The sequence below is a fragment of the Chitinibacter sp. FCG-7 genome, assembly GCF_040047665.1.
Taxonomy (GTDB): Bacteria; Pseudomonadota; Gammaproteobacteria; order Burkholderiales; family Chitinibacteraceae; genus Chitinibacter; species Chitinibacter mangrovi.
Genome location: NZ_CP157355.1, coordinates 2,406,720 through 2,462,546 on the forward strand (window position 1 = coordinate 2,406,720; position 55,827 = coordinate 2,462,546).

General features: G+C 54.4%; 55 protein-coding genes and 8 tRNA genes (2 of these 63 running past the window's edge). 30 read left to right on the forward strand and 33 right to left on the reverse strand.

The genetic code is table 11. The features are described 5' to 3' along the window. The 8 genes from ABHF33_RS11325 to ABHF33_RS11360 form a co-directional block, all read left to right on the forward strand. On the forward strand, positions 1–92 hold the end of the coding sequence (locus ABHF33_RS11325) for an aspartate kinase (RefSeq protein ID WP_157315173.1). 1,135 nt of this gene lie to the left of the window's left edge; 92 of the gene's 1,227 nt are visible here — the last part of the coding sequence; its start codon lies beyond the left edge, outside the window; it ends in the stop codon at positions 90–92. 224 nt (positions 93–316) lie between these two features. Next, a tRNA-Ser gene (locus ABHF33_RS11330) sits at positions 317–410 on the forward strand. Between the two features lie 25 nt (positions 411–435). Next, positions 436–512, forward strand: a tRNA-Arg gene (locus ABHF33_RS11335). A 30-nt stretch (positions 513–542) separates the two neighbouring features. Further along, positions 543–617: transfer RNA gene (locus ABHF33_RS11340), tRNA-Glu, on the forward strand. A 39-nt stretch (positions 618–656) separates the two neighbouring features. After that, a tRNA-Arg gene (locus ABHF33_RS11345) sits at positions 657–733 on the forward strand. A 27-nt stretch (positions 734–760) separates the two neighbouring features. Then, positions 761–835 (forward strand) — tRNA-Glu (locus ABHF33_RS11350). A gap of 341 nt (positions 836–1,176) precedes the next feature. Continuing rightward, on the forward strand, positions 1,177–2,352 hold the full coding sequence (locus ABHF33_RS11355; RefSeq protein ID WP_348944070.1) for a UbiH/UbiF family hydroxylase: 1,176 nt from the start codon (positions 1,177–1,179) through the stop codon (positions 2,350–2,352). An 8-nt stretch (positions 2,353–2,360) separates the two neighbouring features. Next, a complete protein-coding gene (locus ABHF33_RS11360) occupies positions 2,361–3,107 on the forward strand; it encodes a DsbC family protein (protein ID WP_348944071.1) in 747 nt (248 codons plus the stop codon). Positions 3,108–3,259: 152 nt separating this feature from the next. On the opposite strand, the gene ABHF33_RS11365 is transcribed toward ABHF33_RS11360, so the two are convergent. From ABHF33_RS11365 to ABHF33_RS11385, 5 genes are all read right to left on the reverse strand, one after another. Then, on the reverse strand, positions 3,260–3,817 hold the full coding sequence (locus tag ABHF33_RS11365) for a hypothetical protein (protein ID WP_348944072.1): 558 nt from the start codon (positions 3,815–3,817) through the stop codon (positions 3,260–3,262). Positions 3,818–3,829: 12 nt separating this feature from the next. Next, complete coding sequence (gene fosX, locus ABHF33_RS11370; RefSeq protein WP_432803982.1) at positions 3,830–4,231, reverse strand: FosX/FosE/FosI family fosfomycin resistance hydrolase; 402 nt, start codon at positions 4,229–4,231, stop codon at positions 3,830–3,832. A gap of 71 nt (positions 4,232–4,302) precedes the next feature. Then, complete coding sequence (uvrB, locus tag ABHF33_RS11375) at positions 4,303–6,321, reverse strand: excinuclease ABC subunit UvrB (protein ID WP_348944074.1); 2,019 nt, start codon at positions 6,319–6,321, stop codon at positions 4,303–4,305. 225 nt (positions 6,322–6,546) lie between these two features. Continuing rightward, the gene (locus tag ABHF33_RS11380; RefSeq protein WP_348944075.1) at positions 6,547–6,831 is read right to left on the reverse strand and encodes a hypothetical protein; all 285 of its coding nucleotides are present in this window, start codon (positions 6,829–6,831) and stop codon (positions 6,547–6,549) included. 282 nt (positions 6,832–7,113) lie between these two features. Next, positions 7,114–7,806, reverse strand: coding sequence for an NUDIX hydrolase (locus ABHF33_RS11385; protein ID WP_348944076.1), 693 nt, complete (start codon positions 7,804–7,806; stop codon positions 7,114–7,116). 277 nt (positions 7,807–8,083) lie between these two features. Here ABHF33_RS11385 and prs point away from each other — a divergent pair, with 277 nt between their 5' ends. Both prs and ABHF33_RS11395 read left to right on the forward strand, forming a co-directional pair. Continuing rightward, positions 8,084–8,956 carry a ribose-phosphate diphosphokinase gene (prs, locus tag ABHF33_RS11390; RefSeq protein ID WP_348944077.1) on the forward strand — a complete coding sequence of 291 codons (873 nt, stop codon included), beginning with the start codon at positions 8,084–8,086 and terminating at the stop codon, positions 8,954–8,956. Further along, positions 8,953–10,422, forward strand: a complete 1,470-nt coding sequence (locus tag ABHF33_RS11395; protein WP_348944078.1) for a nicotinate phosphoribosyltransferase — start codon at positions 8,953–8,955, stop codon at positions 10,420–10,422. Before prs ends, ABHF33_RS11395 begins: the two co-directional genes overlap by 4 nt. A 207-nt stretch (positions 10,423–10,629) precedes the next feature. On the opposite strand, the gene acs is transcribed toward ABHF33_RS11395, so the two are convergent. The 5 genes from acs to ABHF33_RS11420 all read right to left on the reverse strand — a co-directional run bounded on the left by acs (position 10,630) and on the right by ABHF33_RS11420 (position 17,414). Further along, on the reverse strand, positions 10,630–12,600 hold the full coding sequence (acs, locus tag ABHF33_RS11400) for an acetate--CoA ligase (protein ID WP_348944079.1): 1,971 nt from the start codon (positions 12,598–12,600) through the stop codon (positions 10,630–10,632). A gap of 142 nt (positions 12,601–12,742) precedes the next feature. Continuing rightward, a complete protein-coding gene (locus tag ABHF33_RS11405) occupies positions 12,743–13,390 on the reverse strand; it encodes a 3'-5' exonuclease (RefSeq protein WP_348944080.1) in 648 nt (215 codons plus the stop codon). Continuing rightward, positions 13,387–15,186 carry a putative nucleotidyltransferase substrate binding domain-containing protein gene (locus ABHF33_RS11410; protein ID WP_348944081.1) on the reverse strand — a complete coding sequence of 600 codons (1,800 nt, stop codon included), beginning with the start codon at positions 15,184–15,186 and terminating at the stop codon, positions 13,387–13,389. Before ABHF33_RS11410 ends, ABHF33_RS11405 begins: the two co-directional genes overlap by 4 nt. Positions 15,187–15,288: 102 nt before the next feature. Continuing rightward, positions 15,289–17,109, reverse strand: coding sequence for a cation acetate symporter (locus tag ABHF33_RS11415; RefSeq protein WP_348944082.1), 1,821 nt, complete (start codon positions 17,107–17,109; stop codon positions 15,289–15,291). Continuing rightward, positions 17,106–17,414 carry a DUF485 domain-containing protein gene (locus ABHF33_RS11420; RefSeq protein WP_157315199.1) on the reverse strand — a complete coding sequence of 103 codons (309 nt, stop codon included), beginning with the start codon at positions 17,412–17,414 and terminating at the stop codon, positions 17,106–17,108. Before ABHF33_RS11420 ends, ABHF33_RS11415 begins: the two co-directional genes overlap by 4 nt. 227 nt (positions 17,415–17,641) lie before the next feature. On the opposite strand from ABHF33_RS11420, the gene ABHF33_RS11425 reads away from it, so the two are divergent. Next, positions 17,642–18,529: a LysR family transcriptional regulator gene (locus ABHF33_RS11425; RefSeq protein WP_157315211.1), complete on the forward strand. Its 888-nt coding sequence runs from the start codon at positions 17,642–17,644 to the stop codon at positions 18,527–18,529. Between the two features lie 129 nt (positions 18,530–18,658). Here the strand turns inward: ABHF33_RS11425 and rpmG are convergent, their stop codons facing one another. From rpmG to flhB, 14 genes are all read right to left on the reverse strand, one after another. Next, positions 18,659–18,814: a 50S ribosomal protein L33 gene (gene rpmG / locus ABHF33_RS11430; RefSeq protein WP_028449594.1), complete on the reverse strand. Its 156-nt coding sequence runs from the start codon at positions 18,812–18,814 to the stop codon at positions 18,659–18,661. A gap of 17 nt (positions 18,815–18,831) precedes the next feature. Further along, positions 18,832–19,065, reverse strand: coding sequence for a 50S ribosomal protein L28 (rpmB, locus tag ABHF33_RS11435; protein WP_157315212.1), 234 nt, complete (start codon positions 19,063–19,065; stop codon positions 18,832–18,834). Between the two features lie 229 nt (positions 19,066–19,294). Next, a complete protein-coding gene (locus ABHF33_RS11440; RefSeq protein ID WP_348944083.1) occupies positions 19,295–21,700 on the reverse strand; it encodes a DNA translocase FtsK in 2,406 nt (801 codons plus the stop codon). Between the two features lie 125 nt (positions 21,701–21,825). Further along, positions 21,826–22,572: a lysophospholipid acyltransferase family protein gene (locus tag ABHF33_RS11445; RefSeq protein ID WP_348944084.1), complete on the reverse strand. Its 747-nt coding sequence runs from the start codon at positions 22,570–22,572 to the stop codon at positions 21,826–21,828. A 148-nt stretch (positions 22,573–22,720) separates the two neighbouring features. Continuing rightward, on the reverse strand, positions 22,721–23,464 hold the full coding sequence (locus ABHF33_RS11450) for a flagellar motor protein (RefSeq protein ID WP_348944085.1): 744 nt from the start codon (positions 23,462–23,464) through the stop codon (positions 22,721–22,723). Next, positions 23,465–24,205, reverse strand: coding sequence for an RNA polymerase sigma factor FliA (locus ABHF33_RS11455; RefSeq protein WP_348944086.1), 741 nt, complete (start codon positions 24,203–24,205; stop codon positions 23,465–23,467). Positions 24,206–24,242: 37 nt separating this feature from the next. Further along, on the reverse strand, positions 24,243–24,821 hold the full coding sequence (locus tag ABHF33_RS11460; protein ID WP_348944087.1) for an ABC-type transport auxiliary lipoprotein family protein: 579 nt from the start codon (positions 24,819–24,821) through the stop codon (positions 24,243–24,245). Beyond that, on the reverse strand, positions 24,818–25,864 hold the full coding sequence (locus ABHF33_RS11465) for an MlaD family protein (protein WP_348944088.1): 1,047 nt from the start codon (positions 25,862–25,864) through the stop codon (positions 24,818–24,820). Before ABHF33_RS11465 ends, ABHF33_RS11460 begins: the two co-directional genes overlap by 4 nt. Before the next feature lie 7 nt (positions 25,865–25,871). Beyond that, positions 25,872–26,630 (reverse strand): ABC transporter ATP-binding protein, encoded by a 759-nt coding sequence (locus ABHF33_RS11470; protein WP_348944089.1) that lies wholly within the window; start codon positions 26,628–26,630, stop codon positions 25,872–25,874. 2 nt (positions 26,631–26,632) lie between these two features. Continuing rightward, the gene (locus ABHF33_RS11475; RefSeq protein ID WP_348944090.1) at positions 26,633–27,709 is read right to left on the reverse strand and encodes an ABC transporter permease; all 1,077 of its coding nucleotides are present in this window, start codon (positions 27,707–27,709) and stop codon (positions 26,633–26,635) included. Further along, positions 27,702–28,595 carry a MinD/ParA family ATP-binding protein gene (locus tag ABHF33_RS11480; RefSeq protein WP_348944091.1) on the reverse strand — a complete coding sequence of 298 codons (894 nt, stop codon included), beginning with the start codon at positions 28,593–28,595 and terminating at the stop codon, positions 27,702–27,704. The genes ABHF33_RS11475 and ABHF33_RS11480 overlap by 8 nt, the downstream gene beginning before the upstream one ends. Next, on the reverse strand, positions 28,588–30,207 hold the full coding sequence (gene flhF, locus ABHF33_RS11485; protein WP_348944092.1) for a flagellar biosynthesis protein FlhF: 1,620 nt from the start codon (positions 30,205–30,207) through the stop codon (positions 28,588–28,590). The genes ABHF33_RS11480 and flhF overlap by 8 nt, the downstream gene beginning before the upstream one ends. A gap of 133 nt (positions 30,208–30,340) precedes the next feature. Next, complete coding sequence (flhA, locus tag ABHF33_RS11490; protein ID WP_348944093.1) at positions 30,341–32,431, reverse strand: flagellar biosynthesis protein FlhA; 2,091 nt, start codon at positions 32,429–32,431, stop codon at positions 30,341–30,343. Between the two features lie 57 nt (positions 32,432–32,488). Further along, positions 32,489–33,634, reverse strand: coding sequence for a flagellar biosynthesis protein FlhB (flhB, locus tag ABHF33_RS11495; RefSeq protein WP_348944094.1), 1,146 nt, complete (start codon positions 33,632–33,634; stop codon positions 32,489–32,491). A gap of 87 nt (positions 33,635–33,721) precedes the next feature. On the opposite strand from flhB, the gene ABHF33_RS11500 reads away from it, so the two are divergent. The 8 genes from ABHF33_RS11500 (at position 33,722) to fliR (ending at position 39,612) form a co-directional block, all read left to right on the forward strand. Continuing rightward, positions 33,722–35,086, forward strand: a complete 1,365-nt coding sequence (locus ABHF33_RS11500; RefSeq protein ID WP_348944095.1) for a flagellar hook-length control protein FliK — start codon at positions 33,722–33,724, stop codon at positions 35,084–35,086. A gap of 96 nt (positions 35,087–35,182) precedes the next feature. Next, a complete protein-coding gene (locus ABHF33_RS11505) occupies positions 35,183–35,806 on the forward strand; it encodes a flagellar basal body-associated FliL family protein (RefSeq protein WP_348944096.1) in 624 nt (207 codons plus the stop codon). 55 nt (positions 35,807–35,861) lie between these two features. Next, the gene (gene fliM, locus ABHF33_RS11510; protein WP_348944097.1) at positions 35,862–36,878 is read left to right on the forward strand and encodes a flagellar motor switch protein FliM; all 1,017 of its coding nucleotides are present in this window, start codon (positions 35,862–35,864) and stop codon (positions 36,876–36,878) included. Further along, positions 36,871–37,293, forward strand: a complete 423-nt coding sequence (gene fliN / locus ABHF33_RS11515; protein WP_348944098.1) for a flagellar motor switch protein FliN — start codon at positions 36,871–36,873, stop codon at positions 37,291–37,293. Before fliM ends, fliN begins: the two co-directional genes overlap by 8 nt. Before the next feature lie 81 nt (positions 37,294–37,374). Then, on the forward strand, positions 37,375–37,806 hold the full coding sequence (gene fliO / locus ABHF33_RS11520) for a flagellar biosynthetic protein FliO (RefSeq protein ID WP_348944099.1): 432 nt from the start codon (positions 37,375–37,377) through the stop codon (positions 37,804–37,806). After that, a complete protein-coding gene (gene fliP / locus ABHF33_RS11525) occupies positions 37,796–38,554 on the forward strand; it encodes a flagellar type III secretion system pore protein FliP (protein ID WP_348944100.1) in 759 nt (252 codons plus the stop codon). Before fliO ends, fliP begins: the two co-directional genes overlap by 11 nt. Beyond that, a complete protein-coding gene (gene fliQ / locus ABHF33_RS11530) occupies positions 38,555–38,824 on the forward strand; it encodes a flagellar biosynthesis protein FliQ (RefSeq protein WP_157315231.1) in 270 nt (89 codons plus the stop codon). Beyond that, the gene (fliR, locus tag ABHF33_RS11535; protein WP_348944101.1) at positions 38,824–39,612 is read left to right on the forward strand and encodes a flagellar biosynthetic protein FliR; all 789 of its coding nucleotides are present in this window, start codon (positions 38,824–38,826) and stop codon (positions 39,610–39,612) included. The genes fliQ and fliR overlap by 1 nt, the downstream gene beginning before the upstream one ends. A 7-nt stretch (positions 39,613–39,619) precedes the next feature. Here the strand turns inward: fliR and ribA are convergent, their stop codons facing one another. Continuing rightward, the gene (ribA, locus tag ABHF33_RS11540) at positions 39,620–40,243 is read right to left on the reverse strand and encodes a GTP cyclohydrolase II (protein ID WP_348944102.1); all 624 of its coding nucleotides are present in this window, start codon (positions 40,241–40,243) and stop codon (positions 39,620–39,622) included. 228 nt (positions 40,244–40,471) lie between these two features. Here ribA and ABHF33_RS11545 point away from each other — a divergent pair, with 228 nt between their 5' ends. After that, positions 40,472–40,729, forward strand: coding sequence for a hypothetical protein (locus ABHF33_RS11545; protein WP_348944103.1), 258 nt, complete (start codon positions 40,472–40,474; stop codon positions 40,727–40,729). Next, on the forward strand, positions 40,716–41,282 hold the full coding sequence (locus tag ABHF33_RS11550; RefSeq protein ID WP_348944104.1) for a GNAT family N-acetyltransferase: 567 nt from the start codon (positions 40,716–40,718) through the stop codon (positions 41,280–41,282). Before ABHF33_RS11545 ends, ABHF33_RS11550 begins: the two co-directional genes overlap by 14 nt. Positions 41,283–41,335: 53 nt before the next feature. Here the strand turns inward: ABHF33_RS11550 and ABHF33_RS11555 are convergent, their stop codons facing one another. Further along, positions 41,336–42,256, reverse strand: coding sequence for a ZIP family metal transporter (locus ABHF33_RS11555; RefSeq protein ID WP_348944105.1), 921 nt, complete (start codon positions 42,254–42,256; stop codon positions 41,336–41,338). A gap of 195 nt (positions 42,257–42,451) precedes the next feature. Here ABHF33_RS11555 and ABHF33_RS11560 point away from each other — a divergent pair, with 195 nt between their 5' ends. Next, complete coding sequence (locus ABHF33_RS11560) at positions 42,452–42,871, forward strand: polymorphic toxin-type HINT domain-containing protein (protein ID WP_348944106.1); 420 nt, start codon at positions 42,452–42,454, stop codon at positions 42,869–42,871. Here ABHF33_RS11560 and ABHF33_RS11565 read toward each other — a convergent pair. Further along, a protein-coding gene (locus ABHF33_RS11565) for an IS3 family transposase (protein ID WP_348944107.1) occupies positions 42,851–44,013 on the reverse strand; the annotation gives its coding sequence in 2 pieces (ribosomal slippage) (positions 42,851–43,749 and positions 43,749–44,013; 1,164 coding nt in all). The two genes, ABHF33_RS11560 and ABHF33_RS11565, sit on opposite strands and share 21 nt — an antisense overlap. A 54-nt stretch (positions 44,014–44,067) precedes the next feature. Between ABHF33_RS11565 and ABHF33_RS11570 the strand changes: the two genes are divergently transcribed. Both ABHF33_RS11570 and ABHF33_RS11575 read left to right on the forward strand, forming a co-directional pair. Then, positions 44,068–44,400 (forward strand): hypothetical protein, encoded by a 333-nt coding sequence (locus ABHF33_RS11570; protein WP_348944108.1) that lies wholly within the window; start codon positions 44,068–44,070, stop codon positions 44,398–44,400. Continuing rightward, complete coding sequence (locus ABHF33_RS11575) at positions 44,397–45,104, forward strand: polymorphic toxin-type HINT domain-containing protein (RefSeq protein ID WP_348944109.1); 708 nt, start codon at positions 44,397–44,399, stop codon at positions 45,102–45,104. The genes ABHF33_RS11570 and ABHF33_RS11575 overlap by 4 nt, the downstream gene beginning before the upstream one ends. A gap of 33 nt (positions 45,105–45,137) precedes the next feature. Here the strand turns inward: ABHF33_RS11575 and pgeF are convergent, their stop codons facing one another. Together pgeF and rluD are read right to left on the reverse strand one after the other, a co-directional pair. After that, positions 45,138–45,923: a peptidoglycan editing factor PgeF gene (pgeF, locus tag ABHF33_RS11580; protein ID WP_348944110.1), complete on the reverse strand. Its 786-nt coding sequence runs from the start codon at positions 45,921–45,923 to the stop codon at positions 45,138–45,140. Beyond that, positions 45,910–46,965, reverse strand: coding sequence for a 23S rRNA pseudouridine(1911/1915/1917) synthase RluD (rluD, locus tag ABHF33_RS11585; RefSeq protein ID WP_348944111.1), 1,056 nt, complete (start codon positions 46,963–46,965; stop codon positions 45,910–45,912). The genes pgeF and rluD overlap by 14 nt, the downstream gene beginning before the upstream one ends. Here rluD and ABHF33_RS11590 point away from each other — a divergent pair. The 4 genes from ABHF33_RS11590 to ABHF33_RS11605 all read left to right on the forward strand — a co-directional run bounded on the left by ABHF33_RS11590 (position 46,964) and on the right by ABHF33_RS11605 (position 48,144). Then, a complete protein-coding gene (locus ABHF33_RS11590) occupies positions 46,964–47,764 on the forward strand; it encodes an outer membrane protein assembly factor BamD (protein ID WP_348944112.1) in 801 nt (266 codons plus the stop codon). The two genes, rluD and ABHF33_RS11590, sit on opposite strands and share 2 nt — an antisense overlap. Positions 47,765–47,824: 60 nt before the next feature. Continuing rightward, positions 47,825–47,900: transfer RNA gene (locus ABHF33_RS11595), tRNA-Ala, on the forward strand. A gap of 47 nt (positions 47,901–47,947) precedes the next feature. Then, a tRNA-Glu gene (locus ABHF33_RS11600) sits at positions 47,948–48,023 on the forward strand. Between the two features lie 46 nt (positions 48,024–48,069). Beyond that, positions 48,070–48,144 (forward strand) — tRNA-Glu (locus ABHF33_RS11605). A gap of 111 nt (positions 48,145–48,255) precedes the next feature. Here the strand turns inward: ABHF33_RS11605 and ABHF33_RS11610 are convergent. Beyond that, on the reverse strand, positions 48,256–48,435 hold the full coding sequence (locus tag ABHF33_RS11610) for a hypothetical protein (protein ID WP_348944113.1): 180 nt from the start codon (positions 48,433–48,435) through the stop codon (positions 48,256–48,258). A 425-nt stretch (positions 48,436–48,860) separates the two neighbouring features. Between ABHF33_RS11610 and ABHF33_RS11615 the strand changes: the two genes are divergently transcribed. Together ABHF33_RS11615 and ABHF33_RS11620 are read left to right on the forward strand one after the other, a co-directional pair. Then, positions 48,861–49,934, forward strand: coding sequence for a YjgN family protein (locus tag ABHF33_RS11615; RefSeq protein ID WP_348944114.1), 1,074 nt, complete (start codon positions 48,861–48,863; stop codon positions 49,932–49,934). Beyond that, positions 49,931–50,932, forward strand: a complete 1,002-nt coding sequence (locus tag ABHF33_RS11620) for a M48 family metallopeptidase (RefSeq protein ID WP_348944115.1) — start codon at positions 49,931–49,933, stop codon at positions 50,930–50,932. The genes ABHF33_RS11615 and ABHF33_RS11620 overlap by 4 nt, the downstream gene beginning before the upstream one ends. An 81-nt stretch (positions 50,933–51,013) precedes the next feature. On the opposite strand, the gene lpdA is transcribed toward ABHF33_RS11620, so the two are convergent. The 3 genes from lpdA to aceE all read right to left on the reverse strand — a co-directional run. Then, positions 51,014–52,804 (reverse strand): dihydrolipoyl dehydrogenase, encoded by a 1,791-nt coding sequence (gene lpdA / locus ABHF33_RS11625; protein WP_348944116.1) that lies wholly within the window; start codon positions 52,802–52,804, stop codon positions 51,014–51,016. Positions 52,805–52,894: 90 nt separating this feature from the next. Then, positions 52,895–54,568: a dihydrolipoyllysine-residue acetyltransferase gene (gene aceF, locus ABHF33_RS11630; RefSeq protein ID WP_348944117.1), complete on the reverse strand. Its 1,674-nt coding sequence runs from the start codon at positions 54,566–54,568 to the stop codon at positions 52,895–52,897. 152 nt (positions 54,569–54,720) lie between these two features. After that, positions 54,721–55,827, reverse strand: partial view of a pyruvate dehydrogenase (acetyl-transferring), homodimeric type gene (gene aceE / locus ABHF33_RS11635; RefSeq protein WP_348944118.1) — the final stretch only. It continues 1,554 nt past the right edge of the window; 1,107 of the gene's 2,661 nt are visible here — the last part of the coding sequence; the start codon falls outside the window, past its right edge — the gene reads right to left on this strand; its stop codon occupies positions 54,721–54,723.

Below are 55,827 nucleotides of genomic sequence, written 5' to 3' on the forward strand. Positions count from 1 at the left end.
AAATCAAAATTTCTGTCGTAGTGGATGAGAAGTATCTTGAGTTGGCTGTGCGCGTACTGCACAAAGCCTTTGGTCTGGAGCAGCAAGGCTAATCGCCGTCCTGATCTCTTTGCCAGTCCAAGCCGCCGTTACTGCTGTGCAGACGGCGGCTTTTTCTTGGGCGCAGGCTGCACCGATTACCCTGTGTTTCTTGTTCTCCAGGAGCAATGAGAATATTTTGCCTTTGCTGTGAGGTACTTACGCAACCAGTCGGAAAAATTTAGCGATAAGTGTTGACGAGTATCCGGGGTGTGGGTATTATCTCGCTTCTCTGAACGGAGACGTGGATGAGTGGCTGAAATCACCTCCCTGCTAAGGAGACATACGGGCTAAAACCTGTATCGAGGGTTCGAATCCCTCCGTCTCCGCCAGAGGCTTTAAATTGTTGTGTATAGTGCGCCCGTAGCTCAGTTGGATAGAGTATTTGGCTACGAACCAAAGGGTCGGGCGTTCGAATCGCTCCGGGCGCACCAACACCACAATGTAGTACTGATTTTTGAAGTGTCCCTATAGTTTAGCGGTTAGAACACTGCCCTTTCACGGCGGCGGCCGGGGTTCGATTCCCCGTGGGGACGCCAAAAGCGTCAAGTAATACAGTATTGCCAGTTTAAATCAGTGCGCCCGTAGCTCAGTTGGATAGAGTATTTGGCTACGAACCAAAGGGTCGGGCGTTCGAATCGCTCCGGGCGCACCAATTTAAATCTGCATGTAGTTCAAGTATGTCCCTATAGTTTAGCGGTTAGAACACTGCCCTTTCACGGCGGCGGCCGGGGTTCGATTCCCCGTGGGGACGCCAAATTTAGAAACGTTGGTATCCGCCAGCGGTTCGCACTAGAAAAAGCTGATCCAATTGGGTCGGCTTTTTTCATTTAGAGCTGTCATTCCAATAATGGGCGGCGGCTTGCATTGTCTTTTCTGCGCCTTTCGTTTTATTTCTGGCACGGCCATCCCTTGGTGTGTATTTTTCCTAAGGGTATATTCCTGCAGGCTATACCAGTAGATGGATGTGGATTAATACTTGCATAGAGTATGTGAGCTGTTTATTCTGCACCTCACACCTCACACCTCACACCTCACACCTCACACCTCACACCTCACACCTCACACCTCATTCCGTCGCAATGTTAAACTGTCGCCATGAAAAGCTATGACGCAGATTTAATCATTGTGGGTGGTGGGTTGGTTGGTGCCGCCTTGGCGCTGGCGCTGAAAAACACCACGCTGGACATTATTTTGCTGGAAGGGCGCGAACCACAGCTCGATTGGCCGCTGGCAAGCTGGGATCAGCGAGTGTACGCGATTAGCCGCGCCAGCCGCCGCTTGCTAACCGACATTGGCGCGTGGCCACTAACCCGGCCAGAACGTTTGTGTCCGGTATCGGCGATGCGAATTGCAGGCGATCAGCCACACAGCCGGTTGGAGTTTGCTGCGCTGGAAAGCGGCGTCGACGAGCTGGCGTTTATTGTGGAAAATCGTGAATTGCAACGCGCTTTATGGCTGGCGCTGGCGCAATGTAGCAATGTGCGGGTGATCACCGGCGTGAGCGCACAGGGCCTGGAGATCAGTGCCGACGCCGCACAATTGAGCCTGGATAATGGCAGCACGCTCAAGGCCAAGCTGCTGATCGGTGCTGATGGCGCCAATTCCTGGGTGCGCCAGCAGCGTGATATGCCTGCGAGTGCCAAATCATACGAGCAGTACGGTGTAGTCGCCAACTTTGCCTGCGAAAAGCCGCATTACGGCGTGGCGCAGCAATGGTTTATGCCCGATGACATTCTGGCCTGGCTGCCGCTGCCCGATCAGCAGATGTCGATGGTCTGGTCATGTTATCAAGACCGTCGGGATGAACTTTTGGGCCTTTCGGCTGATCAATTGGCCGCGCGTGTTAGCCTGGCAGGACAATCGAGCTTGGGTTCGCTCAAGCTGATTACACCGCCTGCTGCTTTTCCGTTGAAACTGACTCAGGTGCCACAGATCGCCCGTTCCCGCGTTGCCTTGGTTGGGGATGCTGCACATACCGTCCACCCGCTGGCAGGGCAGGGCGTGAATCTGGGTTTTGGCGATGTGGCTGAGCTGGCCAAAGTGCTCGCCAGTGTGCACCCCGAGCGGATTGGTGATGCCCTGGTATTGCGCCGCTACGAGCGCGCCCGCCGTGAATCGGTCTTGCTGATGCAAACAGTGTGCGATGGATTACAGTCTTTATTTAATAATCACAACCCGATACTTAAATCTTTGCGTAATATCGGGCTTTCAATGACCGACTCTGTACCGTGGATCAAGCGTCAACTGATCCGCCATGCAATGGATTCCTAAGGAAGAAAATGAAATACCTTACTCGTTTGATGCTTGCTGCAGGTGTATTGGCAATGGCTGCATGTTCAGCGCAAAGCTCGGCTACGACTGAAGCACCGCCGAAAAATCTGAAAGGCATTATTGCCAAAAAACTGGGCCGTCCGGTTGATAGTGTGAACCCGACGCCAGTGAAAGGCATTTACGAAGTCGTCATGGGCAAGCGCCAGATTATCTATACCGATGCCAAAGGCGAGTACGCTTTTGTCGGCGAGCTGGTCGATATTGCCAAGCAGGAAAGTATCACCGAAAAACGTATGGCCGCTTTGATGAGTACCGATTTTAGCAAGCTGCCGCTGGCCGATGCGGTCAAGATTGTTCGTGGCGATGGCTCCCGCAAGCTTGCCGTCTTTACCGATCTGGATTGCCCGTTCTGCAAACGTCTGGAGCAACAAAGTCTGGCCGGTATCGACAATGTCACCATTTACAACTTTATGATGCCGCTGCCACAACTTCACCCTGATGCAGCACGTAAATCAGCGATGGTCTGGTGTAGCAGTGATCCGGCCGCTGCGTGGCATAACTGGTTCTTTGAGGGTAAATTACCCGAAAATGCCAGCAACTGCGCCAATCCGGTGCAGCGCAATATGGAGCTGGGTGCTGCGCTGGGTATCAATGGCACACCTGCGCTGATTTTTGTCGATGGTCAGATCGTGTCTGGTGCCATTCCGAAAGAGCAAATCGAAGACTTGCTCAATAAAGCCAAGCCAAAAAAATAATCCCGCAGTAATCCGGATTGCAAAAAGCCACCGAATTCGGTGGCTTTTTCATTGGCTTCATTTAGGTTTGCTGATGGCGAGCGACAAATATGTAGTCTTCTATGGGTATTACTCGCTATATATTATTTCAATTGACTTGTAGAGCTATACCCCTAGAAGCCAATTTTTAGCTGTGCGGCCACAAAGCCTTCCACATCGACGGCTTGAATCGTCGGCACGATAAATAGATTCAAGCCCAAGTGGTAATCGGTTTCCAGCGAGACCAGAAAACCACCAGCCGGCACAATCGGATAGCCTTTATCGGTGTTTTGATAGCCACTCACCAAGCCTGCCGCTGCGCCGAGCGACAGGCTGGCTTTATCGCTAAATTGCCATTGCAGCGGCGTCCAGCCCAGCTGTGCGTAGATCGACGGATCGCGCAGCGAGTTGCGATAGGCGCCTAGCATCCAGTGCCAGCGGCCATTACTGCGCTCAATGCCGATACCCGGATTGCTCTCGCTCAGATTGTCGTCAATCACCGCCTGGCGATCAAAGTGCCGCGTCATTACGGGGGCCACCGCCCACGTTTTCCACGCTTGATCGGTATTCATGCCCTGCAGCCAAGCGGGCGTTGCCTCGCCAAAGGCCTGATGATCAGCAGCCTGCACACCATTGCTAGTTATACCCAGAGCTAGTATCGCTTTACAGACTAATTTGAGAATTTTCTTCATGGCTATACCCTATTATTTTTCTCGGTAGCTTGCTAGTCGTTCTGCCAGCGTGCCGGTATGTAGTTCAAATAAATGATTGTCGAAATCATAAAAATACAGCGATTGAGCCTCACCAGCGATGCGCGGACGTGGCGGTTTGATTTCGACGCCCAGCGTAATTAATCGCGCGGTGATCGCCGCTAAATCGGCTTCACTCACTGCAAATGCCACGTGCTGATAGCTACGCTCGGTCGGCGGCTCGCCTTTCATTGCTGCGATCCAGAGTTCGCCCAACAGGAAGAATTTTTCTGGTGCAATTGAAAAAGTTTGCGCGCCGCTGTCATACACCTCGGTAGCGCCCAGCCCCTCACACAGAAAACGCGCCATCCGTTCCAGATCTTTCACAATAAAAGTGAGATGACTGATGCCGCTAATCTGCACTGTTAAATACCCTGCATAGTATGTTTTTCAAGTCATTGTAGGCATTGACCTTGCTGGTTATACCCCTACTCATGGCCAAATGCTCGATCACGCAATTGCTTGAGTTCGTCGCGTAGCTGCGCGGCGCGTTCGAATTCCAGATTTTGCGCAGCGTTCATCATTTCTTTTTCGATGCGTTTGAGCTCTTTCGCGAGTTGTTTCTGATCCATCTCGGCGACGATGCGTTGTTTTTTCTCTTCGAGCCGCGCTGCGGTCGCTTCCTCGGCGTTATACACGCCGTCGATAATGTCCTTGATGCGTTTGACGACGCCGCGTGGCGTAATGTTGTTGGCCACATTAAACGCGATCTGTTTATCGCGGCGGCGCTGGGTTTCACCGATGGCTTTTTCCATCGAATTGGTAATGCGGTCCGCGTACAAAATTGCCTTGCCGTTCAGATTTCGCGCTGCGCGGCCTATGGTCTGAATCAAGCTGCGCTCACTGCGCAGGAAACCCTCTTTGTCGGCATCCAGAATCGCCACCAGCGACACCTCAGGAATATCCAAACCTTCGCGCAATAAGTTAATCCCGATCAGCACGTCAAATACGCCAAGTCGCAAATCGCGCAGGATTTCGACGCGCTCGACCGTATCAATATCCGAGTGCAAATAGCGCACCTTGATGCCATGCTCGGCAAGATAATCGGTGAGTTGTTCGGACATTTTTTTGGTGAGCGTCGTGACCAGCACGCGCTCACCCACGGCGGTGCGCAGCTTGATCTCGGATAGTAAATCATCGACTTGCGTGCCGACTGGGCGCACTTCGATAATCGGATCGACGAGCCCCGTGGGGCGCACGACTTGCTCGACCACTTGGCCTTGGTTTTTGGCTTCATAATCGGCCGGTGTAGCCGAGACGAAAATCGTTTGCGGCATCAGCCGTTCGAATTCTTCAAATTTCAGCGGGCGATTGTCCATCGCAGAGGGCAGGCGGAAACCGTAATCGACGAGGTTTTCCTTGCGCGAACGGTCGCCCTTATACATTGCGCCGACTTGGCCGATCATGACGTGGCTCTCGTCCAGAATCATCAGGCCATCTTTAGGCAAATAATCGAGCAGCGTCGGTGGCGGCGAGCCTGCCGGTTTGCCGGAAAAATGTCGCGAGTAGTTCTCGATGCCTTTGCAAAAGCCCATCTCAGTCAGCATTTCCAAATCAAACCGCGTGCGCTGTTCCAGTCTTTGCGCCTCGACCAGTTTTTGCTCTTTGTAATAAAACGCCAAGCGATCGCGCAGCTCGTCTTTGATGGTTTCAATCGCACGCATGACGGTATCGCGCGGCGTGACATAGTGGCTGCTGGGGAAAATCGTATACCTGCCCACGCGCTGCTTCACATGGCCGGTGAGTGGGTCAAACAGACTGATGCGCTCGATCTCGTCGTCGAACATCGACACGCGCACCGCCAGCTCGGCCGACTCAGCTGGGAAAATATCAATCACATCGCCGCGCACGCGAAAATGCCCACGCGAAAAATCAAGCTCATTGCGGTCGTACTGCATCGTGGTCAGCCGTTTGATAATGTCGCGCTGGCCGATCTGTTCGCCCTCAACCAGATGCAAAATCATTGCGTGATACGAGCTAGGGTCGCCAATCCCGTAAATCGCCGATACGGTGGCGACGATAATGCAGTCTTTGCGCTCCAGCATTGCCTTGGTCGCACTCAAGCGCATCTGCTCGATATGCTCGTTAATTGCCGAGTCTTTTTCGATAAACAGATCGCGACTCGGCACATAGGCTTCGGGCTGATAGTAATCGTAATAACTTACGAAATACTCGACCGCATTTTTCGGAAAGAACTCGCGCATCTCGGCATACAGCTGCGCCGCCAGCGTTTTATTCGGCGCCAGAATAATCGCCGGCCGCCCCGTGCGCGCAATCACGTTCGCCATCGTAAACGTCTTGCCCGAGCCGGTGACGCCCAGCAAAGTTTGAAAGCGCAAACCATCGTCCAAACCTTCGATCAGCTGCGCGATTGCCGTTGGCTGATCGCCCGCAGGCGGGAAGGGCTGAAAGAGGTGATAGGGCGAGTCTGGAAAGTCAACAAACATGGCGGCTGCGCTGCATTAAGGCAAAAGAGTATTGTCGGCGCAACTGGGTTTGGGTTCAAGCGTGTTGAACGTTTGTACTATAAACGCTGCAGAGTGCAATGCACGTTGCTCTGTTGAGTGGCGTGGTGTGAGCGCTTCACCATTGAACTATCGCTTTTATGGGGGCGCTCGCAATCTTGAATTTATCCAATATTTTAGGGGTAGCTCCGACCCTAAGCAGACTGCTTAATCACCATCAATGATCTTAGTGATATTTTTAATAGAACTACCAGAAAGTCCAAAATCTTCTCCTGGGTCTTTCTCGCTCGGATATGTGCCAGAAGACTTTTCTTCTTGGCGATGAATGGCCAAAACAACAATGGCGCCAACCAAGGGCAAGAACCAAACAAATATTAGCTGTGTAATTTTTTGTGTTTTCTCGGAGAAGGCGTCTCGAAAAACTAAAAGAGTGGCTTTGACATTGAGCCAAATCGGGACTGTAACAACAACTAATAGCAAAACAATTTCCATGAGCTTCTACCTAACTATTAATCAGGTCTCACTAGTTGAGGCCTAACTCAAGCGGTGATGGCCTAGCTGTTGATTTTTATGAGTTATATGTTGGGTAAGCGATAACCGAAAGGTAGTTTACCGTAGTCACCTAAGTCGCATTACTCTCAGGCAGATTTGTGCAATACACAAATAGTCCGTTTCTGGCCGACTGCGGCCTCTGACTTAGTTTAATCCACTCCCTGTTTCCAAGCAGCATTGGCCTTTGGATTGGGGGGTAAATCGAGCAATATTTTGTGGCTACTAAGCTTGCGGGTCTTTGGCCATTAAATTGCGCTCAAAATTCACCAAATCTGCCCCTGCTTTAATCGAATACAGCTGTGCAAAGCGGCCGCCTGAGGCGGCTTTCTCTTCGTGGGCTTCAAACATTTCACTCGCTTCAATGCGCCGCATCAGGCTTTTGCGCTGGATGGGTTTTTCAATGATGGTTTCGATCACTTGCTGCAATTGGGCGATGGTAAAGCGCTCGGGCAGGCAGAAGGCGGGGATCATTGAGTACAGCGTTTTTTGTTGCAGCCGCGCTTGCGCTAGCGCGATGATGTGGGCGTGATCGAAGGCGAGGGTGTATTGCGGCAAATCCTGCACTGCAATCCACTGCGCCAGCGCCACGCTGGCGATCTTGGGGCTGACATTCTGGTGGGCGACGAGCGCGTAGTAGGCCAGTGTGACGCTATAGCCGCGCGGATCGCGCTGTGCGCCTGAAATCACTTGTAGCTGCTCCAGATATTGCGGCGTAAAGCCGGTTTTATCGCGCAATTTGCGGTGAGCGGTGGCGTCGGTGTTGGCATCCTGATCGACATCGACAAAACCGCCGGGCAGTGCCCACAGGCCAAGAAAAGGCACTTCGGCGCGTTGCACCAACAGCACTTTGAGTGTGTTGTCGTGTACCGTGAACAGCGTGCTATCGACGGTGAATAGTGGGTTTTTATACGCCATGGCAGAGTATCGCTTGGTTAGTGTCTGAGAGACATTTTAGCGAACAAAGTCATAAAGACCAATGCGCTTGTGCTGGGGCTCTGATGTTGTCTGCTCAGTGATTTTCAACACAGTAAAAAAGTGGCACTGAAAAAACGTTTGACATAGTGTCTCTGCGACACTAATATCAACTCATCGCAAGAGAGTACGCAATTACAAGGTGATGTCAGATTTTGAAGTGAATGCTGGCGTTTGTTTGTGAATATGCTTACGATCTGCGGTGGATAAGGAGACGGTGATGAGCTGCAATAATGTGCAATCTAGCTATGATTTACCCGCGCAAGGCGCGGCGGCGCAAGCCTTAAAGCTGTTTCAATTTGGTAGCGGCGAGCAGCATGTGCAGGTGTTAAAACAGAGCGCAGCGCGTGTGCAAATTCGCTATCGCTACACCGGCGATGCATCGATCATGCAGTTGCTATTGCTGACCGATGCACTCAAACGCCAAGGTGCGAGCGAGATTGATTTGCTGATTCCGTACTTTCCCGGTGCGCGGCAAGACCGAGTGTGCAATGACGGCGAGGCTTTGTCGGTGAAGGTGTATGCCGATTTGATTAACCAGCAGCGTTATCGCCAAGTCACTTTGTTTGACCCGCACAGCGATGTGGTCGTCGCCTTGCTCGATCGGGCGCAAGTGGTCAAAAACTACGCATTGATTGAACGAGTACTCAGCCAGCTGGGTAATGATGTATTGCTGGTCTCTCCCGACGCGGGTGCGAATAAAAAGGTGTTTGCGCTGGCGACGCACTTGGGTGGTTTACCGGTGATTCGCGCCGACAAAATTCGTGATGTGCGCAACGGTGCGATTGTCGATACCGAGGTGTTTTGTGGTGATTTATCCGGCAAAACCGCGCTGATCGTCGACGATATTTGCGCCGGTGGCCGCACCTTTATCGAGCTGGCGAAAAAGCTGAAGCAGAAAAACTGCGCGCGCATCGTGCTGGCGGTATCGCATTTTGAAGGGACGGCGAATTTGCAGCTATTGGCAAACAGCGGCATCGACGCGGTGTACACCACCAACAGCATTAATAATTTAAGCAGTGATGACTTTTTAACCATTCAGGATATTTGGTCGCTAATGCCAACTAATCCATGCGAAGGAGAGCAACAATGAGACTCAACCCAGTTACCGCGATTGATGGCTATAAAGTCGATCACCGCCGTCAGTATCCGGACAATACCGAAATCATTTTTAGTAACCTCACCGCGCGCACCACGCGCCGCGATTACACCGATGAAATGGTGTTTTTCGGCCTGCAGCACTTTGTAAAAGATTTTCTGATCGAGAGCTGGAATAAAGATTTTTTCCAACAACCGAAAGACGAAGTGATTCGCCGTTTTGCGCGCCGGATTAATAATTATCTGGGCCCGAACAATGTCGGCACGCAGCACATTGCCGATCTGCACGACTTGGGCTACTTGCCGATCAAAATTATGGCGCTGCCCGAAGGCACGGTTTACCCAGTGCGCTTGCCGTGCTTGGTGATTTACAACACCGACGAGCGTTTTTTCTGGCTGACTAATTATCTGGAAACGATTTTATCGACCAACATCTGGGGTATGTGCACCAGTGCCACAACTGCACACGAGTACAAGAAGATACTCACCCAATATGCTTTGGAAACCGATGGCAGCACCGAGTTTGTGAATTGGCAAGGCCACGATTTTAGCTTCCGTGGCATGTTTGGCGCCGAAGCGGCGATGATGAGCGGCGCAGCCCACTTGCTCAGCTTTACCGGTACCGACACGATTCCGGCGATTGATTTTCTGGAAGACTACTACGGCGCCAATAGCGATCTGGAGCTGGTCGGCGGCAGCGTGGCGGCGACCGAACACTCGGTGATGTGTGCGGGTGGCATGGATAATGAGCTGGAAACTTTCCGCCGCCTGATCGAAGACATTTACCCGGAAGGGATTGTTAGCATCGTGTCCGATTCATGGGATTTCTGGCAGGTGATGACCGACTTTACCGTGCGCCTGAAAGACAAAATCTTGGCGCGCAACGGCAAAGTGGTGTTCCGTCCTGATTCGGGCGATCCGGTGAAAGTGATTTGCGGCGATGCCGATGCGCCCGTTGGCAGCCCCGAATACAAAGGTGCGGTGGAATGCTTGTGGGATGTGTTTGGTGGTACAACGACGAGTCAGGGTTACAAATTGCTCGACGCACATGTTGGCGTGATTTATGGTGATTCGATCACGTTTGAGCGGGCGCGCGCAATTTGCGCTGGCTTAAAAGCCAAAGGCTTTGCGTCGACCAATATCGTGTTTGGCATCGGCAGCTATACCTATCAGTATGTAACGCGTGACACCGACGGTTTTGCCGTGAAAGCCACCTTTGCCAAAGTAGCAGGGCAAGATCGCGAGATTTTCAAAGCACCGAAAACCGGCGACGGCACTAAAAACTCGGCCAAAGGCTTGGTGGCCGTGTACAAAAACGCAGAGGGTAAGCTGTATCTGAAAGATCAAGCCACTTGGGATGAAGTGAATCAGTGTGAATTTATCCCGGTGTTTGAAAATGGCCGCTTGCTCAATGAAACCACGCTGGCTCAAGTGCGTGCCCGACTGGCGGCGACACTGTAAATTGATCCATGCATGGACAATGCAAAAGCCCTGCAGCTGCAGGGCTTTTTATTGGGTATAGCCTTATAAGCAATATCCTGATTGGGTTGTGGCAATATACCTGATGGTGTATTTCAAGTAGGCAAAAAAATACCCGCCATCCTGAAGATGGCGGGTAAAAGATACTGTGGTTTAACAGTACAAGCGTAATTGGTTGTTCGCTGAGGATTAGATTGCAGACTGACGCAATTGCTCCAGAATCGCTGGGTTTTCCAGAGTGGAAGTATCCGCAGTAATTTCCAGGCCTTTAGCGATGTCACGCAACAGGCGACGCATGATCTTACCTGAGCGAGTTTTTGGCAGATTGTCGCCAAAACGGATCTCGTCTGGCTGAGCAATCTTACCGATTTCGTGAGCTACCCATTCACGCAGCTCTTTAGCGATACGTTTAGCGTCTTCACCTTCTGGGCGAGCGCCTTTCAGTACCACATAGGCAACGACTGATTCGCCTTTGATATCGTGTGGTTTGCCCACGACGGCGGCTTCTGCTACCAGTGGGTTGGCAACCAGTGCTGACTCGATTTCCATCGTGCCGAGGCGGTGGCCTGATACGTTCAATACGTCGTCAATCCGGCCCATGATCCAGATGTAGCCATTCTCGTCGCGGTGCGCCGAGTCGCCTGCCAGATACAATTTGCCGTTGTAGTCGTCCGGGAAGTAGGTTTTCTTGAAGCGATCTGCATCGCCCCAGATATTGCGCACCATCGATGGCCATGGTTTGCTCACCACGAGGAAACCACCTTTGCCCAGATCAACTTGTGCGCCAGATTCATCCACGATGTCGGCCATAATGCCTGGGATTGGCAAGGTGCAAGAGCCTGGTTTAGTCGCAACTGCACCTGGCAGTGGGGCGATCATATTGCAGCCGGTTTCTGTCTGCCACCACGTATCGACGATAGGGCAGCGGCTACCGCCAACCACTTCGTAGTACCACATCCAAGCTTCTGGGTTGATCGGTTCACCCACGGTGCCCAATAGGCGTAGTGACGACAGATCATATTTCTTCGGCAAATCGCCACCGAGTTTGATCAATGAGCGGATCGCCGTTGGCGCGGTGTAGAACGTTGTGACTTCGTGTTTTTCAATCATTTGCCAGAAGCGCGAAGCATCTGGGTAAGTTGGCACGCCTTCAAATACAACTTGCGTCGCGCCGATGCCTAATGGACCGTAGGCGATGTAAGAGTGGCCAGTAATCCAGCCCACGTCGGCCGTGCACCAGTAAACGTCGGTTTCTTTGTAGTCGAATACCCATTTCATCGTCACTTGCGTACCGAGCAGGTAGCCTGCTGATGAGTGTTGAATCCCTTTTGGCTTACCGGTAGAGCCTGAGGTGTAGAGGATGAACAGTGGGTGTTCAGCTTCAACCCATTCTGGCTCGCACGTGTCGGCTTGGTCTTTCACCAGTTTGTGCCACCAGATATTGCGCTCTTCGTTCCAGTGTTCTGGTTTGGTGCTAGTGCGTTGGAACACCACCACTTTGGATACTGACTCGCAACCACCCAAGCCCAAGGCTTCATCGGTGATTGATTTCAGCGGCGTCGCTTTGCCGCCACGCACTGTTTCGTTGGCCGTGATCACGACTTTGGCTTGTGCGTCCTGAATACGGTCGCGCAATGCGCCAGCCGAGAAGCCGCCGAATACTACTGAGTGAATCGCACCGATACGCGCACATGCTTGCATCGCTACCACAGCTTCAATCGTGTGTGGCATGTAGATCACCACGCGGTCGCCCTTAGTAACGCCGAGTGATTTCAGACCATTGGCGAATTGGCAAACGCGGTGATACAGCTCGCGGTAGGTGATGCGAGTCACCGAGCCGTCGTCGGCTTCAAAAATAATCGCTACTTTATTGGCTTTGGTTTCTAGATGGCGGTCGATACAGTTGTACGACACATTCATCACGCCATCTTCAAACCATTTGTAGAACGGCGCGTTATCGCTGTTCAGAATCTTGGTGAAGGGTTTTTTCCAGTCGAGCATGGACTTGGCCAAGTCGCCCCAGAAGCCTTCGTAATCGTTGTTCGCTTTTTCGCACAGCGCGTTGTAGCCTTCCATGCCGGAAACGGTGGCGTTGACGCGGAAATCATCCGATGGCGGAAATGAACGGGTTTCTTTCAAAACAGAATCGATACCACTCATGCTGTGTACTCCTGCAAGCCAAGTTAAAAACAGTTGGTGAAAATTGGTACCGTGACTGTATGCCTGCGCCAAAATCAAAGCCAATTGTCTTTTCTGATGTGGCAAATCAATCTGGCTGATGCTGGATGTAAGTGCCTGTAAATTAAGCGCTATTAGGGTTTTTACTTAGCTTTAGGAAGATCATCGCGGCCATCAGTGCGTCATTCAGTGGGTCGTGCCGCGCCAGAGCGGGTAGATCCAGCGTGTGCAAAATCCGCTCCAGCCGTAGATCCACTTCCGGGCTATAGGCGCTGACCATGCGGTCGTAATACAGGCCCGATACATCAATGGCGCGGTTGGGCAAGGCGATTCCCAGCCACGGTTTGAGCTGGCGATTGATCACTGCCAGATCAAACTCCAGATAGTAGCCTATGATCGGGCGCGAGCCGATGAAGTGCAGTAGCTGGCTGAGCGCGTCGTCCATCGCCAGCCCTTGCGCTACGTCCTGCGCGCGCAAGCCGTGGATGGGGATGCTTTTAGGATCGAGCGCGCCGCTGGGCTTGATCAGTAGCGATAAAGCATCCGACAGCTCGATCCGTCTGCCCGAAATGCGTACCGCGGCGATGCTGATGATTTCGGCATTTCTGGGGTCAAGGCTGCTGGTCTCGCAATCGATGCTGACCCATTCCTGTGCCGGTTCGCCTGCCAATAGAAAATCAAATTCGGCTTTGAGTAGCCGCGCTCTAAGCCAGCGTTGCCGCCAGTAGCGTAGCGATAGCTGGCTTGGTGCCGGGATTGGGCGCTGGCTCATAGCTGATCCAGTTTGAAATGGTGGCGCAGCAGGGAACGAAACTGCTTAACAACGCCGAGTGCGTCTTTGAGTAGCTCGCGCTCCAATGCTGTCAGCTGCGCCGGGTCGATCAGGTTCACCGCCTGCCGCCCGGCGGCTTGCGCCTGCAGGCCGTATTTAAGCTGCAAGCCTTGCAAAAAGCCCAGCGTTTCAGCCAGATCCTGAGCCAGCGAATGGCTGATCACGGTGCCGCCGCTTAAAGCGGCCAGCCGCAGATAGCTATTGCGAGGCTCGATGCCTGCCTCCAGCGCCAGGCTGCGCAAGCCGTGCGTGATCGGAAAAATCCCGCCTTTTTTTAAATCCAGCAGGTGATCATCAGCATGGGTCAGCAGGCGGGAGAACAGCCCCAGCGGGCTGGGAAACTGCTCTATTGCGCGTGCGAAATGCGCCATAAAGGAGGTATTGCCATCAAGCCAGCGCTTTAGATGGTTTTTCAGCTCATACAGTAGGGTAGTATTTCCGGTGACTGCTGTGCCGTCAATCCAGATGGCCAGTTGCATCAATTGCTTGCTATCGGGCGAATAAGTCCAGGCGTCAATTTGCTGCTTAAAGCCGCTAACGCTAAGTCGCCATGCCGGATTGCTGATCATGATCTGGCCGGGGCAGGGCGGGTAGCCCAATGCAAGCAAGGTGGCGTTAAATTGTGCACACACGCTGGCCAGCTCGGGGTGCTCATAGCCATCGGCAATAATCAGCGCATTATCCTGATCGGTGCGCAAAATCTGCTCGCCGCGTCCTTCCGAGCCCAGCGCGAGCAGGCAGACGTGCTCCAGCATTCCCGCCGGTGCCAGCAGCGCAAATAGTTTGGCGAGTAGTTTTTGCCGCAGCTCGCCAATCAGCTCGGCAATCAGCGTTACTTTCATGCCGCTCTGCTGAAATAGCTGGATCAAGGGCGTGAATCGCGCTGAAACCTGTTTGAGTTCGTCGATGCTGTTGGCGCGCTCGATCTGCACGCCAAGGCTGTGCGGATTGTTGGCTAGACAAGCGAGCAAATCGAGTTGTTCGAGTACGCCGCTGATTTCGCCATTTTGGGCGATCAAGACCCGGTGAATGCCGTGGCGCATCATTAGAATCATGGCCTGATGCAGGGTGGCATCCGGCTCGACCGTATGCAGCCTGAAGCTGGCATGATCGGCCGCGTGCGTTGTTGCGGGCACCAGACCCTGACTGACCAGCTGGCATAAATCGCTCTGGGTGAAAATGCCGCAGCCTTGCGCCGTTTTGATCAGCACCGAGCTGGCATGTTTGGCCTGCAGCATTTGCGCCGCATCGAGTACGCTGGCGTCGGCTGGCAGATAAAACACCGGGCTGGCGCAGGCGTCGCGCACGCGCGTTAGCATTAGCGTGGCCTGGCTGAGCTGGTGCGGGCTGGGCGACAATTCGGCCATTCGGCGCGCGACGTCCTGATAAAAATAGGCAGCAAAGGTGGTATTGCGCTGGCTCAGCTGCAAAATGGCTTCGCGCGGAATGCGCCACAGCAGTGTGTCTTCGCGGGCGCTGAAAGCGTGGGCGCAGCGGCCTTCCAGCAGCGCCTTGCCATCAAATAATTCGTGTTCGGCAATCGGCACATCGTGATCGGCTCCGCCTGTGACCAGCCCTTTCATTACCACGTACAGCGCCAGCATCGGGCTGCCTGCCTCGATGATCGTGCTGCCTGCGGCATGATATTCAATATCTATCTGCCGGATTAGCTCGCTGCCTTCAACCGGCGTGAGAGTATCGAAAGGTGGGTAGGAAAAATCGAGCGCGCCTGGCATCGCCAACTCCTGCGGTGAAGTGAAGCAAGACAACACATAAAAAAGCGCCCCAGCGTGAATCACGAATGGGGCGCAGGTTTTATTGCAAGGTATATCGCTAGATTAGTGTTCTGATGCGCCTTCTGCACCAATACCCGTCATCGAGCGGATAAACTGCGCTTTGAATTTGCCACGTTCCAGCTGAGCCCGGGCGCTGTTGTCCGTCACCGAGAACAGCCAGGTGAAGAAGAACGCTGCAGTCATTGAGAACAAGGCTGGGTTTTTGTACGCAAACAGCTCAGAGCCTTTGGCATGACCGAGTACGTCTACCCACACCGTTGGTCCCAAGATAATCAGCACGACCGCCGAGATCAGGCCGATTGCGCCACCCCACACTGCACCACGCGTGGTGAGGTTTTTCCAGAACATCGACAAGATCAGCACTGGGAAGTTGGCCGATGCCGCGATTGAGAAGGCCAGGCCGACCATAAAGGCGATATTCTGTTTCTCGAAAATAATACCGAGTAGCATGGCGACGATCCCCAGTGCAACGGTGGTCATTTTCGATACGCGAATCTCGTCGGCTTCATTGGCTTTGCCTTTCTTGATGACCGAGGCGTACAGATCGTGCGATACCGCCGAAGCGCCCGAGAGCGTCAAGCCAGCTACTACCGCCAGAATGGTGGCAAAGGCTACCGCAGAAATAAAGCCCAGGAACAAGTCACCACCCACAGCAGCCGACAAATGCACCGCCGCCATATTCGAGCCGCCAATCAGCGCGCCCGTGGCATCCTTGAACGCCGGATTGGTCGCAACCAGCACGATTGCGCCAAAGCCGATGATAAAGGTCAGGATGTAGAAGTAGCCAATAAAGCCGGTGGCGTAGAACACCGATTTACGGGCTTCTTTGGCATCCGATACGGTAAAGAAACGCATCAGGATGTGCGGTAGACCTGCCGTACCAAACATCAGCGCCAGGCCGAGCGAAATGGCATCAATCGGGTTGGAAACCAGACCACCGGGGGCCATGATGTCCGATTTGGCCGCTTTGGCGGCGTTCTCGGCTGCGGTGGCTGCTGAGGCGAGCGCTGCTGAAGCGTCAGGCGCATTGGCGGCCACTGCAACTGCTGCTGCTTCCGAGGCTACCGCCGCTTTGGCTGTCAGAGCCTGAGCACCAGCCTGTTTGACTTCGACTGCTTGCTGGAACAGCGTTTCAAAGCTGAACCCGGCGTGCTTCATCACCATAAAGGCCATGAATGAAGCACCAGACAGCAGCAGAATGGCTTTGATAATCTGTACCCATGTCGTCGCCAGCATGCCGCCGAAAGTGACGTACAGAATCATCAGAATGCCGACCAGAATCACGGCGTAGGTGTAGTCCAGACCGAACAGCAGCTGGATCAGCTTGCCCGCACCCACCATCTGGGCGATCAGGTACAGCGCCACCACGACTAGCGTACCGGTTGCAGCAAAAACGCGTACCGGCGTTTGCGACAGGCGATATGAGGCCACATCGGCAAAGGTGTATTTACCCAGGTTACGCAGGCGTTCGGCGACCATAAAGGTAATCACCGGCCAGCCGACCAGAAAGCCGATTGAGTAAATCAGGCCGTCGTAACCGGTGGTAAAGACCATCGCCGAAATGCCAAGGAAGGACGCTGCCGACATATAGTCACCAGCAATCGCCAGGCCATTTTGAAAGCCGGTAATGCCACCACCCGCGGCGTAAAAGTCTTTGGCCGAGCGCGTACGGCGCGCTGCCCAATACGTAATCCCCAGCGTGAAAGCGACAAAAGCCAGAAACATCACAATGGCGTGAACATTCAGGCTGCGTTTCTCGACTGCACCTTCAATGGCACCCGCTGCCCAGCTTGGCATGCTGCTCATCAGCATGACTGCGGCAAATGTGCCCGCCAAACCCAGTTTTTGTAGTAGTGATTTCATTTTTTAGCGTCCTCAACGACTTCACGGGTCAGTTGGTCAAATTCGGTATTGGCGCGGCGCACATAAATACCGGTGAGGACAAAAGCCGAGATAATGACAAAAATGCCAACCGGGATGCCCCAGGTGGTGACGCCATTGCCAATCGGGGTGCCCAGTGTTGCAGGTGAAAAAGCGATGAGCAAAATAAAGCCGTAGTAAATCACCAGCATCGCGATGGTCAGCATCCAGGAAAATCTGGCGCGAGTGGCCACGAGGGCGTGAAATTTCGGATTATTCTGGACGCGTTCAATCATTGAATCATGCATACGCTGCCTCCTGTGTAGTGTAAAAAGCTGTTGCTTAGCTATTTCCACAGCTAATGTAAGTCTTTGTTACGCCATGACGCCAATTGCTTTTTCTGATGTGAGGAATCAGCGTAATTTATGTCTGGTTGCACAGGGCTTACTTTGTTGTTTGTAATCAAAGATTTTTAACTACATTTTGCGGCAAGCTTTATGGCGCGATGGATTGGCTTTGGGGGATAATTGCGCTTATGGAACTCTATCAACTACGAACTTTTGTGACCGTGGCGCAACAAGGGCATCTGACTCAGGCTGCTGAATTGTTGCACTTATCCCAACCCGCCGTGACGGCGCAAATTAAAGCGCTGGAAGAGCAATTTGGCCTGGCCTTATTTGAGCGCTACCCCGGCGGCGTATCGCTCACCGAGGCGGGCAAATTGCTATTGCCTGAAGCCGAGCAGATTCTGGCGCAAGCGCGGGATTTGCTGCACAAGGCCAAAACCCTGCAAGGCGAGCCCAAAGGCAAGGTCCGCATCGGCACCATTGGCGTCCCTGCACGCTTGCGGCTGGGTTCATGGTTGTCGCTATTGCGGGACACTTTTCCGCTGATTACTGTGCAAACCACGCACGGTATTTCCGTTAGTATTTTGAACGAAGTACGTAAAAAGTCGCTGGATGGCGGTTTTTATCTGGGGCGCAACCCGTATCAGAATGTGATGACGCTGCCGCTGGACGAGATTGGTTTTTGTATAGCCTTACCTGTTTCAATGGCGGCTGAATATCAGAATGCCGATTGGCCCAAGCTCGGTGATGCGCCGTGGCTGGGTTTGTCGCAGTACACCAGTCTGGCCGATATTTCGCAGGAATTGTGGCGCAGCCATAATCTGGCGCCGAAAGTGGTGGGTGAATTTGACGAGGAGGCGACGCTGCTGGAGTTGATCAAATCCGGCGTCGGGATCGGTATTCTGGCCGAGCGCACGGCGCAACGCTTTGCGTCGGATGGCTCGATTGTGTTGTGGCGCGGTGGAGAGGTGGTGACTCGTGCGCCGCTGCAGTTTATCTACTCGGGCGATAGGGTGTCTGACCCAATGATGCACAAGTTGTGCGCAACGCTGAAAACAATCTGGAATCTGGAATAGCCAGCAGGGTATATGCCGCTAAACCATGTGGGGTGTTTGCTACAAGGCAATACCTATTGATTGGTAAAGACTTTGGGCAAACAAAAACCCCGCCGAGGCGGGGTTTCGAGTATGGTCACCAGCACTGAATTACTTCAGTTTGGTTTCCTTGTAGATCACGTGCTTGCGAGCAACGGGATCGAACTTCTTGATTTCCATCTTTTCTGGCATGGTACGTTTGTTTTTGGTCGTCGTGTAGAAATGACCAGTACCTGCAGAAGATTCGAGCTTGATCTTATCGCGCATCTTAAATTACCTCGGAATTATAGTTCGCCGCGGGCGCGCAAGTCAGCCAATACTACGTCGATGCCTTTCTTGTCGATCAGGCGCAACGCAGCGTTAGAAACACGCAAACGGATGAAACGGTTTTCGCTCTCAACCCAGAAACGGCGTGATTGCAGATTCGGGAGGAAGCGGCGTTTTGTTTTGTTATTGGCGTGGGAAACGTTATTCCCGGTCATCGGGCCTTTGCCGGTGACTTTGCATACTCGTGCCATGATTCTTGTCCTAACGTCGGAACTGGAAAAGTCCACGTTTATATCACAGATCGCCCTTCGAGTTCAAGTCAAAGGTGCAAAATGCGGGGTTAATCGGAATAAGTGGTGCTTGCAGTGTTGTTCTGCGGTATCAATCTCACGCGACAGCAATGCTAGCTAAGTCGCCCATCCCGAAAGGTGTAGCCGCCTGTCTTTGGAGGGCGTGGCAGATTGGTGAACACATCTGCCTTTATTCACTGGCTGGCGCCAGTACAGTCCGGTTGCCGTTGGTTTCCATGGGGCTGACCAGACCTGCGCTTTCCATTTGTTCAATCAGACGCGCGGCGCGATTATACCCGATCCGCAGCTGCCTTTGCACAGAAGAAATCGATGCGCGGCGACTTTTCATGACGAATGCGACGGCTTCATCGTACAGCGGATCGGTTTCTTCGGTGCTGCCACCTGTGCTCAGCCCGCTATTGGCCGCGCCTTCAGCTTCAAAGCCGCCATTGAGAATACCGTCGATGTAATTGGGCTCGCCCATGGCTTTGAGCGAATCGACCACGCGATGCACTTCATCGTCGGCGACAAAAGCGCCATGCACGCGCAGCGGGTAGCCGCTGCCGGGCGGCAGGAACAACATATCACCTTGCCCCAGCAGCGCTTCGGCGCCCATTTGATCAAGGATGGTGCGACTATCAATTTTGCTGGAGACCTGAAACGCGAGGCGAGTCGGGATATTGGCCTTGATCAGGCCGGTAATGACGTCCACCGACGGGCGTTGCGTGGCCAAGATCAGGTGTATCCCCGCTGCACGCGCTTTTTGCGCCAGACGTGCAATTAATTCCTCGATTTTCTTGCCAGCGACCATCATCAGATCCGCAAACTCATCGACCACAACGACAATGAATGGCAAATGCTCCAATGGCTCAGGATCATCAGGCGTGAGCGTAAATGGATTGGTGAGTTTTTTGCCCGCTTTTTCTGCCTCTTTGATTTTCTGGTTGTAACCGGCCAGATTGCGCACGCCCAGGGCGCTGAGCAGGCGGTAGCGTTTTTCCATTTCGGCCACGCACCAGTTCAACGCATTGGCAGCCAGCTTCATATCGGTGACCACGGGCGCGAGCAAGTGCGGGATTTCGTCGTAAATCGACAGCTCCAGCATTTTCGGGTCGATCATGATAAAGCGCACTTCATCGGGCGTAGCTTTGTAAACCAGCGATAAAATCATTGCATTCACGCCGACTGATTTACCCGAGCCCGTCGTACCGGCCACCAGCATATGTGGCGCTTTGGCCAGATCGGTCACAATCGGTTTGCCGGTGATGTCTTTACCGAGCACCAAGGTCAGCTTGCTGGCCATCGCGTGATACGGCTCGCTCGACATGATTTCGGACAAGCGAATCATCTGGCGTGTCGGGTTAGGCAACTCCAAGCCCATATAGGTTTTGCCGGGAATCGTCTCCACCACGCGGATCGACACCAAGCCCAGCGCACGCGCCAAATCCTTCATTAGGTTGACAATCTGCGAGCCTTTTACGCCCACTGCGGGCTCGATTTCGTAGCGGGTAATTACCGGGCCTGGGTAGGCGGCGACCACTTTGACTTCAACGTTGAAATCGGCCAGCTTGCGCTCGATCAGCTGCGAGGTAAACTCCAGCGTTTCCTTGCTGATGCTTTCTTGTGCCACTGGTGCGGGGGCGAGCAACGCTAAGGACGGTAAGCTGCCGTCCCCCAGATTAACGCTCGCTGCGCTGGCTTTTTTGCTTACAGGTGCCGGGGCAGGGGGGAGCTCATCTTCGGCAAACAGCATCGGCTGCGCTGCCTGCTTGGCTTGCTGTTCCTGCTGTTTTTCCAGCTCTTTTTTCTCGCGCTCCAGTTTTTTGGCGACTGGTACTTCGCTCTGGTGCGGGGTAATAATCAGCGGTGCTTTGTCATCCTGTTTCTTTTTGGCCGCCATGACTTTCTGTTCGCGCTCTTTCTTGATCTCGCGCCCAATCCGGCGGTCTTGCGCGGCCTGAATGCCGTCAATGGTTTTGAAATAGGCCCATTCGCACGCCGCACCGATGTTTTCCATCACATTCAGCCAGGACAGGCCGGTAAACAGCGATACGCCCAAGCCCATGGTCGTGAGCAATAGCAAGGTTGCACCGCTAAAACCGAAAGTTTTCATCAGCCAGCCGCCCAGCGACAAACCCAGTATGCCGCCCGGCTTGTGCGGTAGCACGATGTCCAGGCTGTGCAAACGCAGCGCTTCAAGGCTGGCGCTGGACAGAATAATCAGCGCAAAGCCGGTGCAGGCCAGAAAAACCAGCGGCTTGGACGATTCGGTAATCCGGTCGATCCGGCGATAGCCCCATAAAATGGCGGCCAGACAAAACACCGTCCACCACCAGGCCGAAACGCCAAAAGTGTAGAGCAGCACATCCGCCAGCCACGCGCCAAAAGCGCCGCCCCGGTTGTGAATGAGCACTTCGGTGGCGCTGTGCGACCAGCCCGGATCGCCTCGGTGATAGCTGCTCAGTACGAGCAATAAATAGCCCAGCAGTACCACGAGCAAGAGCCACCATGATTCACGCAGCAAATTGGCTATCGGCGCGGGAAGCGCGGCACGCGTGGAGACATTCGGGACGTTTTTCTTGCGAAACAGTGGCATGGTGATGGGTCGTTGACTGAGCTTTCACGATTATAACGGCAAGCTCGGGCGGCGCAGCAGAAAAGCGATCAAGAGTCGGAGATTTAGTGAGGAACTGGCTGCTGTTCGCCGGGCAAGTCACGGTACTAATCAAGAAAGCGCTGTTGCCAGCCCAGATACAGCGCATATACCGCCTGATTGAAACTCTCTTTGTCGGCAAATTGCTGTGGTGAAATCGGCTCAAACACATGGTAGTGCACTACCGGATTAGGGCTGCTGGCCATGCGCCAGATTTTGGTCAGCAAATGCTCGCCGTTTTGCCATTCGAATTGGGCCTGCGCTTCGTGGTGCAAAAAGACCGGCAGGATGGGAACGCCGCTGGCGAGCGAGGTGGAAAAAGCGCCATACAGAAACCGTGGCGCGATGCGGCGACCTTTGCAACCGCCTTCCGGGTAGAGCGCAATATTATCGCCCGCCTGCACAGCCTCAATCAGCGCCTGCTGGGCGGCCTGACGCGAATCCTTGCTTTCGCGCTCGACAAACAGCGTCCCGGCTGCTTGAGCAATTTTGCCTACCAAAAACCAGTTTTTGACTTCGTGCTTGGCCAAGCTGCGGACCGGAAATAGTGCTGGAATGCCGATGTCTTCCAGCGCGGAGGGATGATTGGCAATCAGTATAAAATGCTGCGGCATCGCGCCCAGAAAATGCTGATGCAGGCGCAGCTCAACGCCTAGCGCCCGCACAAAACAGCGGCACCAGCTTTGAAATAAAGGGGGGTATATCTTGCCAAGCCAACTTGATGGCAGGATAGCGAGCAATACCATTGCGAGTGTAAAGATCGCCAAATCCAGCCAAGCCAGCGTGCGCAGCGCGATGCGCAATAAATACAGCATGATTTTTCCCCGGGGCGATGATGCTTTGACTATAGCGATTGCACAGGCGATGTGTTGGCAAGGCAGAGTTGCTGGGGCTTTACGTGATGAGTGGCGCGTAGGGTATATCTTCACAGGCTAATTAGTAATTAGCTTGCGAAGATATACCCTAGTGGTGCAAGAAGCCGGCTAGTTTGTTTTCCAGCAAGCGCGGGTTTTCGCCGTTGGCGATGGTGACCAGCCCTTCGGCGACCATTTCGCGGCGGCGAACTTCGAGCATGATGTAATACTTGAGTTTATTGGCCACCGGCAGGAAGAACAGATTGGCCGCGCCCACGCCGTAAATGGTTGCCACAAAGGCGACGGCAATCCCGGCGCCAAGCTTGGATGGGTCGGTCAGGTTTTCCATCACATGAATCAAACCCAGCACCGCGCCCAGAATGCCGAAGGTGGGCGAATAACCACCGGCAGATTCCCAGACTTTGGCCGCAGCCCGAGCCTGGTCTTCGTAGGCATCAATATCCAGCTCCAGCGCGCGGCGCACCATTTCAGGCTCCGCACCATCGACCACCATGGTCAGGCCGCGTTTGATGAAGGGATCTTTTTCGCTATTAAGATAAGCTTCCAGCGCCAGCAGGCCACCACGGCGCGCCTGATTGCCCCAGTTCATCAGCGTGGCGAGGATTTTGCGAAAATCCATGACTGGCGGCAGAAAAATCCAGCGCAGCATTTTAAGGCCAACCACAAAATGCCGCATTTCGGTTTGCACCATCACCGCGCCCATGGTGCCGCCGATGACGATGAAAAAGGCGGTAAATTGCACCAGCGAGCCAATCTGCCCGCCTTCGAGCCAGTGCCCGAGCACAATTGCCGACAGCCCCAGAATCAGGCCAAGTACGCTGATTTTATCCATTTAAGCTAGCCAGTCTTTGAGTTTGCCGCGCAGGCGTGCCACGGCTTGGGTGTGCAGCTGACAGACGCGCGATTCGGAAACGCCAAGCACTGCGCCGATTTCTTTCAGATTGAGTTCTTCGTCGTAGTACAGCGCCATTAGCAATTTTTCGCGCTCGGGCAAGAGGCCAATCGCTTCGATCAGATGGGAGCGGAAAGCGTCGTCGCTTAGAATATCAATCGGGTTGGCCGAATGATCGGCGGCGTACTGATCGAGCTGATCGTTTTCGCCGTCCACTTCGAAGTCTTCGTAATGCAGCAGCTGGTGGCCGCGCGCATCGCCCAGCATGCTTTGATATTCGTCGAGCGGGATATTGAGCGCTTGCGCCACTTCACCTTCGGCAGGATGACGCCCCAGCTGTTGCTCCAGCAACACAATCGCGCGTTCGATTTCGCGCATGTTTTTGCGGGCCTGCCGTGGCAGCCAGTCGGCACTGCGCAATTCATCGAGCATCGCGCCGCGAATTCGCTGGCTGGCGAAGGTTTCAAATTGCACGCCCGCTTCGGCGTCAAAATTGCGGGCCGCTTCCATTAGCCCCATCAGCCCGACCTGGATCAGATCGTCAACGTCCACACTGGCGGGCAATTTGCTCATCATGTGATACGCAATCTTGCGCACTAGCGGGGCGTGTTGCTGCACGCGATCTTCTTCGCTGCTGCTTTGGGTACTGCGATAGAGGGACAGGGCGCGGTGTGCTGACATGATGGATGCGGTAAAAATGATCCTTAAGTGTAGCCGACTAATTGAGGTTTGATGAAGCCAGTTCTTGTTCTAATTGCTTGAACAGGCTTTCCAGTGCAGCGCTAAAGCCCGCCGCCGCGCTATTTGGGCTGGCGTCCGCGATGGCGTGTTCGGCGCTGAGCGTAAATTGCGCCGATTGCTGTTGGTGGCTAAGCAGGTACTGCACCTGGATTACAGCTTTGGGCTGGGCGGGTGTGCTCACGTCGATATGCATTGCCAGCAGTTCGCCTTCCAGCTGCCACGGCGCAATCAGGCTGCTGCCCATCGGGTTGACGCGGCTAAATAGCCCGCTGCGCGCCAGCCATGCGCGCGTTTGCCGGGTGATCTGGTTGCCGGGAGGGGCCAGAAAGCCGTTGTAGGGGTCGGCAACAAAACGCTGCGGGCTTTCCTTGTAGATCAGCGCCAGATCGCGGTAGGGCGGGTTGCTGCGCAATTCATTGACCTGTAGCACGCCAAAGCGGGCGGCTCTGCTGGCTCCATCGCGCTCGGCGCTAATCAGAAAATCTTGTCTGGCCACGGGGGTCGTACTGCAGGCCGTGCATACAGCCAGCACAAGTAAAGCGATCAATTTTTTCATGGTTTGGGCGGCGTATAGGGTTTGGGTTGCTCGCTAAACAGCAGGCTGCTGGGGCGCTGATTGGCTTTTTCGCTCAGTGCTTTGAGGTTGCTGCTGGTGCTCGACAGATTATCGATGATTTGCTGCACATCGCCCTCGCGTTGTGCGCTTAGATGATCCAGCCGCAAGGTAATCTGGTCCAGTCTTTGCACGGCGCTGGCCAGCGCCGGGTTGGCCAGCAACATTTTGGCTGAGCTCGCCGCGCTGGCTAGATCATTGCTGGCAGTTTGCAATTGCGGTTGTTCAAGCAGCGTTTTCAGCGCCTGATTGCTGTCCCTGACTTCCGTGATCAATTGCGCGCTTTCGCTGGCCATCTGCTTCAGTGGTAGGGCATTGAGCGTACGCAGTAGCTGCTCGGCTTCACGGCCGATGTTTTTGGCCGGTATTTCTTCCAACCGGGTATTCATTGTACCCAGCGTCTGGTTGAGCAGGCCTATGGTTTGGTCCAGATCGATTCTTTGCAATTTGGCCATCACTTCCTGCGCGCTGCCCAGAAGCTGATTGACCGTGCTATTGGCCGACGGAATATAGAGATTGTCCGGCTGCCAGCTAAATGGCAAGGTTTTGTTATCGGCCTGCTGCTCGTAATCGATTTCCAGATAGCTGGTGCCGGTGAGCCCCTGTGGCGAGAGCTTGACGCGCAGGCCTTTGGCAATTTCGCGGTTCAGATCGGCCTGTTGCGCATCCTTATCAGCCGAGCCGCCCAGAATATGGCTATCGAGCTGGGCTTCAACCAGTACATACTGCTGGCGTTGGGCATTGGGTAAATCGCCTTCATAGCGGGTGTAGGTAAAGGTAATCGCGCTCACTTCGCCAATCGCCACGCCGCGGTAACGCACTTTGGAGCCAATATCGAGCCCGCGCACCGATTCATTGAAATAGGTTTCCAGCGTGATTTTCGATTGCAGCCAGCGCCCGCTGCCCACACCGATCAGTAGCGCCACGCCCAGTAGCAGGGCCAGCAGGATAAACACGCCTAGGCGGAAATTCGATTGTTGTTCCATAAGCCTTCTATACTGCGGCGCGTGCGGGCCGCTGTGCATTGAAAAAGCTCGCTACGCGCGCATCACTTGATTGCGCAAGTGCCGCGGGCGTGTCGATGGCCAGAATGCCTTTAATGCTTTTATCGAGCATGATGGCGCGATCAGCAATGGCGGCAATACTGGCCAGCTCATGCGTCACCACCATCATGGTGACGCCCTGCGTTTCGGCCAGCCGCCGGATCAGTCGATCAAGCTCGGCCGAGGTGATCGGGTCCAGCCCGGCCGACGGTTCGTCCAGAAACAGAATCTGCGGGTCCAGCGCCATCGCGCGGGCAATCGCCGCACGTTTTTGCATACCGCCCGAGAGCTCATTCGGGTAAAAATCGGCAAACTCCTCCAGCCCGACCAGTCGCAATTTCAGTCTGGCCAGCGTATCAATCGCCTTGGCGTCCAGCTGGCTAAAGCTGGTCAGCGGCAGCGTGATATTGTCCAGAATACTCATCGAGCCAAACAGTGCGCCCGATTGATACATGACGCCAATTTTGCGTAGTATTGCCTCACGGCCCTTGCTATCTGCGCCCACCAGCTCATTACCCACTACCTGTATGCTGCCGGAGCGCGGCGGGTAAAGCCCAATCAGATGCTTGAGCAAAGTCGATTTGCCGCAGCCCGAGCCCCCCAGAATGGTGACCACTTCACCGCGCGCCACGCTGAAATTCACATCTTCCAGAATGGTGCGCGAGCCCCAGCCACAGCACAGATGCCGAACTTCAATCACCGTGCTCATCTTTACCAGCCCAGATGATAATAAACGACAGCCAGTATGCCATCGGTGATCACCAGCAACACCAGAATATTGACTACTGCGCGGGTGGTGGCTGCCCCCACGGCACTGGCGCCGGTGCCCGTGCCCAGGCCGCGAAAGCAGCCGACCGAGGCCACGACCAGACCAAAAGCGGCGGCCTTGAGCATGCCGCCAAAAAAGTCTCCAGCGTCGACTTGCGAGCTGAGCTGCGACCAGAACGTCGCCAGCGGAATGCCAAAACCCTGCATCACCAGTGCGCCACCCAGCATGCCGATGGCTTGCGACCAGATGGCCAGCAGCGGCAGCATGCACACGCCCGCCAGCAAGCGGGGCAAAACCAGAAAGTGCATGGGCTGATAGCCAAATGTCACCAGCGCGTTGATTTCTTCATTGACCTTCATGGTGCCGATTTCGGCGGCAAAAGCCGCGCCCGAGCGCCCGGCCAGCACAATGGCGGTAATCAGTGGCCCCAGCTCGCGCACCAGCGAGAGCCCCAGCAGATTGGCGACAAACATTTCCGCGCCAAATTGCCGCATTGGAATTGCCGACTGAAAAGCCAGAATAATGCCCAGCAACAAGGAAATCAGGCTGATGATCGGCAGCGCATTGGCACCCGTTAGCTCGCATTGGCGCAAAAATTCACGCCAGCGCAAGCGTTGTGGCCGCACGATCACTTGCGCCAGCGCGCTAGCTGCTTCGCCAATAAACGTGATTTGTGCCGCAAAATCACGAACCGCCGAGCGGGTCAGGTGGCCAATCTGCGTGATGGGTTTATTGCGCGATTTCTGCGGCGACACCAGCAAGGCCTGCTGCGGGTCCAGCGCGGTCAGCAGGCGCTGCGTTTCAGCGTTCAGATTGCGCAACTGCGCGCCAGATTGGCCCAGTTCAAACAGAAAAGCCGCGCCTGCGCCATCGCAATGCCCGACCTGACTTAAGTCAACCAGCTGGCTTTGCCAGTTAATCTGGCGGCTAGCCTGCCAGACTGGCGCGATCGCCGCCAGCGTTAAATCACCAATGAGCTGGTAGCCAGCGTCTACGGGCTCAAGGCGCAGCTCAGCCATGATGCAGCCTTTCGTGCAGCAGGCGGGATGATTCGACCAGCCGATGAACAAAATGCCCGGATGAATCATGCGCCACCCTAGGGGGTATCCAGCGCAAGATCACGTCGGCTAATTGCCGCAGAGCCATACTGGCCTCGGTATCTGGAAAAGCCTCAAGCACGGTCTTGCCCAGCCGTGTAGAACGATTGAGCTTGCTGTCTTCGGGAACATAACCGATCAGCTTGAGCTCCAGACTGGCACCCAGAAACTGCTGACAGACGCTACGCAGGCGATCAAACAAGGCCATCGCTTCGCCCAGGCTTTCCACCCGATTGACCAGTACGCGAAAATCCCGGCGCGCGTATTCCTGCGCCAACTGCTTGATGGTGGCGTAGGCGTCGGTGAGTGATTCGGCGCGATTTGATAAAACAACGACGACATCGTCGGCGGCCAGACTCAGGCTGGGAATACCATTGCTGCCCATCGGGCGCGTATCGAGCAGCAGGTAATCGACGTATTCGGTAATGGCTTCAAATTCGGCTGCTAGCCAGTGCTGCTCGGCGTCGTTCAGCCGGGCAATGATTTGCGGCTTGCCGGCAATCGACAGAATCTGAAAGCCATGCTGGGTTTCGATCAGGCTATCGGCCAGCGTTGCTTCGTGGCGCAGTACATGCTCTAGCGTAAAGCCCTGGCTCAGGTGCAGGCGCGAGCTGACATTCTGGCTGCCGCTAAATTCATCAAGCACCATCACTTCGCGCTGGCGCTCGGCTAGCGCGGCGGCCAGATTGATGACCAGCGTGGTGGTGCCTGAATCGCCACGGCCACCGCACAGGCTGATGCTGCGGCAATGCGTCGGGCTGACCATTTGACGCAAGCCTGCGGCCTGGTCCTGCCAGCGTTTAGGCACGCGCACCACCCAGGCTGAGCGTGAAATCGGTTGGAATGTCTTGCGTACTCATATACAGCGGATATTCATCGCGTTGTAGCTGGAAAACGCTTTGGTCCTGTTGTGTTTTAAATGCGCGGTCGAGCAGATAGGCCAGATTGGCGCGGTGCAGATCTTCCGGTACGCGCTGGCCGTTGGTGACAAACTGCAAAGGCAGTTTATGCCGGATGGCGACGTCGAGGCAGCCGCCCAGCGCCACGGTTTCATCGAGCTTGGTCAGAATGCAGCCCAGCAAATGATGGTTGCGGTAGCGGCGCGCCACATCGTCGAGCGTGCCCGCTTGGGCATTGGCGGCCAGCAGCAAAATGGTGCCGACGTTATCGTGGCCGAGCATCGCGAGCTGCTCACCAATGCGCTGGTCACGCTGGCCCATGCCGACGGTGTCGATCAGTACCAGATGACGATCACTCAGCTCACCCAAAGTGAGCTGCAAATCGGTTTCGTCTTTGACATCATGCACCGGCACACCAAGGATGCGGCCATAAATACGTAGCTGGTCGTGTGCACCGATCCGGTAGCTATCGGTGGTCAGCAGCGCGACCGATTGCGGGCCGTAGGCCAGTGCAGCACGCGCGGCGAGTTTGGCCACAGTGGTGGTCTTGCCAACGCCAGTGGGGCCGATCAGCGCATACACGCCACCGCGTGCGACCAGATCGTCGCTCGCTCCGGTGGCGGGCAGATTGTGTGCCAGCGCTGCTTTCACCCATTTCACGCCAGTATCCAGACTCATGCCACCCGGCATTTTGTCGATCAGTTGGCGCGAGAGGGCGGCGCAGAAACCCGCGCCGAGCAATTGGCGCAGAATTTCGAGTTTTTCGGGGGCATGTTTGGATAGCTCGCCCCAGGCCATGCCCGCCATCTGGCTTTCCAGCAGACCGCGCAGCATGCGGATTTCGCGCGCAATGTCCTGCATCGCTTCCTGATCAACGGCAGGGGCAGTGGGTTTGGCCGGTTCGTCTTCAAAACTGAAGGTTGGCAACGTGCGCGGCTCGACCACGGGCGCGGCGCGGCGCGGCGGTGCCGGGCGTGCTGTTTCGGCTACGCGCTCTGCGCTGCGATCAACTCTGCGTTCAGGCTGCCGTTCTGGCGTGCGCTCCTGAGTGCGCTGGCTGGCAGACTGGTTAACAGATTGGTTGATGAATTGGCTCAGCGGGATTTCTTCGCGCTGCGTGTCATAGCGTGTTTCTGGCCGCGCTTCTGCCGGGCGCGGCTGGCGATTGCTGCGCAGTACCGATGGCGCTTCATAGCCGATATCCGCCGGGCTGGGTTCCTGCTCGTCATCCGGAATCGCGTACGAGCGCGCGAGGGCTTTGGCAATGCCTGGTGCTTCGGTTTGCGCCGAATTCATCAGCCGGGCACCGTTTTGTGCCGCACGGGGCGAGGGCTTGGGCGGCGTGGCGACGGTTTGCACATTGGTCAGCGCTGCCACATCGGCGTCGGCCACCGCCATAATTTCAATGCCGCCACCCGCCACCTGGCGGTTGGAAAGGATGAGCGCGTCCGGGCCGAGTTCATCACGAACTTGCCTGAGAGCTTCACGAGTGGTGGCACCGAAGAATTTTTTGACGACCATAGTGAGGGATTATCGCTGCTCAAAGCAATCTGCACAATTGATCTGCACACTGGGAGTCAGAATCATTGCCGTTTGTTGCAAGAATAATCCGGTTAAAACACCGGAGTTGGCATCACCAGCCCGAGTCCAAGCCCTAATTATTCGCTCCCAGAACGCCAATGATGCGCAAGGTTTTGCTTTCGGGGATTTCGGTATGCGCAATGACGCGCAGATTGGGGATCGAGCGCTTTAAAAAGCGTGACAGCATCGGGCGCAATTGCGATGGCGTGATAATGACCGGATTGATGCCCTGCATTTCCAGCTGCTCGGAGAGTTGTGCAGCCTGTTGCAGGATACGTTCGGCCAGTCCCGGCTCCAGACCGCCTTGTGATTTACCGCTGGCGGCCGACATCAGGATATTTTCCAGTTGGGGCTCGAGCGCTACCACTTGCAGCTCGTTTTCACCTGGGAATAGCTGATGCACGATGGCGCGGCCGAGCGCGACGCGGACAATCGAGGTCAGATCGTCGATGTCCTGGGTGCGCTGGACATTTTCACCCAGGGTTTCCAGAATGCTGCGCAAATCGCGGATATGCAGCCCATCGTCGAGCAGATGCTGCAGCACTTTTTGCAAAGTGCCCACCGGGATTACTTTGGGAACCAGCTCTTCAACCAGCTTGGGTGATTCTTTGGCAAAGTGATCGAGCAGAGCCTGAACTTCTTCGCGACCGAGCAATTCGGCAGCGTGCGACTGCAGAATATTGGAAATATGCGTGCCGACCACGGTGGAGGCATCCACCACGGTAAAGCCCATGGCTTGCGCCTGATCGCGCAAGCTGCTGTCTACCCAGGTGGCGGGCAGGCCAAAAGTGGGATCGGTGGTGGCGGTGCCCGGCAGATTGCCGGCGGCGTTGCCGGGATTGATGGCCAGCCATTGGCCGACAAAAGCCTCGCCCATGCCGACATCGACGCCTTTGAGCTGGATACGGTATTGATTCGGGCGCAATTCCAGGTTGTCGCGAATATGAACCGCTGGAACCAGAAAGCCCAGCTCCTGCGCGATTTTTTTGCGGATGCCACGAATCCTGCGCAGCAATTCGCCGTCCTGATTGCGATCGACCAATGGAATAAGCCGATAGCCCACTTCCAGCCCAACCGGGTCAACTGGCTGCACATCGGCCCAGCTGACTTCCTGTAGCGGTGCGTCTGCCGGTGCCGCAGGCGCAGCGCCGGGCGTGGCTCCCGCTGGCGCTCCGGGCACAGGCTTGACGCCGCCAGTGGCTTTTTGCAGCTGATTCTGTTCGGAGTACCACGCCAGTCCACCGGCAATCAGCGCCATCAGCAGGAAGGCAAAGTGCGGCATGCCGGGAATAATACCCAGCAACGCCAGCACGCCTGCGGTGACGTACAGCACTTGCGAGCGGGCAAACAGCTGGCCCAGAATCTGCTCGGACAAATCCTGATTGGTGCCCACACGCGACACGACAATACCCGCCGCGACCGAAATAATCAGCGCCGGTACCTGGGCGACCAGACCATCACCAATGGTGAGCAAGGTGTAGGTTCTGGCTGCGTCAGCAAAAGCCATATCATGCTGCAGCATGCCGACCAGCAGGCCGCCGACCAGATTGATCACCATCACCAGAATCCCGGCGACGGCATCACCACGCACGAATTTGCTCGCACCATCCATTGAGCCGAAGAAATTGGCTTCGTCCGAAATCTGCGCGCGGCGGGTGCGGGCTTCGTCTTCACCGATCAGGCCGGCGTTCAGGTCGGCGTCAATCGCCATTTGCTTGCCGGGCATCGCATCCAGCGTAAAGCGGGCTGAAACTTCGGCAATCCGGCCTGCACCTTTGGTGATCACGACAAAGTTAATGATGGTCAGAATAATAAACGCCACAATCCCGACCGCGACATTGTCGCCAATCAACACATGGCCGAATGATTCAATCACTTTACCCGCCGCATCACCACCGGCGTGGCCTTCTGTGAGAACCAGCTTGGTTGAGGCCACATTGAGCGATAGACGCAGCAGCGTGGTCATTAGCAATACAGTCGGAAAGCTGGAAAATTCAAGCGGCTTTTGCGTGTACAGACTCACCATCAAGACAATAATCGACATGGCGATATTGAAGGTGAAGAAAAAATCCAGGATTAGCGGCGGCAAAGGCAGAATCATCATGCCCAGCACCATCAGCACTAGGGCTGGCATCGCCAGAAGGGTGAGTTTGTTACGCCACATTCAGAATACCTGCTTGGTGTATCTTGTTCTAAGTCTTTTGGTGTTTGGCCTAGATGGCTATACCCTGCTAGTGCCTGACTCGGGGTCTAGCTCTGGCGGCACTGGCAAATCGGTATTAAGTACCGGCTCAAAGCCGCCTTCCTTGCGGTAAAGCTCAAGCTGATAGATATAAGCCAGCACTTCTGCCGTCGCAGTATACAGTGCGGTCGGGATTTCTTCGCCCAGGTCGGCATGATGATAAAGCGCGCGGGCAAACGGTGGCGTGCGGATTACGGCCACCTTGTTGTCCTTGGCAATCTCGATAATGCGCTCGGCCAGCAGGAAGGAGCCTTTGGCGACGACGGTGGGCGCGCGCATTTGCTGGTCATAACGAATCGCCACCGCATAGTGCGTCGGATTGGTCACGACGACGTTGGCTTTGGGGATTTCGGCCATCATGCGCTTACGCGCCGCTTCGCGCTGCAGCTGGCGAATGCGGCCTTTGACGTGTGGATCACCTTCGGATTCCTTGTGTTCCTGACGGACCTCTTCCTTGGTCATCCGCAGCCCTTTGTAGTAATCCCAAAGCTGGTAGGGCACATCAATCAGCGCAATCACCGCCATGGTGCTAGCGACGAGCAACAGCGTATGCCGCGTCATTTGCCAGGCCATAGCAAAACCCGACTCGGGGGTCATCGCCAAAAGCTGGATAAATTGCTCTTTTTCCTGCCACATCAGCCAGGCCGCCACGCCACCAATCAGGCTGGATTTCAGAATGGTTTTGATGGTTTCAATAATCGTGCGCGGTGAAAACATCCGGCCTATACCGCTTAGCGGATTCATCCGGCCAAAATTGGGGCCCAGTGCTTCGGTGCTAAATAACCAGCCGCCGATCAGAATGGGGGTCAGAATCGAAATAAGCACGCAGGCGCCGAAGATAGGCAAAATGGCAATGAGTGCGATGCGCGAGAGCTCGAACAACTGCTCGCCCATTAATGTGGTTTCCCAGATTTTTGAGCGGTTAAAGCTCAGCGCCGTGACCATGACTTTTTTCATCGCGGCATAAAGATCAGGTCCGGTGGTAATAACCGCCACCAGCCCGACCATCAGCGTAGAAAACGAGGTTAATTCGTGCGAACGCGGCACCTGCCCTTTTTTACGGGCTTCTTCCAGTCGCCGGGGCGAGGCCGGTTCGGTACGTTCGAGGTCTGAATCTTCTGCCATACGCCCAGTGTAGCATGCACACCCCGTCCAATAATTGGCATCAAGTTTGCTTTAGTGCGGATGACTCATTTTTGTGGTGTAGCGATCATGGCCAGCGGCTCAAGCAATAATATCAATCTGATTAGCGCGGTTTCGCGTCCTAGTGAAGCCACTCCTTCGCGTGACAAATTGGTCAGCGCGGTCAGCGCAGCCGACTCTTTCGAGTCAAGATACAAACAAGAGCTAAGTAAAGCCAAGCCAGCTGAAAGTGCCGCGAAGAAGAGCGCTGAAGCAGAGCGGCCAACAAACTCGCGCCCGTCAGCTCAGCCCGCGCAAAAGACAGAGCAGCAACCAGCCGAGCAATCATCGGCTTCACAGGGGGAGCTTGATGCCAATTCGCGTAGCGATGCAGTTGCAGATGCAAATAAGCTTGCCAAGAAAGATGAAAATGCTGATCAAGCGAAGCCTGTTGACATTCCGCCCAATATGATTGATTTGGCCGCCTTGCTGGCGCAGATTCCTGCACCCAAGAAACTCGAGTCTGCTAGCGCTGAGAATGGAAACGCAGTTTTAGCGGCGCAATCGGCTTTATCTGCCGCTATTCCCGGCATGACCGAACTGGGTATTTCGAATGCGAATTCGGGATTAAGCGAGGCATCGGTTGCTGGTGATGTAGTCGGCGAGCAGCAAAAACAGGCATTAGGTGTCACTTCACTACTGCAGGGACGGGGACAGAATACTCCGGCAAAAATTGCCGCTGACAATAAAGAACCAGCCTCTATTTTGCCGTTTACTGATGCCCTGGCTGCCGCTGGTGCCGAACATCAGCAGTTGGAGCTGGGTACTCAACAGGGGCAGGGGGGATTCAATTTTACAGAGAGCGACTCCAATAATCCGGGTGAAGTGGCCAAACCGCTTGTTCAGCATGCTGTAACAACAGTTTCAGCGGCCAGTGCAGTGCAAACTACAAATCAGGCTAGCCGATCAGCTGCCACTACCGCTTATATTGAAACTCCTGTGCAGGATGCGCGCTGGGGTGATGCAGTCGCTCAGCGGGTAAGTTTGATGCTGGGCAAGCAGGAGCAGCAGATTGAAATGCAATTGAATCCACCCAATCTGGGCCCGATGGAAGTGCGTTTGAATCTAGGTAACGAGCAAGCCAGCGTGGTTTTTACTTCGCAGCACGCAGCAGTGCGTGAGGCGCTGGCTGCGGCCACACCCAAGTTGACGGCGCTATTGGCTGATCAGGGGATTGTTCTGCAAAATGTACAGGTGGCCTCCGATTCATTGCAGCAGCAACAGCAGAATGCATTTTCCCAGCAGCAAGCCCAGCAATTTGACTCTCCTGCTGGTGGTACGCGCCATGGAACAATAGCCAATACCATGGGGAATGAAACGGGAATTGAGCGGCGAGTCAATTTAAGTGATTTGCGCTTGCCTGCTGGCAGTACCCGGGTAAGTTTGTTTGTCTGATTTTCAATGTGTTACCTGAAAAACGCTTGCTTAGCGCTTGTTTTATAGTATCTTTCGCTGTAGTAGACGAGGTGCCTCAGCATTGCTGGGGTACTTTTGCCTCAATATCCAGTTACAATCTTCAGAATATCTATTCCTAGTAGAGGCATTACAATGTCTGACGCCAAAGCAGCGCCAAGTGCAGATGCGGCACCAAAACCGAAGAAAAACATACTGTTATTTGCCATCATTGGATTGCTTGTCGTTTTATTGCTGCTGGGCGGTTTGTTGGCTTTTTTCCTGTTGAAATCACCCGCTGATGGTAGTGCTGACGAAGCGGTCGCAGAAGCAAACGCTCACGCTGAAGAAGAGAAAAAAGCCAAAGAGAAAAAGAAGAAAGAGAAAGAAAAAGAAGGTCATGTGGCCCCGGTTTTTGACAAACTGCAGGATCAGCCCTTCACCGTGAATCTAGCGGGCGACACTGAATCGGTATTGCAGGTTGAAATCATGGTTGAGTTGGCTGGAGATAGTGATAAGCAACGCTTAAAAGACTATCAGCCTAAAGTGCTGGACGCGGTGAATCGTCTGCTGCGCTCCAAAACTCTTGAGGAAATCAAAACCACTGAGGGGCAGGAAACGCTGGCGCGTGAGATTCGCGAAAAACTGAATGAATTGCTGGAAGTTGAAGCGAAAGACGAAGGTGTTCTGAGTGTTAACTTCACCAAGTATTTTTATCAATAAACCGACGAGCCAATGCGGCAAACCGATTTAATCAGAACAAGTACAGAGCGGTAAAATGGCTGACGATATCCTTTCCCAGGAAGAAGTCGATGCGCTACTACGTGGCGTAACGGGCGAGCAGGACGATGTCCCAGAAGACATCGATCCTCATGCTGTCCGTGACTATGATATCGGCCGTCAGGAGCGCATCGTCCGTGGGCGCATGCCGACGCTTGAAATCATTAATGAGCGTTTTGCCCGCAATTTGCGTATTGCCCTATTCAACTTCATGCGGCGCAATGCCGAAATTAGCGTCGGCCCGGTGCGGGTGCAGAAATACAGCGAGTTTATTCGCAATCTGGTGGTGCCGACCAATCTGAACATGATCCACATGAAGCCGCTGCGCGGTACCGGATTGTTCATTTTTGATCCGGATTTCGTTTTTCTGGTGGTCGATAATCTGTTTGGTTCGGATGGCCGCTACCACGTGCGCGTCGAGGGGCGTGATTTCACGCCGACCGAGCAGCGCATTATCCAGCGCCTGCTCGAAGTGGTGTTTGAAGAATTCCAGAAAGCATGGCAGCCGGTTTTCGAGTGCGAGTTCGCTTATGTGCGCTCGGAAATGAATACCCAGTTTGCCAATATCGCCACGCCCACCGAGGTGGTAGTGGCGTATACCTTCAAAATCGAGTTGGGTGCGGGCGGTGGAGATTTTCACGTCTGCTTCCCATATTCAATGCTCGAACCGATTCGGGATCTGCTCTATAGCAGCATGCAGGCCGACCGGATTGAAGCGGATAATCGCTGGACCAATCTGATGCGCAAGCAGGTGCAGCATGCTGAAGTCGATCTGGTGGCCACGCTGGGCAATTCGCAAATTACGCTGGGCGAGATTCTGAGTTTGAAAGTGGGCGATGTCATTCCGCTGGATATTCCCGAGGTCATTACCGCCACGGTGGATAGTGTGCCTGTGCTTGAGTGTAAGTATGGTATTCTTCACAAGCAATATGCCTTGAAAGTCGACAAAGTATTGACGACGGCTGAGTCACTCAGCGGGCAGGAAGAGGGACACGGAGAGCAAGCCCATGGCTGACGAAAATACTGAAGAAAACCCAGATGACATCATGGATGACTGGGCGGCGGCTTTAGCCGAGCAGGAAACGGTTGAGGCTGCGCCGCAGCCCGAGCCGCAAGCGGCCAATATTTTCCAGAATTTTGACAATAACGCCCTGCCAGCAGGAGCGCCCAATAATATCGACATGATTCTCGATATTCCGGTTGCGCTGACGGTAGAGCTGGGGCGAACCAAAATTGCTATTCGCAATCTGTTGCAGCTGGCGCAAGGTTCAGTGGTCGAGCTTGACGGTCTGGCGGGTGAGCCCATGGACGTGCTGGTGAATGGCTGCCTGATTGCGCAAGGCGAGGTGGTTGTAGTCAATGAAAAATTCGGTATTCGTCTGACCGATATTATTACGCCTGCGGAGCGGATTCGTCGCTTGCACAAATAAGCCGCAGCAGTCGGGCTATCAAACAGGGGAGTGCGGTGTGCGGTGTGTGAAAAATCAGGCACGCCGTTTCATCCGAGTAGCATGACATTGAGTAAAATTGTTCGCGGCAGCCTTTTCGGGCTGCCGTTGTCGGTTTGGGCGGCGGCAAATCCGGCTCAGGTTGGCCCATCGGGCGTTGGCTCCATCATGCAGGTCATTCTGGCTTTGGGGCTGGTGCTGGGCTTGATTGTTGGCGCAGCATGGCTGATGCGACGCTTTGCCCTGTTGCCCGGTGCGGCCAATCAGCATTTGCGCGTGGTTTCCGGCGTAATGGTGGGGCAGCGTGAACGCGTGGTGATTGTCGAAGTGCAAGAGCGCTGGCTGGTGCTTGGGGTGACCGGTGAGCAGGTCAATTTGCTGCATACGCTGGATAAGCCTGAACACCTGCCTGCACCAGTACCTGCCGCGCCTGCGTTTGCGCAGTGGTTGCAAGCGGCAATTGAAAAGCGCAAAGGAGCTAAAAATGCGCTTTAATTTCAAACTGCTATTGCCATTACTTCCACTCTGTATTGCCTCGCAGCTCTTGCTGGCTGCCGAGCCTGCTGGTATACCCTTTATGTCGTCGACGCAGACGGCGGCGGGGACGGCGTATTCCTTGCCGATCCAGACGCTGCTGTTTATGACCGCACTGGGCTTTTTGCCCGCCGTGCTGCTGATGATGACCGCCTTTACGCGGATTGTGATCGTGCTGTCCTTGTTGCGTCAGGCGCTGGGCACCATGCAAAGCCCGCCCAATCAGGTGATTGTCGGTTTATCGCTGTTTCTGACGCTGTTTATCATGTCGCCTGTGCTCGATAAAATCTATGCCACCGCCTACCAGCCGTATTCGGAAAACAAGATGAGTTTTAACGAAGCGCTGGACAAAGGGTCTTTGCCGCTGAAAGACTTTATGCTCAAGCAAACGCGGCAGAAAGATCTGGCTTTCTTTATCGAAGTATCCGGCGCGCAAGCGCCGCAAGGGCCGGAAGATGTCAGCCTGCGCGTGCTGGTGCCAGCGTTTGTGACCAGCGAGCTGAAAACGGCATTTCAGATCGGCTTTATGGTGATTATCCCCTTTCTGATTATCGATCTGGTGGTAGCCAGTATTCTGATGGGCATGGGTATGATGATGGTCTCGCCCGTGATGATTTCGCTGCCCTTCAAGCTGATGCTGTTTGTGCTGGTCGATGGCTGGACGCTGCTGATGGGCTCGCTGGTACAAAGTTTTTACGTGGGGACCTAGATGACGCCGGAAATGGTGGTAACCCTGCTGCAAAAAGCGATGGAAGTAATGGTGCTGCTGTGCGGCCCCGTCTTGCTGGCCACGCTGGTGTCCGGTCTGGTGATCAGTATTTTCCAGGCCGCCACCCAGATCAATGAGGCGACGCTGTCGTTTATTCCCAAGCTGCTGATCGCCTTTCTGGTGCTGGTGCTGGCCGGGCCGTGGATGCTGGAGCTGGCCATGGACTACACCATCCGTCTGTATCAAAGCATTCCGCAAGTGATAGGCTGATGTGGCAGGTTACTCAGGCGCAGATTGAGGTCTGGCTGGCGCTGTTCTGGTGGCCATTTCTGCGCATTATGGGTCTGCTGCTGGCCGATCCTTTCTTTTCCAGCCGCCGGGTTTCGGTGCGTATCAGAGTTAGTTTTGCGATTGCCCTGACCTTGGTGATCGTGCCGGTTTTACCGCCCATGCCCACCGTTCCTGTGGTATCGCCCGAGGGCATGCTGATCGCTGTGCGCGAGCTGATACTGGGGCTGGCGATGGGCTTTATTATGCGGCTGATCTTTACCGCCGTTGAAATGGCGGGGCATCTAGCTGGCTTGCAGATGGGTCTGGGTTTTGCGTCGTTTTATGATCCTCAAAATTCGGCCAACACGCTGGCCGTGGCTCAGTTAATGAGTCTGTTTATGATTTTGCTGTTTCTGGCATTTAACGGACATCTGATGATGCTGCGTATTTTGCTTGAAAGCATGATCCAGCTGCCCGTCGGTCAGGTACAGCTCAATGCCCGTGGTTTCGAGTTGGTGGCCCTGTATGGCGGCGTGATTTTCCGCTCCGGCGTGATGCTCTCATTGCCGGTTCTGGCCGCTTTGTTGATTACCAATCTGTCAATTGGTGTGATGACCCGCGCTGCGCCGCAGCTCAATGTGTTTGCCATCGGTTTTCCGCTAACGCTGGGGATCGGCTTTGCCGCGCTGTATTATTCATTGCCGTTTATGGTGACGCAGATCGACCAACTGCTGGGCGACAGCACGCGGATCGTGGCCAAAATCATGGCAGCGTTTGGCGGCTCGTAGCAAGAAGCTACGCCTTTTTTTTGCCGTGAGCGCCCAGCAAATGTCCCATCCGTTCTTTTTTGGTCAGCAGGTATTTGTGGTTTTCCGGGTTGGCGATAATTTCATGCGATAGACGCTCGCTTACCGGAATCCCCAACGCATTGAGCGCGTCGATTTTCAGCGGATTATTGCTCATCAGCCGGACTGATTTCACCCCCAGATTTTTCAGCATCCACGCCGCGTCTTCATAGTTGCGACCATCGCTGGGCAGGCCTTGTGCCAGATTGGCCTCCACCGTATCCATGCCCTGATCTTGCAATTGATAGGCAAAAATCTTGTTGCACAGCCCGATGCCACGCCCTTCATGCCCGCGCAAATACAGCAAAGCACCGCGTCCTTCGGCCTGAATCCGTTGCAAAGCATGTTTGAGCTGATCGCCACAATCGCAACGCAAAGACCCCAGCGCATCGCCCGTCAGGCATTCCGAATGCAGGCGAACCAGCACGTCCTTACCAGCAATATCACCCAGCGTCAGCACCAGATGCTCAACGCCGGTATGCGGGTTGAGATAGGCGTGGCTGGTAAATTCACCCTGATTGGTAGGCAGGCGTGCAGTGGCGACTTTTTGCAATTCGGTGTTGGTATTGGGCATTGCGAGAGCAAATCCTGATGGGCATAGATTAAAGATATGGGGCTGATGCGGCCAGATTTCAAATCAATCCAGATAATTTTCTCATCCGGCTTTATGGCTTCAGATGCAACACTGTATCATTAGTGGCGACTTAAGTCTTGAGATAGGTCTTGAGAATCGCAAAACCGGCTTTGTCGTGCTGGTGTACACTGTGCTCGGCTAAGGGCTTGTGTTTTGCTGGGATAAAGTATGTATATCGTTTTGATCGGTTATTTGTTTGTGGTGGTGATGATGTCGCTGGGAGCAGGGAGTATCACCGTCGGCGTCTTTTATTTCCTGTTTCTCGCGGTATTACCCACCTGGGGTGTATTGGCGCTAAAGCGGAGCATCCAGCGCAGCAAGGCGGTCAAAGCGGCTGAATTGGCCGAGCGCGAAGCGGCTAGCGCCACGCTTGAGCAAAGGGGAGTAGCAGACTCGGCGGCTGAGGTGGGCAGTGGACGGGATTAAAACTTTCGCTGCTGTGCAGTGTTTGCAAACGCCAAGGCTGATCTTGCGCGATTGGCTTGATCACGATCTGCCAGCTTTTGCCGCGCTGGGGGCCGACCCCGAAGTGATGCGCTATTTTCCTGCGCCGCTGAGCATGGCCCAGAGCCATGATTTTGCAGTACAGATTCGTGCGCGTCTGCAGCAGCATGGCTGGGGCTTCTGGGCTTTGGAATTGCGCGAAACCGGCGAGTTTATTGGCATGGCTGGGCTCAATATTCCGCGTGTTGCACTGCCGTTTATTCCGTGCGTTGAAATCGGCTGGCGCTTGGCGAGGCCGTTCTGGCAGCAAGGTTTGGCGTATGAAGCCGCCACTGCCGCGCTTGAGTTTGGCTTTAATGTGCTGCAATTGCCCGAGATTGTCGCGTTTACTGCGCTGACTAATCTGCGCTCGCAAGCATTAATGGAACGCCTGAATATGCAGCGGGATGAGGGTGGCGAGTTTGATCACCCTGCCTTACCGGCAGGGCATGCGCTGGAGCGGCATTGTCTGTATAGAAAATCAAGGGGTATATGAATAAAGGCCAATCATTGATTGGCCTTTATTCATATACACGCCCTAGTATGTGTTTAGTGCGGCATAAAAGTATGTACCAGCGCAATCGGCATTGCACCGGCCACCATCAGCAGCACTTGATACATGGTGTCTTTAATATGCGGGCGTTTGTGCAGCGTGGGGATTAGATCGGCAATCGCCACATAAATCAGGCTGGACGCACCGAGCGCCAGCAAGTAGGGCTGCGCAGTCTCGACGATGCTGAGCGAGAAATAAGCCAGCAAACCACCGGCCAGCGCGGCCAGCGACGACAGTAGATTAAACAGCAGCGCCTTGGCCTTGCTATAGCCCGAATGCAGCAGCACGATAAAGTCGCCGACTTCCTGCGGGATTTCATGCGCAATAATCGCCACTGCAGTCGCAATCCCGACCGAGGTATCGGCCATAAATGCCGCTGCAATCACCGCGCCATCTAAGAAATTATGCAGCGTATCGCCGACCATAATCATCATGCCCGCTCGGCCGTGATCGTTACCATGCCCATGGCTGTGCCCATGTGAATGGCCATGGTGATCATCATGTGTATGGCCTTCTAATTCCTCGCACGACTCGTGATGGCAATGTCGCCAGATCACCAGCTTTTCCATAATGAAAAAGATAAAAATCCCGAGCAAAATCGTCACCGAAATCGCTTCCGGGCTAGCGTGTTGCGCCTGTTCGGCGACCACTTGCACGGTTTGCGACGCGGTATGATGCATCTCATTGATCAATGAGAATTCGGTTTCGCCATGCGCATGGCCTTCATGCCCGCCATGAGCGCCAAAGGCGTGCGGTAAAATCTCAAGAAACACTGCGGCCAGCAGCGAGCCGACGGCAAAAGAGACGAGCTTGGGAATCCAGTTGGGTTTCGCGAAATACGCCATCGCGGCGGCAGCCAGTACGCTGAGCAAGCTGCCCAGCAGGCTCATGGTGATAATCCAGCTTAGTGTCGACATAAAGAGAAAATCCTGCAGATGCAACACTGTAGCATAAAAGCACATCTTCGGCATGAGAGAGATTCTCATCTTTGCACCGATGCCCCTGCAATTACCACGATTTGAGCGTTTTGCACGACACGTGGTGATTTGGTTTTGACATGTAATGTCAGCCTAATTAATTCTCTGAGCTTGAAAATAATAAGGGGTGACAAAATGGGGTTTGTTGCGGGAACGCTGGTGCACACCAAGGACGGCTTGCGAGCGATCGAATCGCTGCAAGTCGGTGACTGGGTCTTGGCGAAGGATGAATCCGCTCAGGGTGATACGGCCTACAAACAGGTGCTGAAAACGCTTCGTTTTGAAGACAAGGAGATTTGGTATTTAGAATTTAAGCAGTTTAAAACTGGTGGGCAACTCCCAAGACCGTTTCAAGGATTACTGGCTTGCACTCGTAACCATCCATTCTGGGTACGTGGTCATTGCGATTATTCACTTGAGTTGAAATGCGATGTATTGCTTACGGATGAGGATTGGCCATGCAATGTATGGCGGCGCGCGGATCTGCTGTATCCGGGAATGGTACTTGAATTGCATACGGGTGATCTGTTGTGGTCAACAATTCTCGGACAGTAAATTAAGTTGTCTTTCCTTAATGGCAGGGGCTAGCCCGCCATTGGCGGTGTGTGGCCGCTGCCAGTTGTAATACGCCATCAGGTAAACGCCAATATCCAGCCTGGCTTCTTCTGCAGATTCATACCCAGGCTTTGGTATCCATTCTGTTTTAAGACTGCGAAATAACCGCTCCATCGGCGCATTATCCCAACAGCACCCGCGCCGACTCATGCTTTGCTGCATCTGGTAGCGCCATATCCGTTGCCTAAACAACCGGCTGCCATATTGGCTACCCTGATCCGAGTGAAATATCACTCCCAGTGGCTGGCCACGCTGTTGCCAGGCATGATCTAACGCACGGCTGACTAGCTCGGCATCCGGGTGCTCACTAAGCGCCCAGCCCACCACGCAACGGGCAAACAAATCCAGCACCACAGCCAGATAAATCCAGCGATTACCCGCCCAAATATAGGTGATATCGCCACACCAGACCTGATTCGGTTGCTCCGGATTAAACGCCCTCTGCAATAAGTGCGGAATGTCTGGACGTTCATCTTTGTGGACTTTGTAGCGATGCGCGCCTGGCTGTTTGCACTGCAAATCGGCTTCTCGCATGAGCTGGCGCACTTTATATCGGCCAGCCGTAATGCCTTCAGCCGCCAGCATCCAGACTAGACTGCGGCTGCCTACCGCATTTCGGCTTTGCTTAAACAGATTGCGTACTTTGGCGCGCAACTCGATTCGTTCACGATCAATATGCTGGCGTCGATGCCGGTAATGGTAATAACTGGAACGGCAAATACCGAAGGTGCTGCAGACCATTTCTACGGGTTCATGCTCACTTAATTGGTCTACCAGCGCGTACGATTGAGTTCGTCCGCCATTAAGAGAGCTGTGGCTTTTTTTAACAGGGCTTTCTCCCGTTCCAGCCGATCAATGCGCGCTTCGAGCTCCTGAATGCGACGTTGGTCTGGCGTGAGTGCTTTGGCCTGCGGCGTGATACCCTGTCTTTCCTGTTTCAGCTGCTTAATCCAGCGACGCAGTATGTTCTCGCCGACGTTCATCGCCTTACTGGCTTGTGACACCGTGTGGCCTTGATCGACGACCAGACTGGCGGCTTCGGCTTTAAATTCCGGGGTAAATGTCCTGCGAACTTTGCTCATGAAACACCTCGTTAATGGTGGCGAGATTACCACCTAAGTTGGTGTCCGAAATCATTGAACCACAACAATCTGATAGAGGTTACTAAGTCGCTCTATGTCGCACAGACTGTCGATCAACATCTAGGTTTCCTTCAGGGCGATGGGATGCCTGAGGTTTGGCAACTTGAAAAAGATGGGCGCCTGATTGAGTTTACCTCGCAAGGGCCGGTTAACGATTTGCATGGAGAGACACCGTTAGTTCTCAATACCGCAATGGAAGATCTGGGTGATGAGTTTTACTTCCCCACGTATCAGGCAACGGTTTACAACATCGAGGTTGAAGACTTCCACACTTACTATGTTGGCGAAATGGCTGTGCTGGTGCGAGAAATGGGAGCTAAAGAATGACTGGTTTTGTTGCGGGGACTTTGGTGCACACCAAGGACGGTTTGCGCGCGATCGAGTCGCTGCAAGTCGGGGACTGGGTATTGGCGAAGGATGAATCCGCTCAGGGTGATACGGCCTATAAGCGGGTACTGAAAACGCTTCGTTTTGAAGACAAGGAAATCTGGTATCTTCAATTCAGCTGGATGCGTGTAGGTGATAAACCGGAGCCGGAGGTATCTCGGAGCTTCTTAGCTTGTACAAGAAATCACCCATTATGGATGCGAGGATATGATTCTCGGCGTGAACTGTGGAATGAAGATGTGATGCAGCAAGAGGCACCTCGAGATGTGTGGATGCGTGCAGATTTGCTTGAACCGGGGATGATTCTCGAACTAGCTAATGGTGATCTGGTTGAAGTGACCAAGTCCTTGTATCTGGCGCAATCCGAGCAGCCCAACGTCGGCTTTATCCAGGGCAATGGTGTTGTCGGCGGGTGGCAATATGAGCTAGACGGACGTTTGGTCGAATTTGGTGACCCGGGACCAATGACTGATATGGGAGCCTTCCCTGCGATGGTTGATTACACTGCGCTGGCAGGGACTGGCGACGAATTCGAGTTTCCGGTGTACCGTACGACGGTGTACAACATCGAGGTCGAAGACTTCCATACCTACTATGTCGGCGAAATGGGCGTTTGGGTACAGAGCGATGTTGAGTCGCAATAAACAAAAAAGGACGCTGAGCGTCCTTTTGAGTTTTTATTCCAGCCAGATCAAGCTCGCCAGCCGACCCGTTTGCCCGTCGCGCCGATAACTGAAATAGGCTTCAGCTTGCGTTACCGTGCATTGATCGCCACCATAAATCGCCGTAATACCCAGGGTATGTAAGCGCTGGTGAGCCAATAGATATATATCCGCCAGCCATTTATCCCCGTCTTGCGCAACAAAAGCGTGCTCTGCTTGTGTGTCAATCGCCATAAAGGCGGTGCGTACTTCGTCGCCAACTTCAAACGCAGTCGGGCCGATGGCGGGGCCGAGCCAGACGAGGATTTCGTCAGCTGGACAAGCCATTTTAGCAACGCTCGCTTCGATCACACCATTGCAGAGTCCGCGCCAACCTGCGTGCGCGCTAGCGACGACGGTACCAGCGCGATCGCAAAACAGCAGCGGTAGGCAGTCGGCGGTCATCACCACACTCACCACGCCGCGCGTGCGGGTGAAGCTGGCGTCGGCATCCACTGGCGCGCTAACGCTGGCGGCGTCAACCACCTCAATACCGTGCACCTGATTGAGCCACGCTGGCGCTTGCGGCAATACTTGTGTGAGCAGGGCGCGATTGGCGGCGACGTGCGCTGGATTGTCGCTAACGTGGCTGCCAAGGTTAAAGCGATCAAACGGTGGCTGGCTAAAACCATTATTTTCGGCGAAGCCATTCCGGGTGGTTTGCAAGGCTTTCACATTGGCTGGCGCAGGCCAATTGGGTGCAAAAACGCCCAGCGCGTTGGCGGTGGGCGTGTATGTAGGTGCGGCGTTATTCACGGACATAGATTAATTCGCAATCGTGATCGTCGTCTTCATCGTCGTCTTCGTCGTAATTATCTTTGGCGAGTTCAAGATCGGCGCGCAGCGTAAAGATCAGTTGCTCTAGGTCGTGCGGAATCGGCGCTTTCCATTCCATCGTTTTGCCGGTAACCGGATGAACGAGCGAGAGCTTGCGCGCGTGCAGGGCTTGGCGGTTTAATTCCTCTAGCGCCATGCGTACTTCGGGCGAAATATCGAGCTTGGGCGGCGTGCCGTAAACCTGATCGGCAGCGAGCGAATGCTTGAGATGCGCCATATGCACGCGAATCTGGTGCGTGCGGCCGGTTTCCAGACGGCATTCGATCAGTGTGTAGTCGGCAAATTTTTCCAGCACCAGATAATGCGTGATCGATTCTTTGCCGCTGTGGATCACCGCCATTTTGGTACGATCTTTCGGATGGCGGCCAATCGGCTCGTCCACCGTGCCGTCGCGCTTGATATTGCCGCGCGCTACGGCCAGGTAGTGGCGCTTAACGGTACGTGCCTGTAATTGCTGCACCAGATTATTCTGGGCGGGAAGGGTGCGGGCGACGACCATCAGGCCGCTGGTGTCCTTGTCCAGGCGGTGTACGATGCCCGCGCGCGGAATGCTGCGCACTTCGGGGTAATGAAAGAGCAGGGCGTTGAGCAGCGTGCCGCTCCAGTTGCCGCTGCCGGGGTGAACCACCAAGCCGGCTGGCTTGTTGATCACAATCAGCGCGTCATCCTCGTAAATGACATCCAGCGGCAAATCTTCCGCTGCAAACGCCACTTCGTTCGGGTCGGCTTGTACGTTAACCGTGAGCGTTTCGCCGCCCCAGACCTTGGTTTTGGTCGTGGCAGGCGCGCCGTCGACGGTGACTTGTTGGTCTTTTATCCAAGTAGCCAAGCGTGAGCGTGAAAAATCAGGCAAAATCTTCGCCAGCGCCGCGTCCAGTCGCATGCCTGCCAGATCGGCGGGCACAGTCAGGACACGGGTGTCTGAGAAGTCGTTATAATCGTCGAGTTCAATATCGGATTGCATCATGTACAAGATTCTACCTCGAATCCTCTTTTCTGCCTTGCTGTTTAGCTTAGTGGTCGGTTGTGCCAATACCGGTACGAGCAATGACGAGACCAAAAACTGGTCTGCAGACAAACTGTTTGCTGAAGCCAAAGCGCAGCAGGCAAGCAAAGATTACAAAAAATCCATCGAATATTTCGAGCGACTGGAAGCGCGTTTTCCTTATGGTAAATACGCGCAGCAGGCCCAGCTGGAAATTGCCTATAGCAATTACAAATATGATGAGCCCGCACTGGCGCTGGCTTCGCTGGATCGCTTTATGAAGCAAAATCCAACGCACCCGAGCATGGATTACGCAATGTATCTGAGGGGGCTGGTGACATTTAACGAGTCGCAAGGCTTTATGTCGGCGCTGTCTAAGCAGGATATGTCCGAGCGTGATCCGAAAGCGGCCAAGGAGTCATTTGCTGCGTTTAGCGAGCTGGTAGCCCGTTTCCCCGAGAGCAAATACAGCAAGGATGCCCAGTTGCGGATGGGTTACCTGATCGGCTCGCTGGCCAATTACGAACTGCACGTTGGCCGTTATTACTATAAACGCGGCGCGTATCTGGCGGCGGCCAATCGTGGCAAGGCGCTGATTGATAACTTTAGCAATACCAAGCAGGTTGAAGGCGCATTGGCGCTGATGTACCACGCTTATGACAAGCTGGGCATGAGTGATTACCGTGATGATGCCAAACGGGTCTTGCTGAAAAACTTCCCCGATAGCAAAGCGCTGGAGCAGGATTTGGAAAAAGACGCCTACTGGTGGGCGCCGATTTAAAAATATTGCGTCAGGGTATTGACGAGAGGCGGCGGTATCTTTAATATTCGCGTCTCTTTTGGGGGTATAGCTCAGTTGGGAGAGCGCTTGCATGGCATGCAAGAGGTCATCGGTTCGATCCCGTTTACCTCCACCAAAGTTTCGAGTTGTGTGTTTGCCTTTAGACATGTAATTCAGTACGTAGTCCCCATCGTCTAGAGGCCTAGGACATCGCCCTTTCACGGCGGTAACCGGGGTTCGAATCCCCGTGGGGACGCCAAAAGTTGTAAGTAATGTAGTTTTGCGTTATTATGCGCACAGTTTAAGTCCCTATAGTTTAGCGGTTAGAACACTGCCCTTTCACGGCGGCGGCCGGGGTTCGATTCCCCGTGGGGACGCCAGATCAAAATAAAAAAGACACCTTCCGGTGTCTTTTTTATTGCCTGTTGCTCAGCCTATCCTGCGCTTCATCACGCCCGTTTTATTACTGATGGCGAGTCAGGCAGCAGCTTCTAGCCCTGTTCGCGCTGATGGCGCTCGAATTCAATTCTGGCATGTGCCAGACAGTCATAAAAATCGATTCTCAGTTGTTGGCACAATGCCAGACATTGCTCTAGCTCATGGGTAATTTCATGGCTAAGCCGCTGCTGCGCTTGTTGTGGGTTACCGGTGTTTGAATCTGTATTGAGCATGATGCCGACCTCAATGTGTGCTGTGCCAGCTAACTAGCATAAAACGTGCCGCGTGTTGCTTCGCTCGTCACGGCTATGGCTCTAATTTATTGCACTGCACTATATCTTGCTGCAGCCATTGGTCAGTTTGGCTTAGATTATTTCATACATGGTATGGGTATTTATTTGAAGATCAATATTTTATTGGTCTTTAGTGATATACCCTTGATTGTTGCTTTGCAGTAGAAAACAGTATGCGGCATTAGCGCAACACCTTGATTTTCTCTGCCGAACTCAGGCTGGCTTTGCTGTCGGCGCGTGTGACGGCAAGCTTTGCCGCCATGCACAGCATGGCGAAAAACTGACTAATTTATTGTTTTTGTTGTCATATTCCTTTCTAAAAAATAATATTGTTCCTTTTTTGCTGAAAGAACGAAGGAATCAGGATGAATGACAATAATCCCGCTCGCTGGGCGCTGCAGTTTCATGGCCGTGGTGGCGAATATTTCCGGATCTGGATTGTAAATTTGCTGCTGAGCATTCTGACGCTGGGCATTTATTCGGCCTGGGCCAAGGTGCGCCGCTTGAAGTATTTTTATGGCAATACCGAGCTGGCCGGTTCACGTTTTGATTACACCGCCAAGCCGATGCAAATTCTGATTGGCCGTTTGATTGCATTTGCGTTTTTCTTTGTCTACGCCATCAGCTCGAATGTGAGCCCGATTTTGTCGGCGGTGGCCGCCGTGCTGCTGCTGGTTGCACTGCCATGGATGATTGTGCGCAGTATCCGCTTTAATTTGCGCCAGACGCGTTACCGCAATGTAGCGTTTGATTTTCATGGCTCAGTCTGGGGCGCGGTTAAAAATTATCTGCTGTTGCCGCTGCTGCTGATTCCTACATTAGGCCTGGCGCTGCCTTTTGTGCAGCATCAGCAATACCGTTTTGTGCTTGATCACGCGTCGTTTGGCCAGCAACGCTTTAGCGGTACAGCCTCGGCAGTCGGCGCTTACTACCGTGCTGCACTGGCTGGTTTGGGCTTGATGATTGCGCTGGTCGCACTCTTTGCCTTGACCGTGGGTGTGGCGATGTGGGGGGGCGGCAATGTTCTGGATATGAGTGCCCTAGCAACGCAAGCGCCCACAGAGATGGCTGCACGCTTTGCTTTGCCTGCACTGGCCTACATTATCATGCTGATCGGCTTTAATTCTGTCGGCGCAGCGGTGCAGGTAGCGCAAGCCAATCACGGTTGGAGCAATACGGTGCTGGACGATGTGCGTTTTAGCAGCTCGGTTAATCCGTGGGCGTATGGCCGGATGATGGCATGGCGTTTGCCGCTGGTCGTGGTTACGCTGGGGCTGGCTTTGCCATGGCTGAAAGTGGCTCAGGCGCGTATGCGTACCGAAGGCATGCAGATCGAAGCGCCGCATGATCTGAGCCAATTCGCCGCTGCGCAGCAGCAGTCGGGCTCGGCCATTGGTGCTGAAGCGTCTGATCTGTTTGACGTCGATCTGGCGCTATGATGCTCGTTGCCAGTTATCTGGACGGGCACAGCAGTGCGCTGCATCGAGTTCAGTTGCAGCGCATTGATGATTGTCTGCTGATCGTGGGTGAGGGCTGGACACGCGAAGTGGCCATTGCCGATTGCGAGCTGGAAGCGGCGCTGGGTTCCTTGCCCAGCCGCGTGGTTTTTCCCGATGGTGCGACGCTGGAATGCGGCGACCAGAGTGCATTGGCCGCGCTGCTCGGGCAAGCCCGTAATGGGTTGGCGCTGCTGGAGAGCCGCTGGCGCTACGCCGTTGTGGCGCTGCTCGGTATTGTGCTGGCCGCGATTGCGTTTTACTGGCAGGGCATGCCGCTGATGGCGCAGCTGGCCGCCAGACTGACTCCAGTCCAGCTTGAAGTGATGCTGGGGCAATCCACGCTGCAAACTCTGCCCAAGCTGGGGATCGAGCTTGAAGCCAGCCAGATTGCGCCAGAGCGGCAGCAGCGTCTGCGCCAGCGTTTTCAGGCCTATACCGCCGGGTCGGAATTTGTTTACCAGCTGCATTTTCACGCCATGCCCGAGATTGGCGCCAATGCATTTGCCTTGCCCGGCGGAACGATCGTCGTGACCGATGGGCTGGCCAGCCTGCTCAATGATGATGAGCTGATGGCGGTATTGCTGCATGAAATGGGGCACGTTCAATTGCAGCATGGCCTGCGCAATATCTATCAGAGTACCGGTATTGTGCTGGTGGCATCGGTGATTCTGGGTGATGCGCCGGGCGCGATGGGCAATCTGGCGGCGACCGGTGCGATGCTGGTGCAGCTGGGTTATTCACGTCAGTTTGAGCGCGATGCGGACATTTTTGCCGCCGAGCGTTTGCGTGAAACGGGCCAATCGCCCGCTTTACTGGCCGACGCGCTACAAAAACTAAGCGCTTCGGTGAAAGATGCGCTCGATGTCCCCGAGCTGCTGGCAACGCATCCGGCAACACAAGAGCGGCTAAAAGCCTTGCGCAGTGCCGCAAATCGATAAACCACTTCATCAATCATTTGCGTTGTTGTAAATAAAAAAGCCACGACTCAGGTTGTGGCTTTTTTTGCGCTCATTGAGCGATTATTTCTTGCGTTGCGGTGGCAGATCGGTACATACGCCTTTGGCCACTTCGGCCGCCATACCAATCGACTCGCCCATTGTTGGGTGCGGGTGAATGGTTTTGCCGATGTCGACCGCATCAGCACCCATCTCGATGCCCAGACACACTTCACCGATCATATCGCCAGCATGTGGGCCAACAATCGCGCCGCCGAGGATCTGGCCGTTTTCCGCGTCGAAAATCAGTTTGGTAAAGCCTTCATCACGACCATTGGCAATCGCACGGCCCGAAGCGGCCCATGGGAAGACGCCCTTGGTGATCTTGATGCCTTCTTTCTTCGCTTGATCTTCAGTCAAACCAACCCAAGCCACTTCAGGGTCGGTGTAGGCTACGCCCGGAATCACGCGCGCATCAAAATACGCTTTGTGATCGGCGGCGTTTTCCGCCGCTACGTGCGCTTCGTGTACGGCTTTGTGCGCCAACATCGGTTGACCCACCAAGTCGCCAATCGCGAAGATGTGCGGCACGTTGGTGCGCATTTGTTTGTCTACGGCGATAAAGCCGCGCTCGTCAACGATCACGCCAGCGTTTTCGGCGCCGATTTTCTTGCCGTTTGGCGAGCGACCCGTTGAGTACAGTACCAAGTCGTAGCATTGGGCTTCGACAGGCGCTTTCGGGCCTTCGAACGTCACCCAGATGCCGTCTTCTTTTGGCGTAATGCTGGTGGTTTTCGATTGCAACATGATGTTGTCAAAACGGTGTTTATTCCAGTCTTGCCATACTTTCACCAGATCGCGATCCGCGCCTTGCATCAGGCCGTCAGATAATTCCACCACGTCCAGACGTGCGCCCAGCGTTGAGTAAACGGTACCCATTTCCAGACCGATAATCCCGCCGCCGATAATCAACATGCGTTTTGGCACTGATTTGAGTTCCAACGCGCCAGTTGAATCCACAATGCGCGGATCGTTCGGGATGAACGGCAATTTCACTGCTTGTGAACCGGCAGCGATAATCGCTTTGGCAAACTTGATGACTTTTTTCTCGCCAGTCAGATCTTTGCCTGAGCCCGAAGTCAGTTGTACTTCGATGTGGTTGGTATCGAGGAAAGTACCGATACCACGCACATGCTCGACTTTACGCATCTTGGCCATGCCAGCCAGACCGCCAGTGAGCTTGTTAATGACTTTTTCTTTGTAGCCGCGCAGACCGTCGATATCGACTTCTGGTTTGCCAAATTTGATCCCGTTGGAGGCCAAGTGAGCCACTTCATCGATCACCGCGGCATTGTGCAGCAGTGCTTTCGATGGAATACAACCCACGTTCAAACACACGCCGCCGAGTGAGCCATAGCGCTCAACGATGACGGTTTTCAGGCCCAAATCAGCCGAGCGGAACGCCGCAGAATAGCCGCCAGGGCCTGCGCCCAAGACCATCATGTCCACTTCCATGTCTACCGCACCAGCGTATTGGCCAGCTACTGGAGCCACGGCTACAGCCGCTGGGGCTGTTGGTGCAGCAGAAGCCGCAGCCGGAGCTGGTGCTGCAGGGGCTGGCGCAGCGGCGCTCGCTGCCACTTCAACGATAGCGATTACGCTGCCTTCGGATACTTTATCGCCGATTGCGACTTTCAGCTCTTTGATCACGCCCGCATGTGTTGCTGGCACTTCCATCGTGGCTTTATCGGTTTCGAGTGTAATCAGGCTTTCTTCGACAGCGACGGTGTCGCCGACTTTAACAAACAACTCGATAATCGCCACATCGCTATGGCCACCAATATCGGGTACTTTCAGTTCGATAGTATTGCTCATTGTATGTCCTGTGAGGTCGAGGGTATGAGGTGGGAGCGTTTGTGGGTATTGCCCTAGAGGGCAATACCCCAGCTCTCACGCCTCGCAGAATTAGAGAACCAGACGACGGATGTCGCTCAGCAGTTTGCCCAGATGCACGGTGAAGCGACCCGCTTGTGCGCCGTCGATCACGCGGTGATCGAATGACAGCGACAGTGGGCACATCAGGCGTGGGGTGAATTCCTTGCCGTTCCAGATTGGTTTGATTTGCGATTTGCACACACCCAGAATCGCCACTTCAGGCGCGTTGACGATTGGCGTGAAGCCAGTGCCGCCGATGCCGCCCAGTGATGAAATTGTGAATGTCGCGCCTTGCATATCGGTTGGCTTGAGTTTGCCGTCGCGTGCTGCGAGCGACAATTCGGTCAACTCTTTGCAAATCTGCTTCAGGCCTTTCTGGTCAACGTCCTTGATCACTGGTACAACCAGACCATTTGGCGTATCCGCCGCAAAACCGATGTGGTAGTACTGTTTCAAGACCAGATTGTCGCCGTCGAGCGATGAGTTCATTTCCGGGAAGGCTTTCAGCGCTTCAGCAGCCGCCTTGATAATGAAGGCCAATGGGCTGATCTTCAGGCCTGATTTTTCCCACTCTTTACCGACCGTTTTGCGGAATTCTTCCAGCTCGGTGATATCGCATTCGTCGTTGAACGTCACGTGCGGAATCACGACCCAGTTGCGGTGCAGATTCGCGCCAGAGATTTTCTTGATGCGAGACAATGGCTTGGTTTCGATTGGGCCAAATTTGGCGAAATCAACTTTCGGCCATGGCAACAGATCAATACCGCCGCCCAGTGATGCGCCGCTGGCAGCAGGGGCTGCCAATGAAGACGCCACTGCGCTAGTCATCACTGATTTCACGAAGGATTGGACGTCTTCGTGCAAGATACGGCCTTTCGGGCCTTTACCTGCCACTTTGCTCAAATCCACGCCCAACTCGCGAGCGAATTTACGCACGGATGGTGATGCGTGCGCTTTGTTAAAGTTTGCTTCGTCAAATTTGGCTGGCGCAGAAGCGACTGCCGCTGGTGCGGAAACCGCTGCTGCAACCGGTGCAGCTGCGGCTGGAGCAGCAACTGGCACTGCTGCAGGGGCAGGAGCAGCAACTGGAGCCGCTACTGGTGCAGGAGCTGCAGCGGCAGCGCTAGAACGAACGGTCAGTACCAAAGCGCCTTGCGCGACTTTATCACCGACTTTCACTGCGATGCTTTCAACCACACCCGCCGCAGTCGATGGCACTTCCATGCTGGCTTTGTCTGATTCCAGAGTGATCAGGCCGTCGTCGAGCGCAACGGTATCGCCGACTTTGACATTGACTTCGATGACTTCAACCGCGTCAAAGTTACCGATGTCCGGTACATGTACTTCAACAATTGAAGATGTAGCGGTTGCTGCAGGGGCTGCGGCCGCAGCTGGCGCTGCAGCAGGAGCCGGTGCTGCTGCAGGAGCCGGTGCTGCTGCAGGGGCTGGTGCAGCAGCTGCCGCGCCCACTTCCAGCATCAAGACCACATCGCCTTCCGAGGCTTTGTCGCCCACTTTGATGCGCATTTCTTTCACGGTACCCGCTTCAGTCGATGGCACTTCCATCGTGGCTTTGTCGGTTTCCAGTGTAATCAGCGATTGCTCTTTCTCGATCACATCGCCAACTTTGACAAATACTTCAATCACTTCAACGCCAGCGTGGCCGCCGATGTCGGGGATTTTCAATTCAATAATGTTGCTCATTTGCAAAATCCTGTAAGGAGTGAGGAGTAAGAGAGGGAAAGCCACTCTCTTACTCGGCGTGGGTTTCTTAGCGGGGTATACCTGGCTAAGTAATGGTGGATGAGGGTTTGGGGTGTATACCCCTCACGCCTCACACCTAACACCTCACATGTTTATACAGTCCAAGGTGCCGGACGATCGCTACGGATGCCGTATTTGGCAATCGCTTCCGCTACTTTGGCTACTGGCAGCAAACCTTCGTCAGCCAGTGCTTTCAGTGCTGCCACAGTAACGTGGTAGCGATCGACTTCGAAGAAGCTACGCAATTCGGCACGGCTAGCTGAACGACCGAAACCGTCGCAACCGAGCACGACGTAGCGGCCTGGTACGTATTCACGGATTTGATCGGCATAAGTGCGTTTGTAGTCAGTCGCACACACCACTGGGCCTTGCGCGTCTTTCAGGCATTCCGTGACGTATGGAACACGCTGCTCGGCGGTTGGGTTCAGGTAGTTGTGGCGAGTCGCTGCCATACCGTCACGACGCAATTCGTTAAAGCTTGGCGCAGACCAGATGTCGGCATCAACGCCGAAATCGGCTTTCAGCAAATCAGCAGCGGCAATCACTTCGCGGAAAATCGTACCCGAGCCCATCAGCTGAACTTTCAGTTTGGCATCTTTGGCGCCATCCTTGAATTTGTACAAGCCCTTCAGAATGCCGGCTTCTGCGCCTGCTGGCATTGCTGGGTGCGTGTAGTTTTCGTTCATCACTGACAGGTAGTAGTAGATGTTCTCTTGGTTTTGGTACATACGGCGCATACCGTCTTGTACGATCACCGCCAACTCATAGGCAAACGTCGGATCGTAAGACACGCACGTTGGTACGAATTCGGCAAACAGATGGCCGTGACCATCTTGGTGTTGCAAGCCTTCACCGTTCAGTGTTGTGCGGCCCGCTGTACCGCCGATCAAGAAACCACGTGCGCGCAAGTCGCCAGCGGCCCATGCCAAGTCACCGATACGTTGGAAACCGAACATCGAGTAGTAGATGTAGAACGGAATCATCGTGTGGCCATGGTTGGCGTACGACGTGGCTGCCGCGATCCAGTCCGACATCGCGCCCGCTTCATTGATACCTTCTTGCAGGATCTGACCGGTTTGCGATTCTTTGTAGAACATCAATTGGTCAGCATCTTGTGGTTCGTACAACTGACCCACGTGCGACCAGATACCCAATTGGCGGAACATGCCTTCCATACCGAAAGTACGCGACTCATCCGG

What these genes read in the sequence shown, in the direction of transcription:
- ABHF33_RS11610 (WP_348944113.1), bottom strand. Translation starts at nt 48,435, where the DNA reads ATGCTCAATACAGATTCAAACACCGGTAACCCACAACAAGCGCAGCAG.
- ABHF33_RS11450 (WP_348944085.1), bottom strand. Translation starts at nt 23,464, where the DNA reads ATGGATAAAATCAGCGTACTTGGCCTGATTCTGGGGCTGTCGGCAATT.
- acs (WP_348944079.1), bottom strand. Translation starts at nt 12,600, where the DNA reads ATGAGTGGTATCGATTCTGTTTTGAAAGAAACCCGTTCATTTCCGCCA.
- ABHF33_RS11465 (WP_348944088.1), bottom strand. Translation starts at nt 25,864, where the DNA reads ATGGAACAACAATCGAATTTCCGCCTAGGCGTGTTTATCCTGCTGGCC.
- ABHF33_RS11460 (WP_348944087.1), bottom strand. Translation starts at nt 24,821, where the DNA reads ATGAAAAAATTGATCGCTTTACTTGTGCTGGCTGTATGCACGGCCTGC.
- flhF (WP_348944092.1), bottom strand. Translation starts at nt 30,207, where the DNA reads ATGGTCGTCAAAAAATTCTTCGGTGCCACCACTCGTGAAGCTCTCAGG.
- ABHF33_RS11590 (WP_348944112.1), top strand. Translation starts at nt 46,964, where the DNA reads ATGTACAAGATTCTACCTCGAATCCTCTTTTCTGCCTTGCTGTTTAGC.
- ABHF33_RS11405 (WP_348944080.1), bottom strand. Translation starts at nt 13,390, where the DNA reads ATGAGCCAGCGCCCAATCCCGGCACCAAGCCAGCTATCGCTACGCTAC.
- ABHF33_RS11385 (WP_348944076.1), bottom strand. Translation starts at nt 7,806, where the DNA reads ATGGCGTATAAAAACCCACTATTCACCGTCGATAGCACGCTGTTCACG.
- ABHF33_RS11365 (WP_348944072.1), bottom strand. Translation starts at nt 3,817, where the DNA reads ATGAAGAAAATTCTCAAATTAGTCTGTAAAGCGATACTAGCTCTGGGT.
- ABHF33_RS11475 (WP_348944090.1), bottom strand. Translation starts at nt 27,709, where the DNA reads ATGGCTGAGCTGCGCCTTGAGCCCGTAGACGCTGGCTACCAGCTCATT.
- rpmG (WP_028449594.1), bottom strand. Translation starts at nt 18,814, where the DNA reads ATGCGCGATAAGATCAAGCTCGAATCTTCTGCAGGTACTGGTCATTTC.
- ABHF33_RS11620 (WP_348944115.1), top strand. Translation starts at nt 49,931, where the DNA reads ATGATGCTCGTTGCCAGTTATCTGGACGGGCACAGCAGTGCGCTGCAT.
- fliR (WP_348944101.1), top strand. Translation starts at nt 38,824, where the DNA reads ATGTGGCAGGTTACTCAGGCGCAGATTGAGGTCTGGCTGGCGCTGTTC.
- lpdA (WP_348944116.1), bottom strand. Translation starts at nt 52,804, where the DNA reads ATGAGCAATACTATCGAACTGAAAGTACCCGATATTGGTGGCCATAGC.
- uvrB (WP_348944074.1), bottom strand. Translation starts at nt 6,321, where the DNA reads ATGTTTGTTGACTTTCCAGACTCGCCCTATCACCTCTTTCAGCCCTTC.
- ABHF33_RS11555 (WP_348944105.1), bottom strand. Translation starts at nt 42,256, where the DNA reads ATGTCGACACTAAGCTGGATTATCACCATGAGCCTGCTGGGCAGCTTG.
- ABHF33_RS11615 (WP_348944114.1), top strand. Translation starts at nt 48,861, where the DNA reads ATGAATGACAATAATCCCGCTCGCTGGGCGCTGCAGTTTCATGGCCGT.
- rluD (WP_348944111.1), bottom strand. Translation starts at nt 46,965, where the DNA reads ATGATGCAATCCGATATTGAACTCGACGATTATAACGACTTCTCAGAC.
- ABHF33_RS11545 (WP_348944103.1), top strand. Translation starts at nt 40,472, where the DNA reads ATGTATATCGTTTTGATCGGTTATTTGTTTGTGGTGGTGATGATGTCG.
- flhA (WP_348944093.1), bottom strand. Translation starts at nt 32,431, where the DNA reads ATGTGGCGTAACAAACTCACCCTTCTGGCGATGCCAGCCCTAGTGCTG.
- ABHF33_RS11445 (WP_348944084.1), bottom strand. Translation starts at nt 22,572, where the DNA reads ATGCTGTATTTATTGCGCATCGCGCTGCGCACGCTGGCTTGGCTGGAT.
- fliN (WP_348944098.1), top strand. Translation starts at nt 36,871, where the DNA reads ATGGCTGACGAAAATACTGAAGAAAACCCAGATGACATCATGGATGAC.
- ABHF33_RS11395 (WP_348944078.1), top strand. Translation starts at nt 8,953, where the DNA reads ATGAGACTCAACCCAGTTACCGCGATTGATGGCTATAAAGTCGATCAC.
- ABHF33_RS11410 (WP_348944081.1), bottom strand. Translation starts at nt 15,186, where the DNA reads ATGCCAGGCGCGCTCGATTTTTCCTACCCACCTTTCGATACTCTCACG.
- ABHF33_RS11470 (WP_348944089.1), bottom strand. Translation starts at nt 26,630, where the DNA reads ATGAGCACGGTGATTGAAGTTCGGCATCTGTGCTGTGGCTGGGGCTCG.
- pgeF (WP_348944110.1), bottom strand. Translation starts at nt 45,923, where the DNA reads ATGTCCGTGAATAACGCCGCACCTACATACACGCCCACCGCCAACGCG.
- ABHF33_RS11575 (WP_348944109.1), top strand. Translation starts at nt 44,397, where the DNA reads ATGACTGGTTTTGTTGCGGGGACTTTGGTGCACACCAAGGACGGTTTG.
- fliM (WP_348944097.1), top strand. Translation starts at nt 35,862, where the DNA reads ATGGCTGACGATATCCTTTCCCAGGAAGAAGTCGATGCGCTACTACGT.
- ABHF33_RS11420 (WP_157315199.1), bottom strand. Translation starts at nt 17,414, where the DNA reads ATGCATGATTCAATGATTGAACGCGTCCAGAATAATCCGAAATTTCAC.
- ABHF33_RS11360 (WP_348944071.1), top strand. Translation starts at nt 2,361, where the DNA reads ATGAAATACCTTACTCGTTTGATGCTTGCTGCAGGTGTATTGGCAATG.
- fliP (WP_348944100.1), top strand. Translation starts at nt 37,796, where the DNA reads ATGCGCTTTAATTTCAAACTGCTATTGCCATTACTTCCACTCTGTATT.
- ABHF33_RS11415 (WP_348944082.1), bottom strand. Translation starts at nt 17,109, where the DNA reads ATGAAATCACTACTACAAAAACTGGGTTTGGCGGGCACATTTGCCGCA.
- ABHF33_RS11560 (WP_348944106.1), top strand. Translation starts at nt 42,452, where the DNA reads ATGGGGTTTGTTGCGGGAACGCTGGTGCACACCAAGGACGGCTTGCGA.
- ABHF33_RS11380 (WP_348944075.1), bottom strand. Translation starts at nt 6,831, where the DNA reads ATGGAAATTGTTTTGCTATTAGTTGTTGTTACAGTCCCGATTTGGCTC.
- ABHF33_RS11355 (WP_348944070.1), top strand. Translation starts at nt 1,177, where the DNA reads ATGAAAAGCTATGACGCAGATTTAATCATTGTGGGTGGTGGGTTGGTT.
- ABHF33_RS11425 (WP_157315211.1), top strand. Translation starts at nt 17,642, where the DNA reads ATGGAACTCTATCAACTACGAACTTTTGTGACCGTGGCGCAACAAGGG.
- ABHF33_RS11455 (WP_348944086.1), bottom strand. Translation starts at nt 24,205, where the DNA reads ATGTCAGCACACCGCGCCCTGTCCCTCTATCGCAGTACCCAAAGCAGC.
- fliQ (WP_157315231.1), top strand. Translation starts at nt 38,555, where the DNA reads ATGACGCCGGAAATGGTGGTAACCCTGCTGCAAAAAGCGATGGAAGTA.
- fliO (WP_348944099.1), top strand. Translation starts at nt 37,375, where the DNA reads ATGACATTGAGTAAAATTGTTCGCGGCAGCCTTTTCGGGCTGCCGTTG.
- ABHF33_RS11500 (WP_348944095.1), top strand. Translation starts at nt 33,722, where the DNA reads ATGGCCAGCGGCTCAAGCAATAATATCAATCTGATTAGCGCGGTTTCG.
- ABHF33_RS11440 (WP_348944083.1), bottom strand. Translation starts at nt 21,700, where the DNA reads ATGCCACTGTTTCGCAAGAAAAACGTCCCGAATGTCTCCACGCGTGCC.
- rpmB (WP_157315212.1), bottom strand. Translation starts at nt 19,065, where the DNA reads ATGGCACGAGTATGCAAAGTCACCGGCAAAGGCCCGATGACCGGGAAT.
- flhB (WP_348944094.1), bottom strand. Translation starts at nt 33,634, where the DNA reads ATGGCAGAAGATTCAGACCTCGAACGTACCGAACCGGCCTCGCCCCGG.
- prs (WP_348944077.1), top strand. Translation starts at nt 8,084, where the DNA reads ATGAGCTGCAATAATGTGCAATCTAGCTATGATTTACCCGCGCAAGGC.
- ribA (WP_348944102.1), bottom strand. Translation starts at nt 40,243, where the DNA reads ATGCCCAATACCAACACCGAATTGCAAAAAGTCGCCACTGCACGCCTG.
- aceF (WP_348944117.1), bottom strand. Translation starts at nt 54,568, where the DNA reads ATGAGCAACATTATTGAATTGAAAATCCCCGACATCGGCGGCCACGCT.